Here is a 56,122-nt window from a genome sequence, read left to right as displayed (position 1 = left end):
CTGTTCGACTATGCCTGCGCCAATGCCAAGACCGATCATCATCCGGTCGGTACCTGCAAGATGGGCACCGATGCTTCCGCCGTGGTCGATCTGGAACTGAGGGTCCGCGGTCTGGAGGGCTTGCGCGTCTGCGACAGCTCGATCATGCCACGTGTGCCGTCCTGCAACACCAATGCGCCGACAATCATGATCGGCGAAAAGGGATCGGACATTATTCGTGGGCTGGATCCGCTGCCGCCAACGGTTTTCTCCTGGGAGAAAAACGAACAGAAGCCGCGCGCAAGGGTTTAATCTGCTCCGTCAGCCGGTTCAAAACGCAGATAGCCCGCAATGCCGGAACCTTTGTAGTTCGGATTATCGGACGGGTGGTTCACGCCGTCATTCACCTCGATGACTGCAAAATCGAATGGCGATACGCCCTCCAGACAAGCCGCATTCACGCCGAACTGGCGTGGATTGGAACGGCGCTGGTGGAAGGTGTAAATCCCGCATTTCGAGCAGAAATAATGTTTGGCGACGCCGGTATTGAACTGATAGAGCGTCAGAGCATCTTCACCTTCAAGCACGTCCAGTCCGTCCAGTTCTGCAGAAACGGCGATGGCCCCGCGCATCCGGCAATAGGAGCAGGTGCAGCGCCGTGCTGTGTGCAGGCCATTGGATAGTTTGACGCGAAAACGCACGGTCCCGCAGTGACACGCGCCATTGGCTTCCTTGACGTCGGGATTCATTTTGTCTCCTTGTATTTATACCGAAGCTATTTTGTTTTTTGCCGGTTTACCATCGCTGAAAACCGATTAAATTCGTGGCCGAAAATACTTCCGGGAGGGATTTGGCATGGGTGAATTTGCAGTCGTCACGGGTGGAAGCACAGGTATCGGAAGGCATCTTGTTTCCGCTTTTGCCGATGCGGGCTACACGGTGGCCTTCAGCTACAAGCACGATGACGAAGCTGCACAATCGCTCGTGGAAGCCATTGAGGAGGCGGGCGGCCAGGCGCTGGGGCTTGGCTGTGATGTGGGGCGGCGTGTCGAGGTCGAAGCCTTCTTCGATGAGGTCTGCGACTGGTTCGGTGATGCGCCCGATGTGCTGGTCAACAATGCAGGTATCCAGACCTGGGCACCCTTGCTGGAACTTTCCGAGGATGGTTGGGACGATGTCATCCGCACCAATCTGAAAGGCTGCTTCCTCAATACGCAGGCTGCCGCGAAGCGCATGGTGGAGGCCGACAAGGGCGGCGCTATCGTCAATATCGGTTCGGGCTGCAACAAGCTAGCCTTTCCGAAGCTCGTTTCCTACACGGCCTCCAAGGGCGGCATAGAGCAGTTCACCAAGGCTTCGGCGGTGGAGCTTGGGCCGCACGGCATCCGGGTGAATTGTGTGGCCCCCGGCGCGATCCTCAATGAACGCACGGCAGAAGAACAGCCCGACTATGCGGGCACCTGGGCACGCATCACGCCGCTGCGCAGGGTTGGAACGGCGGAGGACATTTCCGGCCCGGTCCTGTTCTTTGCTTCCGATGCGGCGCGTTTTGTTACCGGCCAGACGATCTGGGTCGATGGCGGTGTCTTTTCGCAGGCCAACTGGCCATATGAGGGATAATGGATTGCCAGTTATTCTGTATTTTTTGTACCAATTGGACGTGCTGAAATCATATTGATGGCTGGAAGTGCTAATAATCTATCCAATAATTAGTTGATAATTAATTATTGTTAGTAATGAATTGCTGTTTTATTTTCTTCTGTATTGTTTAAATTGTACTTGTTTGTTGGGTTGTATCAAAATTGGAGTAATACAATGAATATTACGCATAAAGATAAAGTATCGCTTGCTGTTCTGACAAAAGGCCTTTCCATCACGCTAACACGTCCAGAATGCACAGATACCCACACCACTCTAGGGTACAATGATAGAAACGGATCGGGCAACAAATCCGCTTAAGTATTTTTTATCGGGGCGATTTTCATCGCCCCTTTCGTTTTAATAGGGAGCGACATGTTGATGAATGCCGCCCAATCTCAAGCGCCAGTTTTTTCAATCCCTGTCGAGAATGCCCGTGATTTCGCCTGCAATAATTTATTGATCGATAACTTCCCCCTCTCACTGGCTCAAACGCGAGACAAATCGGTCATGGCGAAGTTGACCGAACAAGCTTCTCTCTTTCTTGTCGATATGATTCCTGAAATCAAACGGCAGCTCGATAATCCATTCGTCGGGATCGTTGCTATTGACGTGCCGCAGGTGTTTGATGATGCCACTGTCGATGCAATCGTAGGATCCTTGATTGCAGTATCTCTTACGCAAGCAATTATGCCGAGCCTCCCCGACCGTGAGAACAACGCGCCGTTTTCAATATTCACGGCGTCGAAGGACAATAGTAAGAATTTGGATCACGTAGGCATCCGCGGCCTCTCTCCCACCGTTTATGATAACGGCCAATCGAGTGTTAAGATTGTAGATAGGCGCGCAAGAGCGGCAATTTTCACCCGCGCACCCGACGGTTCAATTACGACTTTTATGAATGGAACTTTTGAAGGCCATGCCGATACTGGCACGGATCAAGCAAAGGACATCACTGCGGAAATCAAGAGTACGATTGCGGCCAATCCAGTCCGTTATTCAATCCCACAGGAAAGCAGAAGGCTTATCATTCTCAATAATGCGAATGGGTTTCATGCCCGCGATATTTTCGAAAACCCCATGGAAGGATACGCGGTTACCCGGACGTATCTGCGAAGCGCTTCAATTTCTGGGAAAGTCGTCGGCCGCATAATTGAGGGCTAATTTTGCTGATTAGAGTTTTTAAGTATTTTGAACGGCTAGTTGATTTTCACCATCACGGTCTGCGAGCGTATCAATCGCGCAGTGCACTCACGTTGTTCTTTGTCCTCATAGAACCGTTCCGGTGGCTAATTGTGGCATCTGCGCTGTCTGGTGCTGTCCTTACGGCGATTGACTTGCTAAGGCTTTGGGCTGTTGCGTACATTGTTGATATGGTCGCGCACTCATCCGAACTCAATCTAACTTCTGCAGCGATCACCCTTTTGGGCTCATTGATTGTCGCATATGCGATTGCTGATCCGGCGTTCTGGCTAGTCAATTATATGCTTCGAATGCAGGCGCTTCGATCACAGACAAAGTCATCAGCCCTCTGGCAGTCGCATAAGGCCGCTGCACAACATGACATGGAATATTTCCATGCACACCACGCAGGGCAGATTTGCGGACGTATAGGGCAACTCTCGAATGCGGTGCAGTCTGGCATAGAGATTTTAGCTGGTCGCGTTCCACTCGGCCTTGTGCGTTTTGCGGGCTCTGCCATTCTTATTTCATATCTTGCCCCTCTCTTTGTCGCTCCTGTGTTGATTTGGATTCTGCTTAATGGATTGTTAGCGATCTATCTTGTGCCTAAGTTCAACGCTCAAGCCGAAAAAATTTCCGAGACGTCCAGTATCGTAAACGGCGCTATCAATGAATATTTTTTAAATATTCGTGCGATAAAAACCTCATTTGCTTATGATACAGAGAACAGTTTTGTTCTTTCGAGAATTGATAAGCAACACGAGACAAATATCGATATTAACCGTTTAACGACGATTGCCGGGCTTTTTATTCGCTTACTTAACACAGGTCTCGTAGCCTGTATTCTTGCATTGGGCTTATACGGATTAGCCCACGGCATGATATCGCCCGGTGAGTTTGTTGCGGGGATTGCCTTAGCTGGGGGTATGGCTGCTGAGCAGGTTGGTTTGTCGGGGTATGGGAGGGGCTAACCCAGACATTTGGCACTATCAGAGATGCACGTTCGACTGTCACGGCAAAACCAACCGTCAAGGACGGTTACGGGCATCTCCGGGTATCCAATCCACCACATATTTCATTAAATAATGTCAGTTTTTCTTACGGACTAAGGGAAATTTTGAGGAACATCTCGTTTGAGATTGAGCCGGGACAAAAAGTTGGCATTGTTGGGCCTTCCGGGGCAGGTAAATCTACGCTTATCGACCTATTACTGAGATTATACGACGTCGATGCTGGACAGATTGCGCTTGATGGGCAGGATATTCGCTTTGTGAAGATTTCCGAGCTACGAAGTGTCTTTTCGGTCGTTGCGCAAAGCGACGCGCTGTTTCATCGTTCGATAAGGGATAATATCGCGTTTGGCTCGGAAACCTTCGAAGATGTAGCACTAAGGCATGCAGCCGAGTTAGCGGATGCATCTTTGTTTATTGAAGAGCTCGCTCCGGATGGAAAGGGCTTTGACGTAGTCATTGGAGAAAGGGGAGCCAAGCTTTCTGGTGGTCAACAACAGCGTATCTTGCTTGCGCGCGCGTTCATGCAGAAAAGGCCTGTTCTTATTCTTGATGAGGCCACATCCGCTCTCGATACCAATAGCGAAAGCTTGATTAAGAATGCGATTGCATCACTCGATGCAGATACAACCGTTATCGCCGTCGCACATCGCCTGTCTACTCTCCGGGACTTCGATAAAATCATCGTCCTAGATAACGGTGCTATCGTGGCAATGGGATCACATGAAGATCTTATTCAATCCTGTAAGCTTTATCGAGAGTTGTGGGCTAAGCAGGTTGGTTTGACGGTGATTTGAAATGCTCCGTACGTGGCGGAGTCCGCAGGAAGCGTGACGCGTCAGTATAAACTGAACATGCAAAGATCAGCCACTTGCATCTGGCTTCTTCCAATTTTTGTTCTTTAATAAATCAGGGAATTAAGTGGTGATCCCGACAGGAATCGAACCTGTGACCTACAGATTAGGAATCTGTCGCTCTATCCTACTGAGCTACGGGACCGACCGATGAGCATTCGCCGGTGATTCCGGCATTGCGAATGCTTTCAGACACATACTGTTTTTCATAGCTGTCGCCAACCCCGCAAAAAGCGGGGCAGGCGGATTTATTCAGTATCAGGCGGCGAGCGCCGTTTCCGCTACCGCTACAAAGTAGCTGACCCCATAGGGAATGGCATCGTCGTTGAAGTCATAGGCCGGGTGGTGAAGGCCGGGCGTGTCGCCATTGCCGAGGAAGATATAGGCGCCGGGGCGCGCTTCCAGCATGTAGGAAAAATCTTCCGCTGCCATCATCGGCTCGACGCTCTCGTCCACCTTGCCTTCGCCCGCCACAGCGCTGGCGACACGGGCGGCAAACTCCGTCTGTGTATCGTGGTTGTAGGTGACCGGATAATTGTTCTTGTAGCGCACGGTGATTTCCGCGCCGGTGGCGGCTGCGATACCGCTCGCCGCTTCACGGATACGGCGTTCGGCAAAGGCGCGGGTTTCCTTCTTGAGCGTGCGGACAGTACCCGACAGCGTCGCCTTTTCCGGGATCACATTATAAGCCTCGCCCGCAATGAATTTCGTCACCGAGATCACAAGTGAATCGAGCGGATCGCTATTGCGCGATACGATGCCCTGAAGGGCAATCATCAACTGGGAACCGGCCAGGATCGGATCGATTATGCGATGCGGTTGCGCTGCGTGGCCGCCGCGCCCGGTAATGAAAAGATCGAATTCATCGGTCGCCGCCATGATCGGGCCTTTTCGCATCGCGAACTGCCCGACCGGCAGGCCCGGCATATTGTGGACGCCGTAGACTTCCGAAATGTTGAAACGGTCCATCACGCCGTCCTCGACCATGGCGAGGCCACCGGCGCCGCCTTCTTCGGCAGGCTGGAACAGAAGCGCGACCGAACCGCGGAAATTGCGGGTCTCTGCGAGATATTGCGCTGCGCCGAGCAGCATGGATGTGTGTCCGTCATGGCCGCAGGAATGCGCCTTGCCGGGATTTTGCGAAGCCCATTCGACGCCGCTCGTTTCAGTTATCGGCAGGGCGTCCATATCGGCGCGCAGGCCGATGGCCGGGCCGCCGCCATGACGTCCCTTGATGATGCCGACCACGCCTGTGCGTCCGACGCCTGTTTCCACGAGATCGCAACCGAAGGATTTCAGCTTGTCTTCGACAAATTTTGCAGTTTCGTGCACGTCATAGAGAAGTTCGGGATTCTGGTGCAGTTTTCGTCGCCATGCGGCAATTTCCGCTTGCGTTTCAACGGCACGATTCAACACTGGCATTTTCTGAGGGCTCCCCGGATTGGGCATGATTTGAAGGAAACAGGATATGACGTTTCGGTGAAAGCGGGCAATCCCTGTTTGCCTTTTCATCGCCACATGGCATAGATAAAGAAAGCGTTAATCTCCCATTAGAGCGGTTCCAGTTGATACGGAGTCATTGGAGCAGCTCTATCTCTTTGTTTTTTTAAGCATTATCCGACGCAAAACCGCTTCGGACTTTTGCTGGAAAATGCTCTAGAGCACAATTCGAACCCGCAGAAGTTGCAGGCTATTTCGATTGGAACTACGGAATGATGTCGAAATCATTGAAAATCTGGTTCGCAGCTGCTGGCCTGTCGGTTACCGCACTGGCGTCCGCTGCGGCTAATCCCTCGATTGCAGTGGATGTCGCAACCGGCAAGGTCTACCAGCAGCAGGAAGCTTTTCAGCGCTGGTATCCTGCTTCCCTGACCAAGATGATGACGGCCTATGTGACATTCCGTGCGCTTCAGTCGGGCCAGATGACGCTGGATTCTCCGGTACGCATGACGGTCAACGCCGCCAAGGAGCCGCCGAGCAAGATGGGCTACAAGCCGGGATCGGTCATGACGCTCGATACGGCGTTGAAGATCATGCTGGTGAAGTCGGCCAATGACGTTGCCGTTGCCGTTGCCGAAGCCGTGGGTGGAACGGAATCCGGTTTCGTGCAGCGCATGAATGAGGAAGCCCAGCGTATCGGCATGGTCGGCTCGCATTTCGCCAATCCAAACGGCCTGCACAACCCCAACAACTACACGACGGCGCGCGACCTCGCGGTTCTGGCCGTGCAGCTTCGCCGCGAATTTCCGCAATATGCGCATTATTTCGCGACAGAGGCGATCGATCCGGGTGCGGGCAAGAAGGTTCAGGCCAATTACAACATCCTGCTTGGCCGCTATGACGGCGCGGACGGCATGAAGACTGGTTTCGTCTGTGCATCCGGCTTCAATCTTGCAAGTTCCGCCACGCGCAATGGCCGGACCGTGCTGGCAATCATTCTCGGTGCAGACCGGCAGGAAGCGCGTGCGGTTCAGGCTGCACAGCTCATGACCGATGCTTTCCGCGCAAGTTCAAGTGGTGGTGCGACGCTGGCGACCTTGCGTCCGACAGCGGGCGGTAATCTCAATCAGGCCGTCGACATGCGCAAGGCTATATGCAGCCAGCAGGCCATGGCCGATCGCTGGGACGGACGCGATGTCGAGGGCAAGCTGAAAATCAATTCGCCCTATATCCATGCCATGGATCATGATCCGGTGGCGGTGAAGGTCGGTCTGGTTTCCGAACCGGGTCCGACGACCCGCCCGAGCCAGCTCGACATTTCGCAGATTCCGGTGCCGATGCCGCGTCCGCAGCGTTCCGCTGGTGCCAACACTACCGCGATCAACTGATATGCCGAATCCCATACCCGTTTCCGTGCTGACCGGCTTTCTCGGTTCAGGCAAGACGACGCTTCTCAACCGGCTTCTGAAAGATCCGGCGCTGAGCGATACAGCGGTCATCATCAACGAGTTCGGCGAAGTCGGCATCGATCACCTGCTGGTCGAGCAGGCGAGCGAAGGCGTGATCGAGCTTTCCGATGGCTGCCTGTGCTGCACGGTACGCGGCGAACTGGTGGATACGCTGGCCGATCTGATCGACCGGCTTCAGACCGGGCGCATCAAGGCGCTGAAGCGCGTCATCATCGAAACCACCGGGCTTGCCGATCCGGCGCCGGTGCTGCATTCGATCATGGGGCATCCGGTTCTCATGCAGGCTTTCAGGCTCGATGGGGTTCTGGCGACCGTGGATGCCGTCAACGGCATGGCGACGCTCGACAATCACGAGGAAGCCGTCAAGCAGGCAGCTATGGCTGATCGCATCGTGCTCGCCAAGACCGATCTGCCGGAAGCGCAGGCCGGACTGGCGGCACTGAAGGCGCGCCTCCATGCGCTCAATCCCGGTGCGGATATTCTGGAAGCTGGTGAAGAACGCACTGGCTATGCGGCGCTTTTCGAATGCGGCCTTTATAATCCGGAAACGAAATCGGCAGACGTGCAGCGCTGGCTCAAGGCGGAAGCCTATGAGGACGAGCATCATGACCATTCCCATCATGGGCATTCCCATCACGGGCATTCCGATGGGCATGACCATGTATGTGGACCGGATTGCGATCATGACCATCATCATCACGGCCACCCGCATCATCATCACCATGACGATGCGATCCGGTCCTTTTCGCTTCGTCACGATGCGCCGATCCCGCTATCGACCTTCGACATGTTCCTTGATCTTCTGCGTTCAACGCATGGCGAAAAGCTGCTGCGTGTGAAGGGCATCGTGCAGATTGCCGAAGACCCGGATCGTCCCGTTGTCATTCATGGCGTGCAGAAGATTTTCCATCCGCCTGCACGCCTCCCGCATTGGCCGCAGGATAAGCGGGAAACGCTTCTGGTGATGATCGTGAAGGATCTGCCGGAAACCTATGTGCGGGAGCTGTTCGATGCGTTTTTGGGGCGTCCTGCGCTGGACAGGCCCGATCGTGTCGCGCTGACCGAAAATCCGCTGGCTATTCCGGGTTTTTCGCCCCGGAGCTGATACTCACTTCCTGCGAATAAGGAAGCGATGCAACGTCCCTTGACGCTCCTGCTTGAGGAGGGTGTGGCCTTCCTGCGTGCAGAAATGCGGGACGTCGATGCCTGACAGCGGATCGGTCGTTTCCACCCAGAGGAGTGCTTCGCTCGGCATTTTTTCCAGACGATTGCGGGTTTTCAAAACCGGAAGGGGGCATTTAAGCCCCCTCAGGTCGTAGACAGGAATGTCATCCTGCAAAGTCATCAGTTCCCGATGATCTTCCACCATGGCTTTTTCGGTTCGGGGGCTGCGACAGGTGCCGGTTGCTCGACATTCTGCGCCACCGTGCTGGCCGTCGTCATTGACGAGATCTGGGGTGAGACTTGCGGTGAAACCTGGGGGGCAGCAGCCTGTGCTGCAGCCGGGTTCGGCTGCGGTGCGGGCACGGCTGCGGTCTGTGTCGCGGGCTGAGCCGGAACAGCAGCCGGTTGCGGCGTTGCAGCAATGGCTGTCGGCTGTACGGCTGGCGTTGCCGGGCGGATGTCCGGTGCGCCCGCCTTTTCAGCGGAAGAAGCGGTGAGTGACGGCGGTTCCCGCGTTACCTTTTCACCGCGTGCACGCGCAGCGCTCCAGGCAGAGACCAGCTTGGCTTCGGCAATGCCCTGAATGGACGGTGCCGGTGCCTTCTGGCTGGCGCTGAATGCCGACTGGTAGGTCTTTTCGTAAGACGCATAGGACATGGCCTCGCCGCCAGCCGATGGCGGGCAGGCGTCCGTTGCAGACAGAGGCTGGCCGTCCGGCGTCGCAACGTTGAACACATAGCGCTTTTCGCAGACATCAACCTTCGGCGGCACCTTGGTGACCTCGAAAGAGTCGTAACCCTGTTTCAGCATCTTCCAGAAGGAATAATTCGGGTCGCTCTTGTAGCGCGCCATGTTGGCTGCGGTCATACGGAACGGAAATGCCTGAATCTGGAAGTCGCGCTGGCCGCCCTTGAAGGCGTCGCGACCGAAGGCATAAATCTCGGCGACCTGTTCGTCAGTCATCGAATAGCAGCCCGACGACGAGCATGCGCCGTGCACCATCAGGTGCTGGCCGGTGCGTCCATTGGCGCGGTCATAGGCGTTGGGGAAGCCGATGTTAAACGAGAGGTAATAGCTCGAATTCGGGTTCATCTGGGCGGGACGGACGTTGTAGAAACCTTCCGGCGCCTGACGGTCACCCTCGATATATTTCGGGCCGAGCTTGCCCGACCACTTGCAGATTTCGTAGGACGCAATCTGGTCGTACTTGCCGTTGTTCTTCTGCTTCCAGACCTCGAGAGTGCCTTCCTCCTTGAAAATGCGCACCATGATCGGCGAGGTGCGGGTCATGCCCTTCGCCTTCATCTTGGCAACGACTTTCTCGGGAAGCGGCTTCTCGGCCCGGAGGCTCAGATCGGATACGGACGAACCCTGACAGCCCGCGAGAAGCGCGGTTGCCATTACGGAGCCTAGAATTGCGGTTCTGATCTTCATGTCGCATCGAGTCTGTTAGAGCTACGCCAGAGACTTTATGAGCAAAAGCCAATTTCCTGAACGTCGAATTTTAAAACTGAAACCTTACGGTATCGTTTATAATTCCTTGCTCAGATAGCTAAAATCCAGCGCGTCGGCAATATGGCCGAATTTGCAGCATGATGCAAATCCGGGAGGCGCGAGGCCTCCCGGATGAGTCTTTTTTGTTTTGAATCGCGCATCCTGATCCGAAAACCGCATTACACTTTTCGGGATGCGCTCCCATTTTGGGCGGAAATCAGATGTTGCGGCCGATTTCGAGGAATTTCTGGCGGCGTTCCTGCTTCAGCGTTTCGCCATCGATATCCTTCATCGAGCGCAGCGACGCGGTGATGATGTCGCCAGCCGCATCGATGACGGCTTCCTTGCCGCGGTGGGCGCCGCCCAGGGGCTCAGGAATGATGCCGTCGATGATCTTGAGATCGAACAGGTCCTGCGCGGTGATGCGCATGTTGGAAGCGGCATCCTTGGCGCGGGTCGAATCATGCCAGAGGATCGACGCAGCGCCTTCGGGCGAGATCACCGAATAGATCGAATGCTCAAGCATATAGACGCGGTTTGCAACGGCGATGGCGATGGCGCCGCCGGAGCCGCCTTCACCGATGATGATCGAGATGACAGGAACGCGCAGCCGCAGGCACTCCGCCGTCGAACGAGCAATCGCTTCGGCCTGACCGCGCTCCTCGGCGCTGACACCCGGATAGGCGCCTGCAGTATCGACGAGGGTGATGAGCGGCAACTGGAAGCGGTCGGCCATTTCCATGATGCGGACGGCCTTGCGATAGCCTTCCGGACGGGCCGAGCCGAAATTATGCTTCAGGCGCGTCTTGGTGTCGGAGCCTTTTTCCTGCCCGATGATCGCGACGGCCTGACCGTTGAAGCGACCGAAACCGGCCTGGATGGCTTCGTCATTGGCGAATTTGCGGTCGCCAGCAAGCGGGGTGAATTCGGTGAACAGACGGTCGATATATTCCAGGCAGTGCGGACGGTCCGGATGGCGGGCGATCTGCGCCTTCTGCCACGGTGTCAGCTTGCGATAGATGTCCTTCAGCGCATCAGCCGAACGCTTCTCGAGGCGACGAATCTCGTCGCTCATCTCGACGCTGCCTTGTTCCTGCGCGAGCTTTTTCAGCTCCAGAATCTGGCCTTCGAGGTCGGCGACGGGTTTTTCAAAATCGAGATAGTTGTACATCGGGCCTGACTGTTCGTGCTTTTTCCAAAGGGATTAGCGCTATTGCGAGCCTGAAAAAGGCTGTTTTACGGCGCTTTACATATTCACTACTGGCTCATCTTGCAAATTTTCGATTTTCTCATAACCGGACAAAGGCTAATCGGCAAGCGGATGATGCTCGCTGACGAGCTTATGCAGTCTTTCCTCCAGCACATGCGTATAGATTTGCGTCGTGGAAATATCGGCATGGCCGAGCAATTGCTGCACGGTGCGCAGATCTGCGCCGTTCTGCAGCAGGTGGCTGGCAAAGGCATGGCGCAGCACGTGCGGTGAAATGGCGGCGGCCGATAATCCTGCCCGTGCGGCAAGTCCTTTCAACTCGCGGGCAAAAACCTGGCGCGCCAGATGGCCGCTTTCCGAAAAAGCCGGAAACAGCCAGGGATTGTCATCACTGCCGGGCAGGGAATCCCGCAAGGCGAGAAAGCGCTGCAAAGCTTCACGGGCCTTGGGTGAAAGCGGAACCATGCGTTCCTTGGAGCCCTTGCCGCGGACCAGCAGAAAGCGGTGATCGGTGCGCGCGACGGTGACGGGCAGGCCGACAAGTTCCGAGACGCGAAGCCCTGTCGCATAAAGCGTTTCGAGAAGCGCATGAAGGCGCAAGGCCCGCAGCCGGTCGGAAGTGCGCTCATCCGGTTCGGCTGTTTCATTGGTTTCGAGCACTGCGCGGTCGAGAAGCCGCGTGACGTGTTCGACGCTCATGATCTTCGGCAGCGGCTTTTGCTTCTTGGGGGCATCGACTGTGCCGGTCGGGTCGTCCTGCCGATAGCCTTCCGAATAGAGAAAACGGAAGAACTGACGCAGCGCCGACAAACGCCTGGCCTGAGATGTCGAGGCAAAACCTTCCGTTGCCATGGCATCAATGGCGCTGCGGATATGGTCGGGTCCGGCTTCGGCAAGATTGACGCCTCGGGCCGCCAGCGTCTCTGCCACAGCTTCCAGATCGCGCCGGTAGGATTCGAGCGTGTTTTCCGCAGCACCCCGTTCGGCGCTCATCATTTCCAGAAAGTTCTCGATCGCCAGCGATGCGCGCATCGTCACTCCTGTGGGATCTGCGGTAGTTGGGGCGCCGTATCGGCGGTTTCCGCCGGGGCAGGCCCGGCTGCGGGGGCCGGCGGCGGCGCAATCGTCACCGGTTTCAGCTTCGAAGCCGGTATGTCGACGGTGATCTCGCGTGTGTCTGGTTCAACGAAATTGGCAAGCGCATACATAGCGCCGTAAACGATGGCGGCAACAAGAGCGAGAAAGAGGACGAGGCGCGTCAGCGTAGGCATTCATCTTTTATGCTTTGGCATTGGGACGAAAGCAAGGAGGGGAGACGAAAGAGGGGACGAGGGTGCAATCCTGCAAAAAAGCCATGCTTGCGGTCGTGCGCGCCTTGAAAACCAATCAAAGCAATTGACGTCGCCCTGTTTTTCATGTGGAACCGGAGCAAATGGACGAGGACAATGAGCAGCACGACAAAACAAAACAATCTACATGAGAAAGCGGAGCTGATCCGCGAACTTCTCGGTTCGAAAGTCGTGGTGCTTGTTGGGCTGATGGGAGCTGGAAAATCGACCGTCGGACGTAAAGCCGCGGCCTTGCTCGGCTTGCCGTTTCGCGATGCCGATACGGAGATCGAAGCGGTTTCCCGGATGAGCATTCCTGAATTATTCGAAGCTTATGGCGAGGTCGAGTTCCGTGATCTCGAACGTCGTGTCATCATGCGCCTGCTCGAAGACGGGCCGATGGTTCTGGCGACCGGTGGCGGAGCCTATATGAACGCCGAAACACGCGCGGCAATTGGTCGAGCTGGCGTTTCCATCTGGCTTAATGCGGAAATCGATATTCTGATGGAGCGCGTATCGCGCCGCCAGAACCGTCCGCTGCTGAAAAACAGCGATCCGCGCGGCGTCATGCTGCGGCTGATGAACGAGCGCTATCCCGTCTATGCGCTGGCCGATCTCCAGCTTATGACCCGTGACGACAAGAAGGAAGTGATCGCTGCCGAACTGCTCGATGTTCTGGCCGGTCATCTCGAAGGTTTAGAGGCTTGATGGCTGTTCGGTAGAAAGAACCGCCGATGTCCTCGTTGCATGATATTGGAGACTACGCATGAACGCGCCTTCCATCGCCCAGGATGTTACGACTGTTCCCGTGTCGCTTGGCGACCGCTCCTACGACATTCTGATCGGCAAGGGGCTGGTTGATCGTGCGGGCGAGGAAGTGGCAAAGCGTCTGAAAGGCGTGCGCGTGGCGGTGGTGACAGACGAAAATGTCGCCAAGGCGCATCTCGAGCGCCTGACTGAAAGCTTCGCCAAGGCCGGTATCGATGTTACGCCGGTGATTGTTGCGCCGGGTGAGAAGTCCAAATCCTTTGCCACGCTTGAAACCGTTACCAATGCCGTGCTGGCGGCGCGCCTGGAGCGTGGCGATGCGGTTGTGGCATTTGGTGGCGGCGTGGTTGGCGATCTTTCGGGCTTCGTCGCCGGTATCGTGCGGCGCGGCATGAATTTCGTGCAGATGCCGACCTCGCTCCTGTCGCAGGTGGATTCCTCGGTCGGTGGCAAGACCGGGATCAACACGGCACATGGCAAGAACCTTGTCGGCGTGTTCTACCAGCCCCGACTGGTTCTGGCCGATACGGAAGTTCTAGACACGCTGAGCCCGCGTGAGTTCCGGGCCGGTTATGCCGAAGTTGCAAAATATGGCCTGATCGACCGCCCGGACTTCTTCGAATGGCTGGAGCAGAACTGGCAGGAGGTTTTCTCCGGCGGCGCGGCGCGGACGGAAGCCATCGCTGAATCCTGCCGTTGCAAGGCGGCTGTCGTTGCGCGCGACGAGCGCGAAACCGGCGACCGTGCGCTGCTCAATCTCGGCCATACGTTTGGCCATGCGCTGGAAACCGCAACCGGCTACGATTCGAGCCGTCTCGTGCACGGCGAAGGTGTCGCCATCGGCATGGCGCTGGCCCATCGCTTTTCGGTCAAGATGAACCTGTGCGGCATCGAGGATGCAGAGCGCGTCGAGGCGCATCTGAAGGCGGTCGGCTTGCCATACCGGCTGTCGGATGTGCCGGGCGGCTTGCCATCGGCGGAAAAGTTGATGGATTATATTGCGCAGGACAAGAAAGTGGCGCGCGGTGCGCTCACCTTCATCCTGACGCGGGGCATCGGGCAGTCCTTTATTGCCAAGGACGTGCCGCCGGTAGCCGTGCTGGAATTTTTGAAAGACCGTCTGGAAACGAAATAATACCAAGTCTCGGTGAGTTTGACTCATCGAGACTTGGTTAAGCCCGTGCGGCGATTGAGCAACTTCAGGGCGTGATGCGTCAGCATCCCAGCGCCCTGCTAAAAGAGGACAGGGCGAATGACTTTCGAGCTTTGGGTTATGTGCGGCATCATCCTGCTCTGTGTCATTCTTTCCGGTTTCTTTTCGGGTTCTGAAACGGCGCTGACGGCAGCGTCGCGTGCCCGTATGCTCACGCTCGAGCACAATGGCGAGGAGCGTGCAGGCGTCGTCCAGCGTCTGATTGGAAGGCGCGACCGGCTGATCGGCGTGCTTTTGATCGGCAACAACCTCGCCAATATTCTGGCGTCCTCGATTGCCACCAGCATTTTCCTGAACCTGTTCGGCGATGCAGGCGTCGCCTATGCGACGCTGGCAATGACGGTCATTCTCGTTATTTTCGCGGAGGTGCTGCCGAAGTCATGGGCGATTTCGGGACCGGACCGGTTTTCGCTGGCCGTCGCGCGCAGCGTGTCGCTGGTGGTGTTGATCCTTGGGCCGGTTTCCGCTGCCGTGAACTGGATCGTGCGTGTGATCCTCAAGGTCTGCGGTATCAATCTTGCAGCCGGTCGTTCCATGCTGAGCCCGCAGGAAGAGTTGCGCGGCGCGGTCGAGGTACTGCATCGCGACAAGTCGCTCATCAAGGAAGATCGCGACCAGTTGGGCGGATTGCTCGACCTCAAGGAACTGGAAGTCAGCGACGTGATGGTGCACCGGACATCGATGGGCACCGTCAATGCCGATGCTCCGGCGGATGAGATCGTGCGCGATATTCTGGCCAGCCCGCACACGCGCATGCCGCTCTGGCGCGACGATATCGACAATATTGTCGGCATCATTCACACCAAGGACCTGTTGCGCGCGCTTTACGACGTCGACAATGATTTCAAACGCATCGACATCATGAAGGTTGCGCGCAAGCCGTGGTTCGTGCCCGACACGACGACATTGCAGGACCAGCTTGACGCCTTTCTTCGCCGCAAGGCGCATATCGCCATCGTCGTCGACGAATATGGCGATGTGCAGGGACTGGTGACGCTTGAGGATATTCTGGAAGAAATCGTCGGCGATATTGCCGACGAGCACGATATCGACATGCAGGGCGTTCGCCTGCAACCGGACGGTTCGGTGATTGTCGACGGCTCGCTGCCGATTCGCGACATCAACCGCGCGCTCGACTGGTCCTTGCCCGATGAGGAAGCGACAACGATTGCAGGTCTCGTCATTCATGAGACCCAGACGATTCCCGAAGTGAAGCAGGCCTTCACCTTTTACGGGAAACGCTTTTCCGTCCTGAAGAAGGAAAAGAACCGCCTGATACGGTTGCGCATCGTGCCGCTTGATGCCGATGGAAAGCCGACACCCATCGTTGCGGCACTACCGCGCTAACAGGTTTCGCGGGAGCGCGCTTCCACCTAACACTCTGTTTTTGAACATTTTATCTTGGGATAGCAGGCATTTTTCTTACGAAAGCTGTCGCCCGAGTGGCTTTGTGATTTCTAATTTTATACATTTTTCTAATACACAATATGAAGTATTCATAATAGAATTATAGATCTTCATATCAATTACTTCTAATATAGATAAAATACAACCAATGGTTATTTTGAATATTTAAGTTGATATTATTCAAAATATGAGCTCTCATGAGCATATATTGAATCGTTAAGTCTATATAGGCGTATATTTCCTGTTATAGATGGTTTATGTTCTGATACGAAAACTACGGAGAATTTCGCGTTCGAAGTGCTTTATAATAAGAGATATACGATCTTGGTCTATTCGTACTTGCACTAGATTTTATCCTGGATTTCTTTTCTCCGCAAAGTTCGATCTGTCTGCTCCATATAGCAAGGCGCCCGAAAGGGCGCCTTGCTTGTTTGCGGATTATGTCTTCGATCTGTTTCAGCGCCGCGTTGCCTCACCGGGGGCGGAAGGCTCAAGCGCCAGCGCGTGCACGCCGCTATCGAGTTCTTCCTTCAAAAGTGCATTGATGGCGCGGTGGCGCTCGATGCGACTCATTTTGGCAAAGGCGTCGGCAATGATGCGGATGCGGAAATGGGTTTCGCCGGTGCCGTCATAAACTTCATCGTGACCGCGCTCCTCGTGGTGATGTCCGGCGTGGAGATGGCTTTCATTGATGATTTCAAGCCGTTCGGGAGCGAAAGCCGTGGTCAGTTTCGCTTCCATCGCGCTTTGTTTGCTATTGTGAATGGACATTTGGACCACTTCTCCCCATATAGACGCTGTGCCTCATATAACGTTGCTTCGGCAGCAAAAGGTGGGGCAAATCCGCACAGGAAAGCAACCTGCTTCAAAATTTCGCCCAGTTAAAATGGCCAAAAGCCAGACCGGACGAAATGTCAATTCTTGTTCAGCAACTCATAATCCGCATAATTCGATTCGATGACAACGAACTCAAAATTTTTCGACAGTATCCGCATCAAGCCCAAGAAGACTGCAGAAGCGAAGGCTTCGGGGCCTTGCTGCCAATGGGACGGATGTGACAAGCCAGGCACGCACCGCGCGCCTGTCGGACGCATGCGCGAAGGCGAATATTTCCGCTTCTGTGTTGATCACGTGCGGGAATATAACAAGAATTTCAATTACTTCTCTGGTCTTTCAGATGGCGACATCGCGAAATTCCAGAAGGATGCGATCACGGGTCATCGCCCGACCTGGTCGACGACGGCGAACTCTACCGCCAAGCCGCGCACGTCGCCGGATGTGGCGAAGATGCGTTCCGGCTCGGCCTCCTATCACAATCGCATCCGCGATCCCTTCAACCTTTTCAAGGAAGCCAAGGGACATGCGCCGGGCCAGAAAGCGCAGCGCAAGCCGCGCACGCTGGAAATAAAGGCGCTGGCGACGCTCGGTCTTGAACCAAATTCGACTGGCGATAAGATCAAGGCGCGTTATAAAGAGCTGGTAAAGCAGCACCATCCGGATGCAAATGGTGGTGATCGCGGATCGGAAGAAAGATTTCGCGATGTTATTCAGGCTTATCAATTGCTCAAGCAGGCAGGTTTTTGCTAAAGCCTGTTTGGGCCTGACAGGCTGACTATGGGAGTTGTCGCCGACAACTCCGACGGACATTCTTCTGCCGCGCAATTGCGCGGGCGCAAGCACGGATGCCCGCAACGAATTACGGAAGGGGCATACCGTCCGGCTCGCCGGAAAAACATGCCCACGGGTGAAAGTTGCCGGTCGGTAGCTTGCCGGTATTAATTCGCGGCCGGTCGCTGCCTGCCGCTCTGGAGGCATGATGAACAAGGTTGAGCGGGATATAGCCAATTTGCCGGATACGACGGTTTCGGTGCGCGAAGTGTTCGGAATCGATTCCGACATGACGGTGCCAGCCTATGCGGCAGGCGATTCCTATGTGCCGGAGCTTGATCCGGATTATCTTTTCGACCGTCAGACGACGCTCGCGATCCTTGCAGGCTTTGCCTATAACCGTCGCGTGATGGTTTCCGGTTATCACGGCACCGGCAAGTCGACCCATATCGAGCAGGTCGCAGCCCGCCTCAACTGGCCTTGCGTCCGCGTCAACCTCGACAGCCATGTCAGCCGTATCGATCTTGTCGGCAAGGACGCCATCGTCGTCAAGGATGGCGTGCAGGTCACCGAATTCAAGGACGGCATCCTTCCCTGGGCCTATCAGCACAATGTGGCGCTGGTGTTCGACGAATATGATGCCGGTCGTCCGGACGTGATGTTCGTCATCCAGCGCGTTCTGGAATCGTCCGGTCGCCTGACCCTGCTCGACCAGAGCCGCGTCATCCGTCCGCATCCGGCTTTCCGCCTGTTCGCGACCGCCAACACCGTTGGCCTCGGTGATACGACCGGCCTCTATCACGGCACCCAGCAGATCAACCAGGCGCAGATGGACCGCTGGTCCATCGTGACGACGCTGAACTATCTGCCGCACGACAATGAAGTGAACATCGTTCTTGCCAAGGCCAAGCATTATCAGAATGCCGAAGGCCGCGAGATCGTGAACAAGATGGTGCGCGTGGCCGACATGACCCGTCAGGCGTTCATCAATGGCGATCTTTCGACCGTCATGAGCCCGCGTACGGTCATCACCTGGTCCGAAAATGCCGCGATCTTCAACGACGTCGGCTTTGCCTTCCGCCTGACCTTCCTCAACAAGTGCGACGAACTGGAACGCCCGATCGTGGCCGAGTTCTATCAGCGCGCTTTCGGCGTTGAACTGCCGGAATCGGCAGCCAATATCGTTCTCGCTTGATGCGGAAGAAGCCTGCCGCCTGATCATATCCGGCGGCAGCGCACTGTCTGATGCGGGGGTGATGAGCTTCGCCCTTGCTTGAAAGCGAAGTCAGGATAGGCATATGTCGGGCCAGAAGTCAGGAATAGGCGATAATTCGCGCGAGCGTAAACCGGGACCGGTGGATTCCGAACCGTTCAAGCGCGCTCTAACGGCTTGCGTCCGCGCCATTTCCGGCGAGCACGAGCTGGAAGTGGCGTTCACCAATGACCGCCCGGCCTTGAGCGCCAATCGCGCCCGTCTTCCCGATCTGCCGAAGCGCCCGACTGCGCACGATATCGCCGTCACGCGCGGCCTCGGTGATTCCATGGCGCTCCGTCAGGCGCGTCACAATCCGCGCATTCACGCGGCACTTGCCCCGGAAGGAAAGCAGGCGCGTGCTATTTACGACGCTGTAGAGCAGGCGCGCGTGGAAGCCATCGGCGCCCGCGCCATGTCAGGCATGGCGGATAATCTTTCCACCATGCTTGCGGATAAATATTCGAAAGCCAATTTCTCTGCCGTCACCGCCAAGGAAGACGCGCCGCTTGAGGAAGCCGTGTCGCTTCTGCTGCGTGAAAAGCTGACCGGACGGGCCGCACCTGCGGAAGCCGGACAGGTGCTGGAACTGTGGCGCGATTGGATCGAGCAGAAGGCTGCCGCCGATATTGCGCGGCTTGGCGACGATCTTGAAGACCAGCAGGCTTTTGCGCGCACGGTGCGTGACATGCTCGCCTCCATGGATATGGCGGAAGAGCTCTCGCAGGAAGAACCGAGCGACGAGGAAGAGCAGAACGACGAGCAGACGCCTGATTCCGACGAGAACGAGGAAGGCGGCGACGAGAGTCAGGAAGGTTCCGATTCCGCTGAAAGCGAGGAATCCGACAGTTCGAGCGATGAAGGCGAGCAGGGCGAAATGGATGCCGCCGATGCTTCTGCCGACGACATGGACGACAGCGATGATATCGACGCGGAAACACCGGGAGATACGCGCCGTCCGAACCAGCCTTTCGCCAATTTTGCCGAGCATGTCGACTACAAGGTCTTCACGCGCGAGTTCGACGAGGAGGTCGAGGCAACCGATCTTTGCGACGAGGCGGAACTCGATCGTCTGCGCGGCTTCCTCGACAAGCAGCTTGCCAATCTGCAGGGTGTTGTCGGGCGATTGGCTAACCGCCTGCAGCGCCGCCTGATGGCGCAGCAGAATCGCTCCTGGGATTTCGATCTGGAAGAGGGCTATCTCGATTCGGCCCGTCTGGTGCGCATCGTCATCGATCCGACGCAGCCGCTTTCCTACAAGCAGGAGCGCGATACGGATTTCCGCGATACGGTCGTGACGCTGGTGCTGGACAATTCCGGGTCCATGCGCGGTCGCCCGATCACGGTTGCTGCGACCTGCGCGGATATTCTCGCCCGCACGCTGGAGCGTTGCGGCGTGAAGGTGGAAATTCTGGGCTTCACCACCAAGGCGTGGAAGGGCGGCCAGTCACGCGAAGCGTGGCTTGGACGTGGCAAGCCTGCCAATCCGGGTCGCCTCAATGATCTGCGCCATATCGTCTACAAGAGCGCCGATGCGCCATGGCGCCGTTCACGGCGCAATCTCGGCCTGATGATGCGCGAAGGCCTGCTCAAGGAAAACATCGACGGTGAAGCACTGATCTGGGCGCATCAGCGGCTGCTGGCGCGTCCTGAACAGCGCAAGATCCTGATGATGATTTCGGATGGCGCGCCCGTCGACGACTCGACGCTTTCCGTCAATCCCGGCAACTATCTCGAGCGTCACCTGCGCGCCGTGATCGAGGAAATCGAAACGCGCTCTCCGGTGGAACTGATTGCAATCGGCATCGGCCATGATGTCACGCGCTATTATCAGCGTGCCGTCACCATCGTCGACGCGGAAGAGCTGGCTGGCGCCATGACGGAGCAGCTTGCATCGCTGTTCGAGGAGCAGGGTGCTGCGGCATCGGGCAAGGGCAGACGGCGCGCCGGTCGGCGATAGAATATCGGTCAAAGAAAAGGGCGCCTGAAGCGCCCTTTTTTCATGCCTGCTGTTTGGTTGCAGCCAGAACGATTTCGCGTATGCAGACGCCCTGTGGCTGCTCATAGGCATAGAGAATGGCGCGAGCCACATCGTCGGCCGAAAGCACAGGCGCGCCCATTTCCTTTTTCCATTCTTCGTAACCGGCCTTGATACCGGCGTCGCTGGTATGGCTCAGAAGTTCGGTTTCCACGGCACCGGGCGCAATCGTCACGACACGGACATTGTGCGGCGAAAGTTCCTCGCGCAGATTTTCCGACATACCATGCACGGCGAACTTGGTGCCGACATAGGCAACATGATTGGCGAAGGTCTTGCGGCCAGCCACCGAGCTGATGTTGATGATGGTTCCGTGCTTGCGCGCGACCATCCCGCCAGCCACGGCGTGAACGCCGTTGAGCAATCCTTTGACGTTTACTTCCAGCATCCGGTCCCACTCATCCGGGTCCTGTCGGGTTACTTCGCCAAGCAACATCACGCCGGCATTGTTGACGATAGCGTCGGCGGGACCAAACTTTGCTTCCGCTTCCTGAACGGCGGCCAAAAGTGCCTTGCGGTCGGTAACGTCAACCGATTTGCAGAGCGTGTTCGGCAGGTTGAGCTTTTCCATCGCGTCCAGTCGGCGCGCCAGAAGCAGCAATGGATGACCGCGATGGGCAAACATTTTTGCAGCGGCAAGGCCAATGCCCGAGCTTGCGCCGGTAATAATGACGAGTGGAAGTTTTTCCTTATTCAAGGACATCTAATCAATCCTTACCTAAATATAAATATAGTCAAACCGAAAGAGGAAAGCCGACGCCTGAATAATTTCAGGCGTTTTTTGCTTTCTACACGTAATATAGAAATCCGTTCCGATAAAGAAAGACCGCAGGAAAAACCTGTGGTCTGTCGGAGAGCGGTTCATACAGGGGATATTTATTGAGGAAAACCGGTTTTCGTTGCGTTCAACGGATCGTGAATCCTCGAGAATATCAGCCAGCGTTTGTCCGGTTTGGCGCGTAAAGCGTCGGAGCGAAGACAGCGAGGATTGCGCCATAGGGGATCAGCATCAGCGTTCCCATGATGACCTTCACGAAGAAGTCGCCGAAAGCCAGCGACGCCCAGAGCGGAACGCCGAGGCCGAGGAAGGATGCCGGTTCGGCAAGGGACGAATCGGGCATGCCGGTCAGCTTATCGATCCAGGCAAAACTGGCTGCGAAGGCAATCGAGAAGAACAGGATCGTATCGAGCACAGAGCCGAACATGGCAGCCGCAAAAGGAGCCTTCCACCAGGTCTTGCGACGCAGGCGGTCGAAAACGGTGATGTCCATCAACTGTGCCAGAAGGAAGGCGGAACCGGAGGCAATGGCGATACGCGGGGTCGCGAGCCAGATCGACATAAGGACGCCAAGCACGAAACCGGCATAGACGACCTTGCGCGCGGCAGCAGGGCCGAAGCGGCGATTCGTCAGGTCATTGACCAGAAAGGCGATGGGGTAGGTAAAGGCGCCGTAGGTCAGCACTTCACCGAGGCCGAAATGCTGGAAGGGATACTGGACAAGTATGTTCGACGCGGCAACTGCCACGCACATAGCCAGTATCGCAGGCGCAAGCCGGGAATAAGAAGGTGTCTCGATTGACATTTTTTTATCCTGGGTGATGGAACCAGCAAAAAAGGCCGACAGAAGCCGGCCTTTTTTGTCGAAATTTTTGGCCGGAAGCTTAGGCAGCGACTGCTGCTTCAGCCTGCTTCTTTGCGATCTGACGCTTCAGCAGGCGAGCGCGCTGCGACAGTTCCTTGTCGTCAGACTTGACGAGGAATGCATCAAGACCACCGCGATGTTCAACCGAACGCAGAGCGTTGGCGGAAACGCGCAGGCGATAGCTCTGGCCGAGCGTTTCGGACATCAGCGTAACATTGCAGAGGTTCGGCAGAAAGCGGCGACGCGTCTTGTTGTTCGCGTGGCTGACATTGTTGCCGTACTGGACCGACTTGCCGGTCAATTCACAAGCGCGGGACATTTTGGTCTCACCTTCAATTACGTTCTTCAGGCCCCGACCCGAATGTCCGAATTCAAGCAATCAACGCAGTTTGATGCTGCTGGCGCGCGATCTCGGACAGGCGGCCTATTGGGAAAGTCGCGTTTCTATAGTGACAGCAGCCGTTGCAGTCAAGTGAGATTCCGTATCCATCGCGCAAAGACGCGGTTTTCCGGCTTTCGCATGGCCTTCACGAAAGCTTGCGATCATAACTTCGCCGGTTTTGCCTGATGCACAGATACTGTATCGAAGAATCCCACGCAACTTTGTGGCGTTCCAATGTGGTTGAAAACCTTCGGTTCGAAACCATCACGGGGCACCCGACGAGGAACAGGCCGCGCAACAGGATAAAGCGGATTTGTTTTGAGTTTTTGTCTTTACGCATGTCTTTATCGGAAAACCCGTTCCAGTTTTCCGAGATGTGTTCTAGCGGAAGGAATGCGCGCATGATCGAACCGTCGCATAAGTTGAAGCCCGTCTGGCACCGGCTGGCGCATGGTGGTGTGTTGGCCTTTGCCGGCCTGATCGTTGCGGGATCAATGATTGCAGGCGGACCGGCCAGGGCCAACGATCTTTATCGAACCGAATACGATATTTCCATTTTCGGGCTTTCGATTGCGCGGTCGGCCATAGAAACCACGGTCAACGGCGCCAATTACAACCTCAATGGCCGTTTTCTGACTTCCGGCCTGGCGCGGGTGTTCGATGATACGGACGGCACCGTGCACGTGACCGGCAGCGCCGTCAGCGGCAAGGTCGTGCCGAAGAGCTTCGATCTCGCTTACAAGCATGGTCGCAAGAACAAGAGCACCACGATCCGCTTCGCCAATGGCAATGTCGTTTCGGCAGAAAACCAGCCTCCGGTGAAGAAGCGCGATCCATGGGTGGAGACATCGCCGCAGGACCTGCTCAATGTCAGCGACCCGCTGAGCGCGTTGATGATTCCCGCCAAGAACGGTCGGGCAGTCTGCGACCGTTCGCTGAGCGTGTTTGACGGGCAGACCCGTGCGGAGATCAAGCTTTCCTTCAACGGCACCGAATCGTTTACGACCGATGGCTTCACCGGCGAATCGGTCATCTGCTCTGCAAAGTTCGTTCCGATTTCTGGATATCAGAAGGGCAAGAAGGCTATCGATTATCTGAGCAATCGCAGCCGGATGACGATTTCCTTCGCATCGCTTGGCAATTCGGGCATCTATGCGCCCGTCGTCGCCCGAATCGGGACGCAGATCGGCACACTCAAGATCGAAGCCACCCGTTTTTCCAAGGTGAATTGATCCGGCCAATCCGGATTAATGCTTCGGATGCACGCATTCCTCATGGTTGCCGAGGATTTCGATCACGCGGCACTGGTCGATGCGGCCATGGGCGGTGCATTCCAGCATGCGCTGCAATTCCGTTTTCAGTGACAGCAGTTTTGCGATGCGGTGTTCGACATCGCTCAAGCGTGCGCGTGCAATGGCGTCGGCTGCCGCACAGGACTGGTCGGGATTATCCTGAAGATCGAGCAGAGTGCGGATGGCATCCACCTCGAAACCCAGATCGCGTGCATGGCGGATGAAAAGCAGCCGCTGGACATCCTGCCCGTCATAGAGGCGGCGATTGCCGTCGCTGCGCGGTGGTGAGGGCAAGAGGCCGATCTGCTCGTAATAGCGAATCGTCGGCACTTTGACGCCGCTCGCTTTCGATGCTTCGCCGATCGATACATTCATGATCATTTTCCGCTTGCTCCTCTAGTCACTAGAGGATGTAGACCTTGCTCAAGATAATTCAAGAGCGATCCTGAAAAGAGCAGATCATGAGTGAAACATTGAACCAGATTCGCTTTCGCATCGACGGTATGGATTGCGCATCCTGCGCAGCCAAGATCGATACTGCCGTACGGCGGGTGCGCGGTATTGAGGATGTGTCCGTCTCCGTCACGGCAGGCACGATGACTGTCAGCCATGATGGAACGGGCGATCTCGACAAGGTCGCAAGCAAGGTGCGCAGCCTCGGCTATGGCGTTGAGCCGCTCATCGAGGAAAAAACAGTCGCGAAGCATGAGCATTCGCACGATCATTCTCACCACGACCACGACCACGACCACGACCACGACCACGACCATGGGGCGTGCGGTGGTCATCATGACCACTGCGATCATGATCACGAAGCCCATGACAAGGTTATTGCTGTAACGGCCAACAGTTTCCGTTTTCAGGTCGATGGCATGGATTGTGCGTCATGTGCGGCCAAGATCGATACTGCCGTGCGGCGCTTGTCGGGCGTGACGGATGTGTCCGTCTCGGTGACCAATGGTGCGATGACCGTCAATCATGACGGATCGGCAAAAAGCGACGAAATTGCCGGCAAGGTGACGGCGCTGGGCTACAAGACCGCGCTTGCCGAAATCGCTGTCCCTGGTGCCGGTTCTGCACCAAAGGCGACTGCGCCCACAAGGCCGCTGCCCTGGTGGCGTTCGAAAAAGGGCCAGATGATGCTGGCCTGCGGCGGCGGGCTGGTCGCGGCCTATATTGTCGGACATCTTTATCCGCCCATCGCGCTTTGGGCCTTTACGGCTGCGATGCTGATCGGCCTCGTGCCGATTGCCAAGCGTGCCTATATGGCGGCGATCAATGGCACGCCATTTTCCATCGAGATGCTGATGACGATTGCTGCTGTGGGAGCAATGTTCATCGGCGCGACGGAGGAGGCGGCAGCGGTCGTGTTTCTCTTTCTGGTCGGGGAGCTCCTGGAAGGCGTTGCCGCCGGAAAGGCGCGCGCCAGCATTCAATCCCTGACTATGCTGGTGCCGAAGACAGCCTTTCTTGAGAAAAACGGAGCGACCACTGAAGTTGCCGCCGATAGTCTGGCGGTTGGCGATGTGATTTCCGTGCGTCCGGGCGACCGTATGCCTGCGGACGGCGAAATCCTGACGGGCGAAAGCGCTGTCGATGAAGCGCCGGTCACCGGTGAAAGCACGCCGGTCGGGAAGGCTGAAGGCGATACGGTTTTTGCGGGCACGATCAACGGCGACGGCGTGTTGCGGGTCCGGGTTACGGCTGCGGCGCAGGACAACACCATCGCCCGCGTTGTGCGGCTGGTTGAGGAAGCGCAGGAAGCCAAGGCACCGACGGAACGTTTCATCAATCGTTTTTCGACCTATTATACGCCGGGCGTTGTGGTTGTGGCCGCGCTCGTCGCCATTCTGCCACCTCTTGTTGCAGGGGGGGACTGGAATGAATGGGTCTACAAGGGTCTTGCGATCCTTCTGATCGGCTGCCCCTGTGCGCTGGTCATATCCACGCCTGCTGCAATCGCAGCGGCTCTCTCGTCGGGCGCACGACGCGGCCTTCTTCTGAAGGGCGGCGCAGTACTGGAAACCATCGGCAAGATCACGGCGGCCTGCTTCGACAAGACCGGCACGCTGACCGAAGGCAAGCCGAAGGTGACAGATGTTCTTGCAGGCGACCTGCCCGAAGATGATGTGCTGCGTCTTGCCGCGTCCCTGGATACGGGCTCAAGCCATCCGCTGGCGCTGGCGATTGTCGGTGCCGCAGAACAGCGTAACCTGAAACTGTCCGTCATCACGCAGGGCAAGGCCCATGGCGGCAAAGGCGTGTCAGGTGCGGTCGGTGAAATGAACCTGTTTCTGGGGTCGCGCCGCGCAGCCAATGATATTGTGGCCATTCCAGATGCGCTGGCGAGCCGTATTGCCGCCTGCAACGACGAAGGCAAGACGGTCTCTGTCCTTGTCGCTAATGGCAAGATTGCCGGTGCAATCGCCATGCGTGATGAACCGCGCGCTGATGCCATTGCCGGTTTGCAGGAACTGAAATCCGCCAATATTCGCACTGTCATGCTGACGGGTGATAATCGTCGCACGGCGGAAGCCATCGGGCGTGATCTCGGGATCGAAGTGCGGGCCGAGCTTCTGCCGGAAGACAAGCAGCGCATTGTTGGCGAGTTGCGTAAAGAGGGTCTGATCGTCGCCAAGGTTGGCGATGGCATCAACGATGCACCAGCACTTGCTGCCGCAGATGTCGGCATCGCCATGGGCGGTGGCACGGACGTGGCGCTGGAAACAGCCGACGCTGCGGTTCTGCATGGCCGGGTTGGCGATGTTGCGGAAATGGTCGACCTTTCCAAGCGAACCATGCGCAATATCCATCAAAACATTGCCATAGCGCTTGGTTTGAAAGCTGTCTTTCTGGTGACCACTGTGCTGGGCATTACAGGCCTCTGGCCCGCCATCCTGGCCGATACAGGCGCAACTGTTCTCGTGACGCTCAATGCTTTGCGGCTTTTGAGGCAACCGGCGCGGTAAAACAAAAGAACCGGGGAAATCGCCGGTTCATCTCTCTTTCTTCGTGATGCGTTACTCGCCGATCAGAACGCGGATGCGCTCGCTATATTGCTTGCCGAAGGCGAGGTGTTCAGGGTTGATGTCCTTCAACTCGTCCACCAGTTGCGGCTCGCTTTCGGCGTCTGCGGCGGCAAGGCTGCTCATCAGGGCGAAATAACCGTAAATATAGTCGGACGGTGTAATGTTCTGGGCCTTGAGGACTTCCACCACCTGCGGGCGGGATTCAATGCTCTTCACCATCTTGTCGAAGGAAGGCGTGGCATCCTGTCCTTCCTCTTCGGTCGCCGAAAGTTCCATGCCACCTAGCTGTTCCTGCACTTTTTCCATGCGCGACAGGAAATCTTCGCTCAGCTTGAAATTGTTGATTTCGGCAGGCGTCTGCTTCGGTGCGACATCAAGCAGGTCGTCGGCAAACGCGACGCCGGTGGAAACGGGCAGGGCGATAAGGGAAAGGCCGAGGAAAACGGCGCAGCCTGCAATCTTGAAACGGGAAAAGACTGTCATTCTTCTATCCTCGAACTGTGGAACGATTCGCCGGCTAAAGTACCACATGTCAGAACATATCCTTGCGCTTGCGTATTTCGGCGAACACGGCTTCATCAGGTGCATCCTGCAGGCCGAGGCGGCTGCGAATACCGGCATCATGCCAGCGCAGGAAGGGATTTGTCGCCATTTCAAGCGCGATGCTTGACGGCAATGTCATGCGATCGGCGGCACGAAGCCGTGCGATCTCGGCGGCGCGTTCCTTGAGTGCGGAGTTGGCCGGGTCGATGGTGAGCGCAAAGCGGGCATTGCTTTCGGTATATTCATGGCCGCAATAAACCGCCGTGTCGCCGGGAAGCGCAACCAGCTTCTGCAATGACTGGAACATGGTGAGCGGCGTTCCCTCGAAAAGCCGCCCGCAGCCCAGTGCGAACAGCGTATCGCCCGTGAAGACGGCTTTCGCATCGGGAAGATAATAGGATACTTCGCCCGCCGTATGACCCGGCGTTGCGATGGTCTTGACGCGGAAGAGCCCGAAGGTGAATTCGTCTCCGTCCTTAACGGTCCGGTCGATACCGGGAATCTTTGTTTCTTCGGCCTTGGGGCCGATGATGCTGACCCCGTATTTCGCTTTCAACGCTTCGTTGCCCTCGACGTGGTCGAGATGGTGGTGCGTGGTGAAGATGAAATCGAGCGTCCAGCCACGCCGCTTCAGCGCCGCTTCGACCGCGGCTGCATCGGGCGCATCGATGGATGCTGTCAGTGCACTTTGGGGATCGTGGATGAGGACGCCGTAATTGTCGCTGCGGCAGATGAACTGTTCGATTTCAAGCCGTGGTGCGATGCTGTTCATGGCGTCCTTCCTCCTGTTATGCCAAGGCGCTGAGATGCTGACGCATCACGCCTTGAAAATGCTCAATCGCCGCACGGGCTGACCAAAGCTTGATGAGTTTCACTGATCAGGCTTTGGTATTACGATGCGGTCTTGTTGTCTTCCGTCAGCGAATGCTTCTGGATAAGCGGCATTTGTAAAAGCGTGAAGACAATGGTGATGGGCATAATGCCCCACACCTTGAACGATACCCAGGCATCGGTCGAGAAGTTCCGCCAGACAACTTCGTTGACCACGGCGAGGAAAATGAAGAACAGACCCCAGCGCAGCGTCAGCTTTCGCCAGCCTTCGGCGTCGAGACGGAAGGCCGAATCAAACACATAGCCGAGCAGGGACTTGCCGAAGAAGAGGCCGCCGAGCAGGATCGCACCGAACAGCGTGTTGACGATGGTGGGCTTCATCTTGATGAAGGTGTCGTTATGCAGCCAGAGCGTCAGCGCCCCGAACACCAGCACGACGATGCCGGAGACAAGCGGCATGATGGGCAGGGTGCGTGTCATTGTCCATGAAATGGCGAGCGCGATTACGGTTGCGCCCATGAATAGCGCCGTTGCCAGAAAGATCGGTGCGCCGATGGACGCCAGAACCGGAAAACGCTCGATCAGCATTTCGCCGCGCGCATTGGCAAAGAAGAAAACAAGAAGCGGTCCCAGCTCCAGCGCCAGCTTGAGCAGCGGCGGGACTTCCCGGCGTTCGGCTTCGCTTTTCTGTGACGGATCGCGTTCGAAAACGGGATGCTCCATCAGGCAACTCCTGCGATGGCGCGGGCAAAATCCTTGGCCGCAAAGGGTTCCAGATCGTCGACACCTTCGCCGACACCGATGAAATAGATCGGCAGTTTATGCTTGGCCGAGATGGCGACAAGAATGCCGCCCCGTGCCGTGCCGTCAAGCTTGGTCATGACCAGACCGTTGACGCCGGCAATATTCTTGAAGATTTCGACCTGATTAAGGGCATTCTGGCCGGTGGTGGCATCGAGTGTCTGCAAAACGGTATGCGGCGCTTCCGGATCATGCTTGCCCAGCACGCGCACGATCTTTGCAAGCTCGTCCATCAGTTCGGCCTTGTTCTGCAACCGTCCTGCCGTATCGATGATGAGAACGTCGCTGCCCGCTTCCTTGGCCTTTTCCCATGCGTCATAGGCAAGTCCTGCCGCATCGGCGCCAAGCTTGGAGGAGACGACCGGCGAACCGGTGCGTTCGCCCCAGATATGCAACTGCTCGATGGCTGCGGCGCGGAATGTATCGCCTGCCGCCAGCATGACCTTGAGGCCGCCTGCGGTAAGCTTTGCGGCAAGCTTGCCGATGGTGGTGGTCTTGCCGGTGCCGTTGACGCCGACCACAAGGATGACATGCGGCTTGTGCGACAGGTCAAGCTCCAGCGGCTTTGCCACCGGGCCTAGAACCTTTTCGATCTCCGCGCCCATGATGGTGCGCACTTCCTCGCCCGTCACGTCCTTGCCGTAGCGACCCGACGCAAGCGTATCGGTCACGCGCATGGCGGTCTCAAGCCCGAGATCGGCCTGAATGAGTACGTCTTCGAGATCCTGCAGCGTGTCATCATCGAGCTTGCGCTTGGTGAAAATGCCGCCGATGGATTCGCTCAATGAATTCGATGAACGGAGCAGGCCGCGACGCAGTCGCTCGAACCAGGACAGCTTTGGCTGAGGCGCTGCCTCAACCGGCGCTTCTTCCTTATGTTCCTCGACGGCCTTGGCGACTTTCACCTTCTTGGGCTTCACCGGCTCTGGCGCAGGCGCTTCAACCGCGATTGGTTCCATCACCGGAGGCTGTTCAATCGGGATTTCAATCTCTGCAACCGGATGCTCCGGTTCAGCCTTTTCTTCCTCAACCGTTTCAGACGCAGGCGCTTCAATCGGCTCAGGCTCGCTGGCGATCACGGGCGCTTCCGGTTCGGAAATGACCACTTCAACGACGGCTGTTTCGATTTCTTCGGGCGCTTCGACGGCTTCAGGAAGCTGTGTTTCCAAAGCCGTTTCCACGGCCTCGGGTGCCGGTTGTTCGACCGGCTTTTCTTCGACCTCCTTCTTGCCGAAGGAGAACATTTTCTTGATGAAACCCATTGCCATGAAATCTGGTGCCCTTAAGCTTTAAGCCGCTTGCGGCTCTGCCTGACGGGTGAGGAGTTTTTCACCGTCATGGCCTGTCACGATACGTTCGATGATTTCGCCCGGTGCGCCACCGTCCACCGATGCCAGCGTAAAGCCTTCGGTGCGCGCAATGCCTTCCTTCTCGACGAGAAGGCGCTGTAAGGTGCCATTCAGTGCGCCGAGGTGTTTTTCATAGGCACGATCGCCTTCCGCGCGCAGGCGTGCCGCGCGTTCCTTGACGATTTCGCGCCGCACCTGCGGCATGCGGGCGGCGGGCGTTCCTTCGCGTGCGCTGTAGGGGAAGACGTGCAGGTGGGACAGCCCGCATTCCTCGACGATTTTCAGCGAATTCTGAAACATATCTTCGGTTTCGGTCGGGAAACCGGCGATGATGTCCGCGCCGAAGACGATGTCGGGACGCAGAGAACGCACCGTTTCGCAGAAGCGGATCGAATCGTCGCGTAAGTGGCGGCGCTTCATGCGCTTCAGGATCATGTCGTCGCCCGCCTGTAGCGACAGATGCAGATGCGGCATCAGGCGCGTTTCATTGGCAATCGCATCCATCAGATCGTCATCGGCCTCGATGGAATCGATGGAGGAAAGACGCAGGCGCTGCAGATCCGGCACCTGAGTGAGAACAGTCTTCACCAGCTTGCCGAGACGCAGGCTTCCCGGCAGATCGGGACCATAGGAGGTCATGTCCACGCCGGTCAGCACCACTTCGGCATAACCGTTGCCGACAAGGCGTTTGACCTGATCCACCACCGCGCCCATCGGAACGGAGCGGGAATTACCGCGACCATAGGGAATGATGCAGAAGGTGCAGCGATGATCGCAGCCATTCTGCACCTGCACGAAGGCGCGTGCCCGGCCTTCAATGGCATCGACCATATGGCTTGCGGTTTCGCGCACTTCCATAATGTCGTTGACGCGCACTTTCTCGAACTGGTTGACGCCAAAATCCGGCAGCATCCGGTAGGAATTGGATTTCAGTTTTTCCTCATTGCCAAGAATGAGGTCGACTTCATCCATGGCGGCAAAATTGTCGGCTTCCGTCTGTGCTGCGCAGCCGGTGACGATGATGCGCGCTTCCGGATTTTCACGGCGGGCCTTGCGGATCGCCTGACGAGCCTGTCGCACGGCTTCTGCCGTAACGGCGCACGTGTTGAAGATGATCGCGCCGTCTTTCAGTTCGCCAAGTCCGGCGGCATCGGCTTCACGTTTCATCACCTCTGATTCATAGGTGTTGAGACGGCATCCGAATGTTACGACTTCCACCGACATCAGGCTGCACCCCTGTCAGTTGGCTTGTCATTCTCGGCGTCGCGGTTCCATTCGCCGGTCGCAGGATCGAAAGTGCCTGAAAATTCCCATTCGGCGGGGCCGGTCATCATGACATGATCGTCGTCACGCCATTCGATCCTGAGCGGGCCGCCGGGAACATTGACGGTAACCGTGCGCCCGGTGCGGCGCGTGCGCACTGCCGATACGGCTGCCGCGCAGGCGGCGGAACCGCAGGCGCGGGTCAGACCCGCACCGCGCTCCCATGTACGCAGGTCGATTGTCTCGGGCGAGGTGACATGGGCGATGGAGATATTGGCGCGCTCCGGAAAGATCGGATGATGTTCCAGAAGCGGTCCAAATTTTTCCAGCTCATAGGACCAGACATCGCGGTCGACCCAGAAGATTGCATGCGGGTTGCCCATGGATGCAACCGAGGGCGAATGCAGCACCGGCGCGTCGATGGGACCGACCTGCAGTTCGATCATGCGCGTATCGCGAAACTCTTCGGCAAGCGGAATGTCCTGCCAGTCGAGGCGCGGCTTGCCCATATCGACTGAAATCAGGCCGTCTTCGTGTTCGGTCGCAGTCAGGATTCCGGCGCGGGTCTCAAACGTGAAAGCCTGTCGGCCGGTCTCGGCGGCGAGCGCCTGCACGACGCAGCGTGTGCCGTTGCCGCAAGCCTGTGCTTCCGTGCCGTCGCAATTGATGATCGCGATATAGTTGTCGGTTCCCGCCATACGTGGATCGTGAATCGCCATGATCTGATCGAAGGCGGTTTCGCTGTCGCCTGCAAGACGGATCGCGGCTTCAGGCGTAATCCGGTCCGCGCGACCGCGCATGTCGGCAACGATGATCTGATTGCCGAGCCCGTTCATCTTGGCGAAGGCTGCCTTGGTGGCCATAACTATCGTGGTTCCGTTTTCCTGTGGCTTTGGTCGATAAAGCCTATGGGACAATTAGCGTCTATATGGCGGAAAAGCCCGCAAATTGCCAGTACCCGCGTCAGATTGCGAAAAGTTGCGGCGCAGGCTTTCCCGCAGAACAGGCGTCAATATCGGAGAAACTGTGGCCTTCCTGTCCCAGTTTCAAGATTATTAAGCGGTTTCAAGCATTCTTGAAGAGTTTGGGGGGCAAAAATGACAGATGCTGGTGTTGCTTTTTTAACCATATAGCCATTTTATCGGTCCAATATTGTCACATTGCAGGGCTTCGGTAGGAAGTCCGGGGCATCCCCACCCCAGATGAGAAATGCGGAAATGGAGAACCAGATGGGAATTTCGAAAGCAAGTCTGCTCAGCCTCGCGGCGGCTGGCATTGTTCTGGCCGGGTGCCAGAGCTCCCGGTTTGGCAATCTCGATACGGTTTCGCCACCACCGCCACCGCCACCCGTGAATGCGGCTCCGGCAGGCTCGGTGCAGAAGGGCAACCTTAATTCTCCCAATGCTTCGCAGTTTCCGACGGCTCCGACCACGGACCCGAATGCACAGCCCGGCACGCAGGTTGCAAGCCTGCCGCCGGCATCCGCGCCCGATCTGACGCCAGGCTCCGTCGCCGGTGTCTGGAATGCATCGCTTGGCGGCCAGAGCTGCAAGATCGCGACGCCGCAGACCAAATATGGTCAGGGCTATCGCGCTGGTCCGCTGCGTTGCCCGGGCGAACTCGGCAATCTCGCTTCCTGGGCCGTCAACGGCAAGCAGCTCGTTCTCTATGATGCGAATGGCGGCACCGTCGCTTCGCTCTATTCTTCGGGACAGAGCCGCTTCGACGGACAGACTTCAGGCGGGCAGGCCGTGTCGCTTTCGCGCTGATCGTTTGACGATAGCATTTTAGAAGGCGGAGCGTCTTCGGACGGCTCCGCCAAATCTTGGATAAAAGGTTTCACCGGAACCTGTCATGTCTTTCGACGGCAATCTCAAGGCGTTTCCTTCCCTTCGCGAACATTACGATGCGATGGTCGCGGCGGGTGATGTGGAAGCCGATCCCGCTCAACTCGAACTCACCGTCCGTTATGACCGGCTGATTGAGGAAATCTGCACCAAACGCCTGTCACGCAAGTCGAGCGCGCTCGGCTGGCTGTTCGGCAAGCGCAAGGAAGCAACGAGCATCATCAAAGGGCTTTACGTGCACGGCGAGGTCGGGCGCGGCAAGACCATGCTGATGGACATGTTCTTTTCGCTTCTGCCGGTGGAACGCAAGCGCCGCGCGCATTTCAACGATTTCATGGCCGATGTGCACGAGCGTATCTATGCGCATCGTCAGGCGCATAAACGTGGCGAGACCAAGCAGGACGACCCGATCCCGCCGGTCGCAGATGCCTTGAGCCAGCAGGCCTGGGTGCTGTGTTTCGACGAATTCACCGTCACGGATATTGCCGATGCGATGATCCTGTCGCGCCTGTTCAGCGCTTTGTTCGCCCGTGGCGTGGTGCTGGTGGCGACGTCCAACGTTGCGCCGGACAATCTTTATCGCGATGGCCTGAACCGGCAGCTCTTCCTGCCCTTCATCGATATTCTCAAGCAGCATGTCGATGTGATCAACCTCGATTCGCGCACCGACTATCGTCTCGAGAAACTCGACCGCCAGCCGGTCTATCTGTCGCCGCTTGGTTCCGAGGCGGCCAAGCGCATGGACGCGGCCTGGACGGCGCAAAAGGACGGCGCGCATGAAAAGTCCGACGTCATCCGCATCAAGGGACGCGACATCGAGGTCGCCCGTGCCGTACACGGCGCGGCGCGCTTCACTTTCGATGCGCTCTGTTCGAAGCCGCTTGGCGCCTCGGACTATATCGCCATCGTGAAGCATTATCCGACCCTGTTCATCGATGATGTTCCGGTGCTGGACTATTCGCGTCGCAATGAGGCCAAACGCTTCATTCTGCTGATCGACGTGCTCTACGATCACCACGCGCGGGTGTTCATTTCTGCAGAAGCCCAGCCGGAAAAGCTCTATCTTGCCAGCAAGGGCACGGAGGCCTTCGAGTTCGACCGCACCGCTTCCCGTCTCTTTGAGATGCAGAGCGCGGACTATCTGGCCGAACCTCCCGGCAAGGCCGGATAATCCGTCTTCACATCAACTGCCCTATCATCAGACTGCCACAGACTGGACTTATAAGCCCGGTGGGCTATGTTGCTCGCGCAATTCATGCGGAAGGTGCGGCACTTTCGTGCCGAACTTTCGATACGGCATCAGTTTTAAATCGGGGCCGGTTTTGAACAGGTGCACAACGTTGTTGGAATTGGCAGCTTGCCAGTCGCTCCGTCACCGCTTTGCCGGGGATGGTTCGCGGCGGTAGGAGAGGGTGGTTTTGCCTTGATATTGACAAATTATCTTACGTTTACGTAAGAACCATTGATTCTAACCGATTGAAAACATTAGTCGCAAAATAATGAGTTGAGTTTATCGCCAAAGAGTCCTATCTCGCAGTTCCAACGCTTGAGCGTTTCCGGCGAGGATTCCGGATGGCTTGATGCGTTTCTGGATCAAAAGTGAGGAAAGAAACAATCATGGCACGCAACAAGATTGCCCTCATCGGCTCCGGCATGATCGGCGGCACGCTCGCCCATCTGGCTGGTCTGAAGGAACTCGGCGACGTCGTCCTTTTCGACATTGCGGAAGGCACCCCGCAGGGTAAGGGACTGGATATTGCCGAATCTTCTCCGGTTGACGGTTTTGATGCGAAATATACCGGCGCCAACGACTACGCAGCAATCGAAGGCGCAGACGTTGTCATCGTGACCGCAGGCGTGCCGCGCAAGCCGGGCATGAGCCGCGACGACCTTCTGGGCATCAACCTCAAGGTGATGGAACAGGTTGGCGCGGGCATCAAGAAATATGCTCCTGAAGCTTTCGTCATCTGCATCACCAACCCGCTGGACGCCATGGTCTGGGCGCTGCAGAAGTTCTCCGGCCTTCCGGCGCACAAGGTTGTCGGCATGGCTGGCGTTCTCGACAGCGCCCGCTTCCGTTATTTCCTCTCGGAAGAATTCAACGTTTCGGTTGAAGACGTCACGGCATTCGTGCTGGGCGGCCACGGCGACAGCATGGTTCCGCTGGCCCGTTACTCGACCGTTGCAGGCATCCCGCTCCCTGACCTCGTCAAGATGGGCTGGACCAGCCAGGACAAGCTCGACAAGATCATCCAGCGCACCCGTGACGGCGGCGCGGAAATCGTCGGTCTGCTCAAGACCGGTTCGGCTTTCTACGCTCCGGCTGCATCGGCCATCCAGATGGCTGAATCCTACCTCAAGGACAAGAAGCGCGTCCTGCCGGTTGCTGCCCAGCTTTCTGGCCAGTACGGCGTCAAGGACATGTATGTCGGCGTGCCGACCGTCATCGGCGCCAATGGCGTCGAGCGCATCATTGAAATTGATCTCGACAAGAACGAAAAGGCCGAGTTCGACAAGTCGGTGGCATCTGTCGCCGGTCTTTGCGAAGCCTGCATCGGCATCGCTCCGTCGCTGAAGTAAAATTCCAGACAAGGCCGGATTGTCGCCTGCGGGCGGCTCCGGCCTTTTCCGGCTGTCAATCCGTACCGGTTCCGTTCAATCCCAATATGCAACGGACCGGGAATCCGCAGAGGACAACCAGATGAATATTCACGAATACCAGGCCAAGCGCCTGCTTCACACCTACGGCGCGCCGATCGCCAATGGTGTGGCTGTCTATTCCGTCGAACAGGCGGAAGAGTGGGCAAAGACGCTTCCCGGACCGCTTTATGTCGTCAAGAGCCAGATCCATGCTGGCGGACGCGGCAAGGGCAAGTTCAAGGAACTCGGCCCGGACGCCAAGGGCGGCGTGCGCCTCGCCAAGTCTGTCGAGGAAGTGGTTGCCAATGCGAAGGAAATGCTCGGCAACACGCTCGTCACCAAGCAGACCGGCCCAGCCGGAAAGCAGGTCAACCGTCTTTACATCGAAGACGGCGCCAACATTGATCGCGAGCTCTATCTCTCGATCCTGATCGACCGCACCGTTGGTCGTCCGGCTTTCGTCGTTTCGACCGAAGGCGGCATGGACATTGAAGCCGTTGCCGAAGAAACCCCTGAAAAGATCGTGACTGTCGCCATCGATCCGGCCAAGGGCGTAACGGATGAAGACGCCAACAAGCTCGCCGACGCGCTGAAGCTTGAAGGTCAGGCTCGTGAAGACGGCGTCAAGCTGTTCCCGATCCTCTACAAGGCGTTCACCGAAAAGGACATGAGCCTTCTTGAGATCAACCCGCTGATCGTTATGACCGACGGCCGCGTGCGCGTTCTCGACGCCAAGGTATCGTTCGACGGCAATGCGCTGTTCCGTCATCCTGACATTCAGGAACTGCGTGATCTGTCGGAAGAAGACGAAAAAGAGATCGAAGCTTCCAAGTACGACCTCGCTTACGTCGCTCTCGACGGCAATATCGGCTGCATGGTCAACGGCGCAGGCCTTGCCATGGCAACGATGGACATCATCAAGCTCTACGGCGCAGAACCTGCCAACTTCCTCGACGTTGGTGGCGGCGCTTCCAAGGAGAAGGTGACGGCTGCGTTCAAGATCATCACCGCTGATCCGGCTGTCCAGGGCATTCTGGTCAACATCTTCGGTGGCATCATGAAGTGCGACGTGATCGCCGAAGGCGTGATCGCTGCGGTCAAGGAAGTCGGCCTGAAGGTTCCGCTGGTTGTCCGTCTTGAAGGCACCAATGTGGAACTCGGCAAGAAGATCATCAACGAGAGCGGCCTGAACGTTATTTCGGCTGACGATCTCGACGATGCGGCGCAGAAGATCGTCGCTGCTGTGAAGGGGAATTAAGGCATGTCCATTCTCGTTAACAAGGACACCAAGGTTCTCGTACAGGGCCTGACCGGCAAGACCGGTACCTTCCACACCGAACAGGCGCTTGCTTACTACGGCACGCAGATGGTCGGCGGTATCCATCCGAAGAAGGGTGGCGAAACCTGGGAAGGCTCCAAGGGCGAAAAGCTTCCGATCTTCGCAACTGTTGCCGAAGCCAAGGAACGCACGGGCGCTGACGCATCCGTGATCTACGTTCCGCCTGCAGGCGCAGCCGACGCGATCATCGAAGCTATCGAAGCTGAAGTTCCGTTCATCGTCTGCATCACCGAAGGCATTCCGGTCCTGGACATGGTTCGCGTCAAGGAGCGTCTGGAACGCTCGAAGTCGCGCCTGCTCGGACCGAACTGCCCGGGCATCCTGACCCCTGAAGAATGCAAGATCGGCATCATGCCGGGCAATATCTTCAAGAAGGGTTCGGTGGGTGTTGTATCGCGCTCCGGCACGCTTACCTATGAAGCTGTGTTCCAGACCTCGAACGAGGGCCTCGGCCAGACCACTGCTGTCGGTATCGGCGGCGACCCGGTCAAGGGCACCGAGTTCATCGACGTGCTGGAAATGTTCCTGGCCGACGACGAAACCAAGTCGATCGTCATGATCGGTGAAATCGGCGGTTCGGCTGAAGAAGATGCGGCTCAGTTCCTCAAGGACGAAGCCAAGCGCGGTCGCAAGAAGCCAATGGTCGGCTTCATCGCTGGCCGTACGGCTCCTGCCGGACGCACCATGGGCCATGCCGGCGCCGTGATCTCCGGCGGCAAGGGCGGAGCGGAAGACAAGATTGCAGCCATGGAATCGGCTGGCATCCGCGTGTCGCCGTCGCCGGCGCAGCTCGGCAAGACGCTGGTCGAAGTCCTCAAGGGCTGAGATCGCGTATCGGTCTGAATATCCCGGCGGCGGCGAAAGCCGCTGCCGGGTTTAGCATAACAGCGGGTCATGTGATCCGCTTAGAGGGACGGATATCCGTTCCGACGCGTAGAGTTTAGTCATGCCGGGGTCTGTAGCGGTTCCTCCCCGGCGGCGTGAGGGATGAAGTTTCAAACTTCCGGCCCGCGCAAGATGAGCCACTGACAAGGAGACGGAGCACTGCTCCGGATAGGCTATGGCAAGGCAAGAACAAGCCAACGACGTTTTCGCCCTTACCTCATTCCTCTATGGCGGCAATGCCGACTATATCGAGGAGCTGTACGCCAAATATGAGGACGATCCGAATTCGGTCGATCCGCAGTGGCGCGATTTCTTCGCGAAGCTGGGCGATAATGCCGACGATGTGAAGAAGAACGCTGAAGGCGCGTCCTGGACCAGGAAGAACTGGCCGATTGCAGCCAATGGCGAATTGATTTCTGCGCTCGATGGCAACTGGGCTGAAGTCGAAAAGCATGTCACCGACAAGCTGAAAGGCAAGGCTGCAAAGGGCGAAGCGAAGGGTGCGACCGGCGCAGCCCTTACCAGCGAAGAGATCACGCAGGCTGCACGCGACAGCGTTCGCGCCATCATGATGATCCGCGCCTATCGCATGCGCGGCCATCTGCACGCCAATCTAGATCCGCTGGGTCTCTCCGAAAAGCCGAACGACTATAATGAGCTGGAGCCGGAAAATTACGGTTTCACGCCTGCCGATTACAACCGCAAGATCTTCATCGACAACGTGCTCGGCCTCGAATATGCGACCGTGCCGGAAATGCTCGACATTTTGAAGCGTACCTATTGCGGCACGATCGGCGTCGAATTCATGCATATCTCCGATCCGGCTGAAAAGGCCTGGATTCAGGAACGCATTGAAGGTCCGGACAAAAAAGTTGCTTTCACGCCGGAAGGCAAGAAGGCCATCCTGTCGAAGCTGATCGAAGCGGAAGGCTTCGAGCAGTTCATCGACGTCAAGTACAAGGGCACCAAGCGTTTCGGCCTCGATGGCGGTGAATCGCTGATTCCGGCCCTTGAGCAGATCGTCAAGCGCGGCGGCGCCATGGGCGTCAAGGAAATCATCTTCGGCATGGCCCACCGTGGCCGTCTGAACGTGCTTAGCCAGGTCATGGGCAAGCCGCACCGCGCTATCTTCCACGAGTTCAAGGGCGGCTCCTATGCGCCGGACGACGTGGAGGGCTCGGGCGACGTGAAGTACCATCTGGGCGCTTCGTCGGATCGTGAATTCGACGGCAACAAGGTCCACCTGTCGTTGACCGCCAACCCGTCGCATCTTGAAATCGTCAACCCGGTCGTAATGGGCAAGGCCCGCGCCAAGCAGGATCTGCTGGCCGGTCGCACCCGTGACGACATGGTTCCGCTCGCAACGCGCGCCAAGGTTTTGCCGCTGCTCCTGCATGGCGATGCTGCCTTTGCCGGTCAGGGTGTCGTGGCCGAGTGCCTCGGTCTCTCCGGCCTGAAGGGGCACCGCGTTGCCGGTACGGTTCACTTCATCATCAACAACCAGATCGGTTTCACCACCAATCCGGCCTTCTCACGTTCGTCGCCTTATCCGTCGGATGTGGCGAAGATGATTGAAGCGCCGATCTTCCACGTCAATGGCGACGATCCGGAAGCCGTGGTGTTCGCCGCCAAGGTAGCAACCGAATTCCGCATGACCTTCCACAAGCCGGTGGTCATCGACATGTTCTGCTATCGCCGCTTCGGTCACAATGAAGGCGACGAGCCGTCCTTCACCCAGCCGCTGATGTACAAGGCGATCCGTGCGCACAAGACCACGGTTCAGCTTTACAGCGACAAGCTGATTGCTGAAGGTCTGATGAAGCAGGAAGAAATCGACCAGATGAAAGCGCAGTGGCGCGATAATCTGGAAACCGAATTCGACGCCGGACAGAGCTACAAGCCGAACAAGGCCGACTGGCTGGATGGCGCGTGGGCTGGCTTGCGCACCGCCGACAATGCCGACGAACAGCGTCGCGGCAAGACTGCGGTGCCGATGAAGACGCTCAAGGAAATCGGCAAGAAGCTGGTTGAAGTGCCGAAGGACTTCCAGGTCCATCGCACGATCCAGCGTTTCCTCGACAACCGTGCCAAGATGATCGAAACCGGCGAGGGTATCGACTGGGCGACGGCAGAGGCACTTGCTTTTGGTTCGCTGGTCGCCGAAGGCAACCCGATCCGTTTCTCGGGTCAGGATGTCGAACGCGGTACCTTCTCGCAGCGTCATACGGTTCTCTACGATCAGGAAACCCAGAACCGCTACATCCCGCTCAACAATATCCAGAAGGGCCAGGCGATTTACGAGGTCATCAACTCGATGCTCTCGGAAGAAGCTGTTCTCGGCTACGAGTATGGCTATTCGCTGTCCGACCCGCGCGCTCTGGTTCTGTGGGAAGCCCAGTTCGGCGATTTCGCCAACGGTGCGCAGGTTGTGTTTGACCAGTTCATCTCTTCGGGCGAACGCAAGTGGCTGCGCATGTCCGGTCTCGTCTGCCTTCTGCCGCACGGCTATGAAGGTCAGGGTCCGGAACATTCGTCGGCTCGTCTGGAACGTTATCTCCAGCTTTGCGCCGAAGACAACATGCAGGTGGCAAACGTCACGACGCCGGCTAACTACTTCCATATTCTGCGCCGTCAGATGAAGCGCGACTTCCGCAAGCCGCTCATCATGATGACGCCGAAATCGCTGCTGCGTCACAAGCGAGCCATTTCGACCCTCAACGAAATGTCGGGCGAATCCTCGTTCCACCGTCTGCTGTGGGACGATGCGCAGTACAACAAGGACGAAGGCATCAAGCTCCAGAAAGATGCAAAGATCCGTCGCGTCGTTCTCTGCTCGGGCAAGGTCTATTACGACCTCTACGAAGAGCGTGAAAAGCGGGGTATCGATGACGTCTACCTGCTGCGTGTCGAACAGCTTTACCCGTTCCCGGCCAAGGCACTCATCAATGAGCTGTCACGCTTCCGCCATGCGGAAATGGTCTGGTGTCAGGAAGAGCCGAAGAACATGGGCGCATGGTCGTTCATCGACCCGTATCTGGAATGGGTGCTGGCTCATATCGACGCCAAGCATCAGCGCGTGCGCTATGCGGGCCGTCCGGCCGCAGCATCGCCTGCAACGGGTCTGATGTCGAAGCATCTTGCACAGCTCGCCGCTTTCCTTGAGGATGCGCTCGGTAACTGATCCGGGTTTGAGTTTTGGAGCAGTTTTTCGGAACTGCTCCAACCTGAATTGAACACAGAATCTAAAGTTTGAAGATCAACGGAAGAAGAAACCATGGCCACCGAAATTCGCGTTCCCACGCTTGGGGAGTCCGTTACTGAGGCAACCATCGGAAAATGGTTCAAGAAGGTCGGCGACGCCATCGCTGTCGACGAACCGCTGGTGGAACTGGAAACCGATAAGGTGACAGTGGAAGTTCCGGCTGCTGCTGCTGGCGTTCTGGCTGAAATCACGGCCAAGGAAGGCGACACGGTCGAGGTCAATGCGCTTCTCGGCCAGATTTCCACCGATGGCTCTGCCGTCGCTGCGGCCCCTGCTGCGAAGAAGGAAGAAGCCAAGCCTGCTGCCGCCGCACCTGTCGCCTCGGCTTCGTCGGGCCCGGCTATGCAGCCTGCTCCTGCAGCCTCCAAGCTGCTTTCAGAAAACAACCTTTCCGCCGACCAGGTGGATGGTTCCGGCAAGCGTGGTCAGGTGCTGAAGGGTGACGTGCTCGACGCCATCGCCAAGGGTGTTTCTGGGGGTGTTTCTGCTACTCCGGCTCCTGCCGCACCGGCTGCTGCCCGTCCGGCATCGTCGGCTGACGACGCTTCTCGCGAAGAACGCGTGAAGATGACCCGTCTGCGCCAGACGATTGCCAAGCGTCTGAAGGATGCCCAGAACACCGCCGCCATGCTGACGACCTATAATGAAGTCGACATGTCTGCGGTCATGGAACTGCGCACCAAGTACAAGGACGTCTTCGAAAAGAAGCATGGCGTGAAGCTCGGCTTCATGGGCTTCTTCACCAAGGCCGTGACCCATGCGCTGAAGGAAATCCCGGCTGTTAACGCCGAGATCGACGGCACTGACATCATCTACAAGAACTTTGCCCATGTCGGCATGGCCGTCGGTACGGACAAGGGCCTTGTGGTTCCGGTTATCCGTGATGCCGACCAGCTTTCGATTGCCGGCGTTGAAAAGGAACTGGGACGTCTTGCCAAGGCAGCGCGTGACGGCACGCTTTCGGTTGCCGACATGCAGGGCGGCACGTTCACCATCACCAATGGCGGCGTGTACGGTTCGCTGATGTCCTCGCCAATCCTGAACGCTCCGCAGTCGGGTATCCTCGGCATGCACAAGATCCAGGAACGTCCGGTTGTCGTCGGCGGTCAGATCGTGATCCGCCCGATGATGTATCTTGCCCTCTCCTACGATCACCGCATCGTGGATGGCAAGGAAGCCGTGACCTTCCTCGTGCGCGTCAAGGAAAGCCTGGAAGATCCGGAACGTCTGGTTCTCGATCTCTAAGGACGAACGATGGAGCCGGGCATCTTCTCCGCATCCCCGTTTCTGCCGCTGGTCGGCTTGAGCGTTGTCCTGCTGGTGGTTCATATCCTCCTGCAGGGCTTTGCGGCAACGAAGGAACTCGGCTCTCAATGGAATGCCGGTCCGCGCGACGAGGGTTTGAAACCCTCCGGCAAATTTGCCGGTCGCGCGGAGCGAGCCTCCGCCAATTTCCGCGAGACCTATCCGGCTTTCATCGCTCTGGCGCTGGCGCTCGTGCTGAAAGGCGATCCGTCCGGATGGGGTATTCTCGGGGCGTGGCTCTGGTTTTTCGGCCGCATCGTCTATATCCCGCTTTATCTGGCGGGCATTCCCTATTTCCGTTCCTTCGTCTGGCTCATTAGTCTGGTGGGGCTCGGTATCATGCTTCTGGCTCTGGTTCTGTGATGACAGCCTGCGCGTGAGACACGCGCAATGAAGGAAACGCGATGCATCCCTATCTGTTCGAACTTGCATCCCTGATGGCGATTTTCGTCTTTGCCATCGTTTCCCCTGGCGCCGATCTCGCCATGGTTATCCGGCAGTCGCTGCTGCATGGCCGTCGCGAGGCGATCATCACGAGCTTCGGCATTGGCGCCGCCCTGATGATGCATGTCACCTATACGGTTTTGGGTCTCGGGCTCATCATTTCCAAGTCGATCTACCTGTTCAATATCGTCAAATGGTGCGGTGTGGCCTATCTGGTCTATATCGGCATCAAGGCGTTGCGCGCTGGAACGACAAAAATCGATGTGGAAGCGGCGCCGAAGGAACCGCATAGGCAGCAGAGCTTCGCCAAGGCGTTTGGCCTCGGCTTTGCGGCCAATGCGCTCAATCCGAAAGCAGTGTTCTTCTTTCTGTCGATTTTCTCGACGGTCGTTCATGCCCATACACCGACCGAAGTGAAGCTTGGTTACGGTGTTGTGATGGCAACCGCCTTGATCTCCTGGTTCGTCGGTGTCAGCCTTTTCATGACGACGCCGAAGATGCGTGCGGCCTTCTCGCGCGCCTCGAAATGGATTGATCGGACCAGCGGCGTTGTCTTCATCGCGCTGGGACTTAAACTTGCCACCGAAAAGGCTATGTAAGAAGCAACAGGTTCAGTTTTACTGAACCTCGATTCGCTGCCGGAAACACTCAACCGGAACATTCAGGGAGAACCGACAGATGCACGCTGCAAACAAGCTTTTCAGGACCGCCGCCGTTTCGGTGCTTGCGCTCACCGTGTTCTCGACCGCGGTTCAGGCGGCCTGCACCCAGAACCGGGCGATTTATCGCGATCGCGACGATGCCTATACGCTGACCTTCCGTCCGGAGCAGCCGAACGACCTGAAAATGTCACCGGCACCGACGAATGAATTCACCATCACGGCCAATGACAAGCCCGAGTTCAAGCTGAGCGGCATGGTGATCTGGCCGGAAGAAGGTGTGGCGCGTCCCTATGCGTTGCTGACCTTCAATTGCAAGGGTGACGGTTCCAACCCGGAAGATCTCGATGATTGCAGCATCTGGCAAAGCGTCATCTATTCGCTGAAGGAAGGCGCGGAAGCTGACGTCCTGCCCAAGGCGGACGAGCCTGCAGCGCAGGCGATCCTGCTGCCCGATCTGGTGACGGCGCTCGATGGTTATGATTTTGGAGCGGCAAAACCCGAAAAGCTGCTTCAGTGGGAAGCATTCCGTTTTCAGGGATGCTCACCAGACGAGGAATGATCGGTAGCCCGAAGGCACCGATTGTATGTGAATAATTTCGAATGAAGGAACGGACCCGGATGGACGGGGCGTTCGAAAAAGGTTCAGGACAGACTGAAGAAGGATAGTTCAATGTCATACGATGTGGTTGTCATCGGTACAGGCCCCGGCGGTTATGTCGCCGCGATCAAGGCTGCACAGCTTGGTCTTTCCGTTGCTGTTGTGGAGAAGCGCAAGACCTTCGGTGGCACCTGCCTGAATATCGGCTGCATTCCTTCCAAGGCGCTTCTGCATGCGTCGGAAGTTTTCGCCGAAGCCGGTCATTCCTTCGACACGCTCGGCGTGGAAGTGACGCCGAAGCTCAATCTGGGAAAGATGCTGGCGCACAAGGACACGACCGTTAAGGCCAATGTCACGGGCGTTGAATTCCTGTTCAAGAAGAACAAGATCACGGCTTTCATCGGCACTGGCAAGATCGTCGGCAAGGGCAAGGTTTCCGTGACTGCCGAAGACGGCAAGGTCGAGGAAATCGAAGCAAAGAACATCATCATTGCTACCGGTTCCGACGTCGCGGGCATTCCGGGCGTCAAGGTCGATATTGACGAAAAGGTCATCGTTTCCTCGACCGGCGCGCTTTCCTTCGACAAGGTTCCGGGCAGCCTGATCGTAGTTGGCGGCGGCGTGATCGGTCTGGAACTTGGTTCCGTCTGGGCGCGTCTTGGTGCGAAGGTCACGGTCGTCGAATATCTCGACAAGGTGCTCGGGCCCATGGATGGCGAAGTGTCGAAGCAGTTCCAGCGCCTGCTCGAAAAGCAGGGCATTGCCTTCAAGCTCGGCGCCAAGGTTACAGGCGTCGAGAAAGTCGGCAAGGCCAATTCCGGGGGCGCAAAGGTGACTTTCGAACCGGTGAAGGGCGGCGCGGCTGAAACGCTTGAAGCCGATGCAGTTCTGATCGCAACCGGTCGTCGTCCTTATACGGACGGTCTTGGCCTTCAGGAAGCTGGCGTGAATGTCGATGATCGCGGCCGTGTTGCGATTGACGGCCATTGGCGCACCAATGTCGAAGGCATCTATGCCATCGGCGATGTGGTGCAGGGTCCGATGCTGGCGCACAAGGCCGAAGACGAAGGTATTGCCGTTGCCGAAATCATCGCCGGTCAGGCCGGTCACGTGAATTTCGATGTCATTCCGAGCGTCGTCTACACGCAGCCGGAAGTCGCTTCGGTCGGCAAGACCGAAGAAGAACTGAAGGCTGCCGGTATCGAATACAAGGTCGGCAAGTTCCCGTTCACGGCCAATGGTCGTGCACGTGCCATGCTCCACACCGACGGTTTCGTGAAGATCCTCGCCGATAAGGCGACGGACCGCGTTCTGGGCGCTCATATCCTCGGCTATAATGCCGGTGAAATGATCCACGAACTGGCGGTTCTGATGGAGTTCGGCGGCTCGTCGGAAGATCTGGCCCGCACCTGCCACGCCCACCCGACCATGTCGGAAGCCGTGCGCGAATCCGCTCTGGCGACCTTCGCCAAGCCGATCCATATGTAATCGGCCGCAATCATATGATTGTAAAAGGCCCGCATTTGCGGGCCTTTTATATGCTTAATTCTGCGCTGGCGGGTTAGCCGGAGCTGGAGCCGGTGTTGCAGGCTCGCTTTGCGTCGCGGGCGGCGGGGGAGCCGGAGCCGCAGTATCCGTTCCATTGCCATTCCGATAGAAGAAGTAAGCGAGGATAATGATCGCTGCCAGAAGCACCGCGCCGAGCAGATAGCCGCTTCCGCCGCGTGCGGGCGGAGGTGGCGGCATTCCGGGTTGGCCAGACGGGTCCGAGAGGCGTGGATCAGTCGTCGTGCGGGGATCACTGTTTCGCGGATCAAGGGGATCAACCATAACGGGTTCCTCCAGTGGTCCCTTCCATCATCAAGGTGACAGTTGGGAAGCAATAGTTGCCGGGTATCAGCGGTCATTCATGAGCCAATATGCGCTCCGACCACTCCTCTGGGTGTTGCCCTGCATTGCGATAACAAACCCGGTGTATATCAATGCAAAAAAGAGCGAATAGTTCCGAGGCGGCTAATATAAGAAGGAATATGGGTTAATCGCTGTGTCAGGGCGACAGGCGAGGGTGCTGTTAACCCGAGCGAAACTGCGCATCGTTATGTATATTCAATCATTGAAGCGGTCTGGTGATTGGAATTATGTTCGATCAACTGGCTATTCGGGCTTTATCACTGTAAAGCACTGATAAAGCGGATCGTTGCAAGCGATCAGAAACGACGCCGAAATTTGAGGAACGACTTAATGCCGTCGAAAGAAAACCTGAAAACCATCGAGCGCTTCGAAAAGCTCTCATCGCTTTTGCGCGATGAACAGTTCAAGCTTCTGGATGAAGCGGCCGGGGAAGAAGCGCTGCCGGGAAAATCCATACTGAGACAGATTGCCGAACTCGAACTCAATATTACCGCTATTGAAAACAGTATCACCGATCTGAAAGCCGGTTAGAAATATTCAGGCATATACTTTTATAGCGGGGTCACCCGATAGCCTTTTGCACGTAGCAATTCGATTATACCGTCCTTGCCCGGCAGATGCAGTGCACCAACAGCAATAAAGGTATTTCCCTTGTCGATGATTGGAACGGCACGATCCGCCATGACCTGATTGCGGTCGGAAATGAGATATTTCAGAAATAGCTCGTAGTCCTCTTCGGAAAGGCTGTCTGGAACGATTTTCCGGAGCGACGGCATGATTAGGCCAATCTCGCCCTTGAGGTAGAGCGCAGTCGTGGTCTCCATGGCATCCTCGACCTTGTCGCCATAGTCGACGGTAGCCACGAGATTGCGGAGATGAAAGTCAAGTGGCATCCGGTTCATCGCCACCAGTTGCTCTGTAGCGCTTTCCAGCCCCAGGACATTGCGGCCCTCGGCCTGCGCATCGAGAGCCAGTCGTTCATCAAGCGATTTCTCGCCTTCGCTTTTGCGCTCCCTCTCGCATTTTGGAAGTGCGAGCAGGCTGGTCAGCACCCATGGCTTCATTTTCGCAACTGCGTCGAGAACGATACCGCGTTCCGCAAGCTTCTGTTCGATCTCCGCGCGTCGCTCGGGTGGAATATGCGATTTCAGGGTGCTGCCGTCAGTGAAGAGCAGCAGGTCGGGCTGTTCAAGCTTGAGACGCAGGAAAGCCTTCGGGTCCAGAATATCCGTTGTTTCGATGACGACGGTGCTTGCCGACCGATAGGCCTCGTCGGCAGCTTTCGGCAATGTCAGGACGCGCGGATCGGAAAGATGGATCGTGCCGAAGAGATAAGAGGGGGCGACGCCGTCTTTGTCGATCTTCCAGAGAAGCCCCCTGCGATTGGGCACAGCGTCAGCTTCGCGCTGCAATTCCTTCCAGCTTGCCGGGTCTCGGGTTTCCAGCCCGTCAATGAGATTGACGCCGTGCACGGCGCAAACAGCAGGCGCATCGTCGGCGCGGACGGAGGCGGTGCCTGCCAGACAGGCATAGAGAAGAACGAGAAGCAGCTTTTTCATGAGGGTAATATAGGGGCGGTTTTTGCCGATGCCAGCGACTTTTCAAGCCGGTTAAGCCCGGGGATGTGCCTTGTCATAGACTTCCAGCAACCGCTCGGTATCCACGCCGGTATAGACCTGTGTGGTCGAGAGGCTTGCATGGCCAAGCAGTTCCTGGATCGTCCTGAGATCACCGCCTCGTCCCAGAAGGTGGGTAGCGAAGGAATGACGCAGCGCATGCGGCGTCGCGCTGTCGGGCAGGCCGAGACCAGCACGCAGTTTCTGCATTTCGCGCTGGATGATCGCAGCATGCAGCACACCGCCCTTGGCACCACGAAAAAGCGGCTTGTCGGCGGAAAGATCGAACGGACAAAGTGCCCGATATTGCGCAACGACGCTATGCACGATGGGTAGCAACGGCACAAGGCGCGCTTTGTTGCCCTTGCCCGTGATGGTGATGGAAAGGGCCGTGCCGTCGGATAGTGCATTGCCCATCAGGTCGAGCGCTTCCGATATGCGCAGGCCGCAACCATAGAGCAAGGTCAGGACCGCGGCATTGCGTGCCGCGATCCATGGTTCCTCTGCCATTTGACCATCGGCAGCAACCACGCGCCGGGCATCTTCGGCGGTTAGCGGTTTGGGCAATGATTTCGGCTGGCGCGGCGCGCGCATGGCGCTTGCGCCTGCCGCATTGGCAAGACCGCGTTTTTCCAGATGGCGCAGAAGCGAGCGCACACCGGCAAGTCCGCGCCCCAGTGTGCGTGCTCCGACACCTTCATTGCGGCGGCTGGCCAGAAAGGAGCGCAGATCGGCAATCCGCAGATTGCCGACATCTTTCAATGATGGCGGCTCTCCCAGATGCCCGGTCAGAAAATTGAGAAACTGGCGCGTGTCGCGCTCATAGGCTTCAAGCGTATTTTCCGACAGGCGGCGCGCATCTCTCAGCGTCTTCAGCCATTCTTCACGTGCCGCTGCAAGGTCGGCGCGGGCAGGGATCAGAAATTCGCTGTTCGTCGTCATAATCAAGCCGATTGTTCACTCTGGATGGAAGGGCAGTCTGCCAGCGATAGGTTACCGGCTGGTTGTCCGCGAGGCGAAAAGCACTATTCTTACGAATTGAGGTGAATTGAGCTGACGAAAGGGCTATGGAACGAAAAATAGTCCTATCCAAGCAGCAGAAACAAGGTTGGCAATGCCGCGTCCAGAAAACCCGATCCAGCTCGCCGTCATCGGTGCCGCCCATGGCACGCGCGGCGAAGTGCGCGTGAAGACTTTTACCGGAGATCCGCTGGCGATCACAGAATATGGCCTGCTCTATGACGAACAGGGCAAGAGCTACGAGGTTCTGGAAGTCCGCCCTGCGAAGACTGTTGTGGTCGTGCGTTTCAAGGGCATTAATGACCGCAATGCCGCCGAGGCGCTGAACGGTGTCGAACTTTTCATTGATCGTTCGCAATTGCCAGACGATGAACTGGATGAAGACGAGTTCTTTCAGACCGATCTGATCGGCTTGCTGGCGGTGGATGCCGAAGGCAAGACCTATGGCGTGGTGAGCGCCCTGTTCGATTTCGGCGGCGGTGACCTCATCGAGCTCAGCGAAAAGGGCAAGCGTCCGATGCTTATTCCGTTTACGGAAGCAGCCGTACCGGAAATCGATCTGGACAAGGGCACTTTGTTGGTCGAGCCCTATGCCGCCGGATTGATCGCCGACGATGAGGATCAACGTTCGCAGAACGAAAAGAAAAAGCCGAAGAAGTCATGACCGAAGTTTCGAAGCCCGATGATGAGGCCAACTTCTTTCATGCATCGGTGCTGACGCTTTATCCTGAAATGTTTCCCGGCCCTCTTGGCACTTCGCTTGCAGGCAAGGCGCTTGGTGAAGCCAAATGGCAGCTCGATGCGGTGCAGATTCGCGACTTTGCGGAAGGCCGGCACCGTATGGTGGACGATACGCCTTCTGGCGGCGGCGCTGGCATGGTGATGAAGCCGGACGTTATCGCCCGCGCACTGGATTCGGTTGCCGACGGCCATCGCCCGATGCTGCTGATGAGCCCGCGCGGAAAGCCGCTGACGCAGAAGCGCGTGCGCGAACTGGCCGACGGACCGGGCGCGATCATTCTCTGCGGTCGTTTCGAAGGCGTGGACGAACGTGTCATCGAGGCGCGCAATCTCGAAGAAGTATCGATCGGCGATTACATCCTGTCAGGCGGTGAAACGGCTGCAATCGTACTGCTCGATGCAATCGTGCGGCTTTTGCCAGGCGTAATGGGGAATCGCGAATCCGGCGAGACGGAAAGTTTTGAGACTGGGCTGCTCGAACATCCGCATTATACCCGTCCGCAGGTTTGGGAAGATCGGCCTATTCCCGAAATCCTGACCTCCGGTAATCATGGTGCCATCGATAAGTGGCGGCATGAGCAGGCCGAGCGTATCACGAGGGAAAGGCGTTCCGATCTTTGGGAAGCCTATTGCGAGGGTAAACGCAAATGAATCTGATCCAGCGGCTCGAAAGTCTGTCTCTTGCCCTGCTGGCATTGGGTGCCTATTGGGTCAGCGGTGCCAGCTGGTGGCTTTTCGCAATACTCATTCTGGCGCCTGATCTTTCGTTCTTCGGTTATATGAAGGGGCCGCGCACCGGTGCGGTCGTCTATAATATTGCCCATAGCTGGATCGGCGTTGTGCTTCTCGCAGTGCTGGGCTGGGCGATGAACTGGCAGGTCGGTATTGCAATGGCACTGATCTGGGCGGTGCACATTGGTGTGGACCGCGCTTTGGGTTTCGGTCTCAAATATGGATCAGGTTTTCAGGATACGCATCTTGGCCGGATTGGCCGGTAATACCAAAGTCCATCGAGTAAAACTCGTTGGACTTTGGCTAAGCCCGAGTGGCGATCGAACTTTTTTCAAGGCGTGATGCGTTAGAGCTTTTGCTGTTTTGATTGAATCATTGCAAATGCTCTATCTGTTTGTTTTTACGCATGTCTCCCGAAACGGGTTCCCCCTTTCGGGAGGCATGCTCTAGTTTCTCAACGCCTTGGTATAAATGAAAAATGCCCGGCTTATGCCGGGCATTTTCGTTTCGTATAATCAGGCAGAATGCTGATGTGCGGGCTTGCGAAGTTCTGTCTGCGATCTGCGCAGTACAAAATAGACGCCGCCGCCGATACCTACGCCGAAGAACCAGCCATAGGTTGCCCACCATGCCGGCAGGATATTGGTGGCCATCGGCAGGACGGATGAGAACAGGGCACCGATAGCAAAAGCGATGAAAGCCTTGACGTGCCAACCGTTCTGGAACCGGAATTCACCGTTCTCCTGATAAAGATCAGCCACGTTCAACTGTCCGCGACGCAGCAGATAATAATCGACCATCATGATTCCAAAGATCGGGCCCATGGTGGAGCCGAGGAAGTTGACGAAATGGGCTGCACCGGTTTCCCACGGCGCGAACGGATAGAGGACCAATGCGATCAGCGCTGCAATAACGCCGCCCCGCTTGAACGAAACTTTCTGCGGGAATGTGTTGGAGAAGTCGAAGGCCGCAGAAACGAAGTTTGCAACCACGTTGATGCCGAGCGTTGCGACGGTGAAAGTCAGTGCGGCAAGGAGTGCAAGGAACCAACTATCGAACTTTGCCGAAATCTGGTCCGGATGAAGCAGAACTTCGCCATAGACGGTGAAGGCCGCAGTGGTTGTGACGCCGGCGACAAGGCAGAAGGCCAGAAGATTGACGGGCAGGCCCCACAGATTGCCGCGCCGCAGGGCAGCTTCATCCTTGGCATAGCGCGAGAAGTCGCAGAAGTTCAGGTAGAGCGCTGCAAAATAGGTAATCCAGGTGGCTGCAACCGCAGCAAGGGCCGCAAAAGAGCCAGGCTCTCCCATAACGCCTGCATCACGCGTTTTCTCAAGGAGAACATCGCGCGGGATTTCGCTGCCGAAGGAGAATGTACCGGCCTTGATGACCAGATAAACCGCCAGGAAAAGCATCATGATCCAGACTGCCGGACCGGCCCAGTCCTGAAACCGGCGGACGGTTTCCATGCCACGCTGGATGATGAGGAGCTGCGCTGCCCAAACCAGAACATAGCAGATGACTTCGAGGGTGGAGTGGCCGAGAAGATGGCTGTTCTGGTGAAACGACAACATGCTCTCGTTGCGGATAAGCAGCGCGACGAGTGCGCCGGAGGCGGCAGCTGTCTGTGCGCCATACCAGAAACAGGCGACCACACCACGGACAAGTGCTGGAAAATTGGCTCCGAACGTCCCGAACGATGCCCGCGCCAGCACCGGGAAAGGCACGCCTGTTCGTACGCCGGCATTGCCCACCAGACTCATCAGGAAGAAGATGACCAGTGATCCTGCGCCGATCGCTATAATAAAGTTCAGGAAGCTGCCGCACAGAAGAAACAGGCTTGCGGCAAGATAATAGCCCCAGAGGCTGTGAACATCCGACGTCCAGACATTGAAAATGCTGAAGGCGCCCCATTTGCGTTCTTCGGCTGGTGCCAGATCCTCATTATATAAAGAGGGTGATGGATTTTTGATTGTCATGCTGTCCCCATTTTAGTAACAACTTTCAAAGTTGTTTACGATTTAAGATTTTATTGTTGACGATAACTCTGGCACAGTCCTGTGCCGCTGGCTACGAAAATTTCTGACAGGGCGTGACAAATCCTCCTTGATGCTGTATGTGCCTGCCAGTTCGGGGAAACTCGACATGTAATATCTCGTTCGGGCAAAGCCCGAGACGTCCGTAAACCAATAAATGGTGTACCGCTCCTGCCTGAAATTAAAGGCATAGCCGCAGGGCCAAGGATTGCTTGGCGGCAAGTGCAGAGCGCTCTGACTGTTTGAGAAGAATTCAGAAGGAGTCAGACGATGACCGATATCATTCGTCAGCTTGAAGCCGAACAGGCAGCAAAGATCGAAGAAAAGCGCAAGCTTCCAGATTTCCAGCCGGGCGACACGGTTCGCGTTCAGGTTCGCGTTACGGAAGGTACGCGTACCCGCGTGCAGGCCTATGAAGGCGTCTGCATTGCCCGTTCCGGCGCTGGCCTCAACGAAAACTTCACCGTTCGCAAGATTTCGTACGGCGAAGGCGTAGAGCGCGTATTCCCGGTTTATTCGCCGATCGTTGAAGGCGTTGAACTCGTTCGCCGCGGCAAGGTTCGTCGCGCGAAGCTTTACTACCTGCGTGGCCTTACCGGTAAGGCTGCCCGTATTGCTGAAAAGAAAGACAACCGTACCAAGGCCGAGCGCGAAGCCGACAAGGCTGCCGCTGCCAAGGCCGAAGCCGCCAAGGCTGCTGCTGAATAAGCTTCACAGCAATCTGTTTGAAAAAGGCGGCCTTCGGTCGCCTTTTTTATTTGTCAAATGCGACGGGCTGCGTAACATATTGCATAATTCTGCCTATATCTCGCAAGATTGTTACTGCGACACCCTGTTGCGGTTTCAGTTTCTTGACGAAACGCGACGGCAGGTGCATATGACAGGCCAAATTAAGAACCGTTCAAAGGAACTCTCGCAATGAGCGCGCCGCGTACACTTTATGACAAGATCTGGGACGACCATGTAGTGGATCAGCAGGAAGATGGTACCTGCCTCCTTTATATTGATCGCCATCTTGTGCACGAAGTGACGAGCCCGCAGGCTTTCGAAGGCCTGCGCATGGCTGGCCGCAAGGTGCGTCATCCTGAAAAGACGCTGGCCGTCGTCGACCATAACGTGCCGACCTCGCCAGACCGCATCAACGGCATCAAGAACGAGGAAAGCCGCATTCAGGTCGAGGCTCTCGCCAAGAATGCTGCCGATTTCAACGTCGAATATTATTCCGAGCGTGATCGCCGTCAGGGCGTCGTGCACATCGTTGGACCGGAACAGGGCTTCACCCTGCCGGGCATGACGATTGTTTGCGGCGACAGCCACACCTCGACCCATGGCGCATTCGGTTCGCTGGCGCATGGTATCGGTACGTCGGAAGTCGAGCATGTGCTCGCGACCCAGACGCTGATCCAGAAGAAAGCCAAGAACATGCTGGTGCGTGTCGATGGTGAACTGGCTCCCGGCGTCACCGCCAAGGACATAACACTCGCCATCATCGGTGAAATCGGTACCGCAGGCGGCACCGGCTACGTGATCGAATATGCAGGCAGCGCCATTCGCTCGCTGTCGATGGAAGGTCGCATGACCGTCTGCAATATGTCGATTGAAGGCGGCGCACGCGCTGGCCTGATCGCACCGGACGAAACGACCTTTGCCTATGTGCAGGACAAGCCGCGCGCGCCGAAGGGTGAAGCGCTGGAACAGGCTATCGGCTACTGGAAGACGCTGCATTCGGATGAAGGTGCGCATTTCGACAAGATCGTCGAGCTCGACGCTGCCAAGATTTCGCCGGTCGTCTCCTGGGGTTCTTCGCCGGAAGACGTTGTTTTCGTCACCGACATCGTTCCGAATCCGGACGAAATCAAGGACGATACCAAGCGTGCATCCAAGTGGCGTGCACTGGACTATATGGGTCTGAAGCCGGGCACCAAGATGACCGATATCAAGATCGACCGCGTCTTCATCGGTTCCTGCACCAATGGCCGCATCGAAGATCTGCGCGACGCAGCGCGTATGGCCGCTGGCAAGAAGGTTGCCGATGGCGTCAACGCGATGATCGTGCCGGGCTCGGGTCTCGTGAAGGAACAGGCGGAAGCCGAAGGCCTCGACAAGATCTTCATCGAAGCCGGTTTCGACTGGCGCGAGCCGGGCTGCTCCATGTGCCTTGCCATGAACGACGACCGCCTGAAGCCGGGCGAACGTTGCGCTTCGACCTCGAACCGTAACTTTGAAGGCCGTCAGGGCTTCAAGGGCCGCACGCATCTCGTATCGCCAGCCATGGCTGCCGCTGCTGCCATTGCCGGACATTTCGTCGACATTCGCGAGTGGAACTGACGTTTCCCACCAGATGGGGTGTTTTTAAAGCGCTTCTGGAAAGATCAAACCGCCGGCTCATCCCGGCGGTTTTTCTTTGGCTGTATATTAGCAGCTTTTTCACGCTTTGATTGTAAGGAGGAAAGGGGTGGCTACAGCATCGGCCTGAAAATCGGAATCGATTTTCAGAAAGCACGATGCGTAGGTTCAATGGTTTAGAGCGCCCCATTGTGCGTCCGTAAGGACGCACGGCGCTCTAGCGTCTGGGAGCCTTTGACAGCCAGCACGGGGAAGAGCATCGATGAATGGAGCCGACTTTATCCTCCTGATCAACATGACCGTTTCCGGTCTGTTTGCTTTCGCATTTCTCGGCATTGCCGTCTATGCGCGGGATAATGCGGCCGCGCCTGTCTTCGCCTTCGGTTTTATTTTCGCAATGCTCTATTTCCTGACAGAGCTTGCCATGGTGCAGTAACCTTAACCAACTGCGAGACATGATTGGATATTCAAGGCAGGTATTAAGCGGCTTTTAGGTAAGCGATTTCGCGCCACATGGATGTTGCGGCCTGTCGTAATTCACGGTGGTCTGC

At 57.0% G+C, this 56,122-nt stretch carries 55 protein-coding genes and 1 tRNA gene (1 of these 56 cut by a window edge); 33 read left to right on the top strand and 23 right to left on the bottom strand.

The window, feature by feature from the left end:
* Window positions 1–291 carry the 3' portion of a GMC family oxidoreductase gene (locus F9K91_RS12480; protein ID WP_151677899.1) on the top strand. It extends 1,347 nt beyond the left edge of the window, so 291 of the gene's 1,638 nt are visible here — the last part of the coding sequence; its start codon lies beyond the left edge, outside the window; its stop codon occupies window positions 289–291.
* On the opposite strand, the gene F9K91_RS12475 is transcribed toward F9K91_RS12480, so the two are convergent.
* Window positions 288–728: a GFA family protein gene (locus F9K91_RS12475; protein ID WP_151555199.1), complete on the bottom strand. Its 441-nt coding sequence runs from the start codon at window positions 726–728 to the stop codon at window positions 288–290. The genes F9K91_RS12480 and F9K91_RS12475 overlap by 4 nt on opposite strands.
* Window positions 729–834: 106 nt before the next feature.
* Between F9K91_RS12475 and F9K91_RS12470 the strand changes: the two genes are divergently transcribed.
* The 4 genes from F9K91_RS12470 to F9K91_RS26330 all read left to right on the top strand — a co-directional run bounded on the left by F9K91_RS12470 (window position 835) and on the right by F9K91_RS26330 (window position 4,606).
* On the top strand, window positions 835–1,599 hold the full coding sequence (locus F9K91_RS12470) for an SDR family NAD(P)-dependent oxidoreductase (RefSeq protein WP_151555198.1): 765 nt from the start codon (window positions 835–837) through the stop codon (window positions 1,597–1,599).
* Between the two features lie 393 nt (window positions 1,600–1,992).
* Entirely contained in the window at window positions 1,993–2,781 is a 789-nt protein-coding gene (locus tag F9K91_RS12465) for a hypothetical protein (RefSeq protein WP_151677898.1), read from the top strand.
* A gap of 131 nt (window positions 2,782–2,912) precedes the next feature.
* On the top strand, window positions 2,913–3,770 hold the full coding sequence (locus F9K91_RS26335; RefSeq protein WP_235912943.1) for an ABC transporter transmembrane domain-containing protein: 858 nt from the start codon (window positions 2,913–2,915) through the stop codon (window positions 3,768–3,770).
* Between the two features lie 146 nt (window positions 3,771–3,916).
* Window positions 3,917–4,606 (top strand): ABC transporter ATP-binding protein, encoded by a 690-nt coding sequence (locus tag F9K91_RS26330; protein ID WP_235912940.1) that lies wholly within the window; start codon window positions 3,917–3,919, stop codon window positions 4,604–4,606.
* Between the two features lie 125 nt (window positions 4,607–4,731).
* Here F9K91_RS26330 and F9K91_RS12455 read toward each other — a convergent pair.
* Together F9K91_RS12455 and F9K91_RS12450 are read right to left on the bottom strand one after the other, a co-directional pair.
* A tRNA-Arg gene (locus F9K91_RS12455) sits at window positions 4,732–4,808 on the bottom strand.
* Between the two features lie 113 nt (window positions 4,809–4,921).
* Window positions 4,922–6,085, bottom strand: a complete 1,164-nt coding sequence (locus F9K91_RS12450) for a M20 aminoacylase family protein (RefSeq protein ID WP_151677897.1) — start codon at window positions 6,083–6,085, stop codon at window positions 4,922–4,924.
* Between the two features lie 290 nt (window positions 6,086–6,375).
* Here F9K91_RS12450 and F9K91_RS12445 point away from each other — a divergent pair, with 290 nt between their 5' ends.
* Window positions 6,376–7,491: a D-alanyl-D-alanine carboxypeptidase family protein gene (locus F9K91_RS12445; RefSeq protein WP_151555429.1), complete on the top strand. Its 1,116-nt coding sequence runs from the start codon at window positions 6,376–6,378 to the stop codon at window positions 7,489–7,491.
* A gap of 1 nt (window position 7,492) precedes the next feature.
* Window positions 7,493–8,677, top strand: a complete 1,185-nt coding sequence (locus tag F9K91_RS12440; RefSeq protein ID WP_151555428.1) for a CobW family GTP-binding protein — start codon at window positions 7,493–7,495, stop codon at window positions 8,675–8,677.
* Between the two features lie 3 nt (window positions 8,678–8,680).
* Here F9K91_RS12440 and F9K91_RS12435 read toward each other — a convergent pair whose 3' ends face one another.
* From F9K91_RS12435 to F9K91_RS12415, 5 genes are all read right to left on the bottom strand, one after another.
* Window positions 8,681–8,938 carry a sulfurtransferase TusA family protein gene (locus tag F9K91_RS12435; RefSeq protein WP_235912946.1) on the bottom strand — a complete coding sequence of 86 codons (258 nt, stop codon included), beginning with the start codon at window positions 8,936–8,938 and terminating at the stop codon, window positions 8,681–8,683.
* A complete protein-coding gene (locus F9K91_RS12430; RefSeq protein WP_151677896.1) occupies window positions 8,917–10,170 on the bottom strand; it encodes a L,D-transpeptidase family protein in 1,254 nt (417 codons plus the stop codon). The genes F9K91_RS12435 and F9K91_RS12430 overlap by 22 nt, the downstream gene beginning before the upstream one ends.
* Before the next feature lie 277 nt (window positions 10,171–10,447).
* Window positions 10,448–11,401 (bottom strand): acetyl-CoA carboxylase carboxyltransferase subunit alpha, encoded by a 954-nt coding sequence (locus F9K91_RS12425; RefSeq protein ID WP_061344562.1) that lies wholly within the window; start codon window positions 11,399–11,401, stop codon window positions 10,448–10,450.
* 135 nt (window positions 11,402–11,536) lie between these two features.
* Window positions 11,537–12,472, bottom strand: coding sequence for a site-specific tyrosine recombinase XerD (xerD, locus tag F9K91_RS12420; protein WP_151677895.1), 936 nt, complete (start codon window positions 12,470–12,472; stop codon window positions 11,537–11,539).
* Window positions 12,473–12,474: 2 nt separating this feature from the next.
* Complete coding sequence (locus F9K91_RS12415) at window positions 12,475–12,711, bottom strand: hypothetical protein (RefSeq protein ID WP_151555423.1); 237 nt, start codon at window positions 12,709–12,711, stop codon at window positions 12,475–12,477.
* 174 nt (window positions 12,712–12,885) lie between these two features.
* On the opposite strand from F9K91_RS12415, the gene F9K91_RS12410 reads away from it, so the two are divergent.
* The 3 genes from F9K91_RS12410 to F9K91_RS12400 all read left to right on the top strand — a co-directional run bounded on the left by F9K91_RS12410 (window position 12,886) and on the right by F9K91_RS12400 (window position 16,096).
* Window positions 12,886–13,476: a shikimate kinase gene (locus tag F9K91_RS12410; protein WP_061344559.1), complete on the top strand. Its 591-nt coding sequence runs from the start codon at window positions 12,886–12,888 to the stop codon at window positions 13,474–13,476.
* Between the two features lie 58 nt (window positions 13,477–13,534).
* Window positions 13,535–14,671 carry a 3-dehydroquinate synthase gene (aroB, locus tag F9K91_RS12405; RefSeq protein ID WP_151555422.1) on the top strand — a complete coding sequence of 379 codons (1,137 nt, stop codon included), beginning with the start codon at window positions 13,535–13,537 and terminating at the stop codon, window positions 14,669–14,671.
* A 117-nt stretch (window positions 14,672–14,788) separates the two neighbouring features.
* Window positions 14,789–16,096, top strand: a complete 1,308-nt coding sequence (locus F9K91_RS12400; protein ID WP_151555420.1) for an HlyC/CorC family transporter — start codon at window positions 14,789–14,791, stop codon at window positions 16,094–16,096.
* A 516-nt stretch (window positions 16,097–16,612) separates the two neighbouring features.
* Here the strand turns inward: F9K91_RS12400 and F9K91_RS12395 are convergent.
* The gene (locus F9K91_RS12395; RefSeq protein WP_151555419.1) at window positions 16,613–16,927 is read right to left on the bottom strand and encodes a BolA family protein; all 315 of its coding nucleotides are present in this window, start codon (window positions 16,925–16,927) and stop codon (window positions 16,613–16,615) included.
* Window positions 16,928–17,113: 186 nt separating this feature from the next.
* Between F9K91_RS12395 and F9K91_RS12385 the strand changes: the two genes are divergently transcribed.
* The 3 genes from F9K91_RS12385 (at window position 17,114) to cobT (ending at window position 20,976) form a co-directional block, all read left to right on the top strand.
* Complete coding sequence (locus tag F9K91_RS12385) at window positions 17,114–17,743, top strand: J domain-containing protein (protein WP_151555417.1); 630 nt, start codon at window positions 17,114–17,116, stop codon at window positions 17,741–17,743.
* 229 nt (window positions 17,744–17,972) lie between these two features.
* Window positions 17,973–18,959, top strand: coding sequence for a cobaltochelatase subunit CobS (gene cobS, locus F9K91_RS12380; protein WP_061344554.1), 987 nt, complete (start codon window positions 17,973–17,975; stop codon window positions 18,957–18,959).
* Between the two features lie 103 nt (window positions 18,960–19,062).
* Window positions 19,063–20,976: a cobaltochelatase subunit CobT gene (gene cobT, locus F9K91_RS12375; protein WP_151555415.1), complete on the top strand. Its 1,914-nt coding sequence runs from the start codon at window positions 19,063–19,065 to the stop codon at window positions 20,974–20,976.
* Window positions 20,977–21,016: 40 nt separating this feature from the next.
* Here the strand turns inward: cobT and F9K91_RS12370 are convergent, their stop codons facing one another.
* The 3 genes from F9K91_RS12370 to rpmB all read right to left on the bottom strand — a co-directional run bounded on the left by F9K91_RS12370 (window position 21,017) and on the right by rpmB (window position 23,016).
* Window positions 21,017–21,757 (bottom strand): SDR family oxidoreductase, encoded by a 741-nt coding sequence (locus F9K91_RS12370; RefSeq protein ID WP_151555414.1) that lies wholly within the window; start codon window positions 21,755–21,757, stop codon window positions 21,017–21,019.
* 229 nt (window positions 21,758–21,986) lie between these two features.
* A complete protein-coding gene (locus F9K91_RS12365; RefSeq protein WP_151555412.1) occupies window positions 21,987–22,637 on the bottom strand; it encodes a queuosine precursor transporter in 651 nt (216 codons plus the stop codon).
* A 79-nt stretch (window positions 22,638–22,716) separates the two neighbouring features.
* Window positions 22,717–23,016 carry a 50S ribosomal protein L28 gene (rpmB, locus tag F9K91_RS12360; RefSeq protein ID WP_010657607.1) on the bottom strand — a complete coding sequence of 100 codons (300 nt, stop codon included), beginning with the start codon at window positions 23,014–23,016 and terminating at the stop codon, window positions 22,717–22,719.
* Between the two features lie 464 nt (window positions 23,017–23,480).
* Between rpmB and F9K91_RS12355 the strand changes: the two genes are divergently transcribed.
* Window positions 23,481–24,311, top strand: coding sequence for a DUF3108 domain-containing protein (locus tag F9K91_RS12355; protein ID WP_151677894.1), 831 nt, complete (start codon window positions 23,481–23,483; stop codon window positions 24,309–24,311).
* Between the two features lie 15 nt (window positions 24,312–24,326).
* Here F9K91_RS12355 and F9K91_RS12350 read toward each other — a convergent pair whose 3' ends face one another.
* Window positions 24,327–24,752 (bottom strand): MerR family transcriptional regulator, encoded by a 426-nt coding sequence (locus F9K91_RS12350; RefSeq protein WP_109986961.1) that lies wholly within the window; start codon window positions 24,750–24,752, stop codon window positions 24,327–24,329.
* Between the two features lie 80 nt (window positions 24,753–24,832).
* On the opposite strand from F9K91_RS12350, the gene F9K91_RS12345 reads away from it, so the two are divergent.
* Window positions 24,833–27,340, top strand: coding sequence for a heavy metal translocating P-type ATPase (locus tag F9K91_RS12345; RefSeq protein ID WP_151677893.1), 2,508 nt, complete (start codon window positions 24,833–24,835; stop codon window positions 27,338–27,340).
* Between the two features lie 51 nt (window positions 27,341–27,391).
* Here F9K91_RS12345 and F9K91_RS12340 read toward each other — a convergent pair whose 3' ends face one another.
* The 6 genes from F9K91_RS12340 to dapF all read right to left on the bottom strand — a co-directional run bounded on the left by F9K91_RS12340 (window position 27,392) and on the right by dapF (window position 33,050).
* On the bottom strand, window positions 27,392–27,883 hold the full coding sequence (locus F9K91_RS12340; RefSeq protein WP_151650847.1) for a hypothetical protein: 492 nt from the start codon (window positions 27,881–27,883) through the stop codon (window positions 27,392–27,394).
* 49 nt (window positions 27,884–27,932) lie between these two features.
* Complete coding sequence (gloB, locus tag F9K91_RS12335) at window positions 27,933–28,715, bottom strand: hydroxyacylglutathione hydrolase (RefSeq protein ID WP_151555407.1); 783 nt, start codon at window positions 28,713–28,715, stop codon at window positions 27,933–27,935.
* A 119-nt stretch (window positions 28,716–28,834) separates the two neighbouring features.
* Window positions 28,835–29,497, bottom strand: coding sequence for a septation protein A (locus F9K91_RS12330; RefSeq protein ID WP_012091125.1), 663 nt, complete (start codon window positions 29,495–29,497; stop codon window positions 28,835–28,837).
* On the bottom strand, window positions 29,497–30,843 hold the full coding sequence (gene ftsY / locus F9K91_RS12325) for a signal recognition particle-docking protein FtsY (protein ID WP_151677892.1): 1,347 nt from the start codon (window positions 30,841–30,843) through the stop codon (window positions 29,497–29,499). The genes F9K91_RS12330 and ftsY overlap by 1 nt, the downstream gene beginning before the upstream one ends.
* A 21-nt stretch (window positions 30,844–30,864) precedes the next feature.
* Window positions 30,865–32,148, bottom strand: a complete 1,284-nt coding sequence (gene mtaB / locus F9K91_RS12320; protein WP_151555405.1) for a tRNA (N(6)-L-threonylcarbamoyladenosine(37)-C(2))-methylthiotransferase MtaB — start codon at window positions 32,146–32,148, stop codon at window positions 30,865–30,867.
* Window positions 32,148–33,050 (bottom strand): diaminopimelate epimerase, encoded by a 903-nt coding sequence (dapF, locus tag F9K91_RS12315; RefSeq protein WP_151677891.1) that lies wholly within the window; start codon window positions 33,048–33,050, stop codon window positions 32,148–32,150. Before dapF ends, mtaB begins: the two co-directional genes overlap by 1 nt.
* A gap of 366 nt (window positions 33,051–33,416) precedes the next feature.
* Here dapF and F9K91_RS12310 point away from each other — a divergent pair, with 366 nt between their 5' ends.
* The 11 genes from F9K91_RS12310 to lpdA all read left to right on the top strand — a co-directional run bounded on the left by F9K91_RS12310 (window position 33,417) and on the right by lpdA (window position 46,657).
* Window positions 33,417–33,956 (top strand): protease inhibitor Inh/omp19 family protein, encoded by a 540-nt coding sequence (locus F9K91_RS12310; RefSeq protein WP_010657597.1) that lies wholly within the window; start codon window positions 33,417–33,419, stop codon window positions 33,954–33,956.
* A gap of 85 nt (window positions 33,957–34,041) precedes the next feature.
* Entirely contained in the window at window positions 34,042–35,205 is a 1,164-nt protein-coding gene (gene zapE / locus F9K91_RS12305; protein WP_151555403.1) for a cell division protein ZapE, read from the top strand.
* A 446-nt stretch (window positions 35,206–35,651) separates the two neighbouring features.
* Window positions 35,652–36,614 carry a malate dehydrogenase gene (gene mdh / locus F9K91_RS12300; protein ID WP_061344542.1) on the top strand — a complete coding sequence of 321 codons (963 nt, stop codon included), beginning with the start codon at window positions 35,652–35,654 and terminating at the stop codon, window positions 36,612–36,614.
* Window positions 36,615–36,735: 121 nt separating this feature from the next.
* Entirely contained in the window at window positions 36,736–37,932 is a 1,197-nt protein-coding gene (gene sucC, locus F9K91_RS12295) for an ADP-forming succinate--CoA ligase subunit beta (protein WP_151677890.1), read from the top strand.
* Between the two features lie 3 nt (window positions 37,933–37,935).
* Window positions 37,936–38,838 (top strand): succinate--CoA ligase subunit alpha, encoded by a 903-nt coding sequence (sucD, locus tag F9K91_RS12290; RefSeq protein ID WP_078337571.1) that lies wholly within the window; start codon window positions 37,936–37,938, stop codon window positions 38,836–38,838.
* Window positions 38,839–39,073: 235 nt separating this feature from the next.
* Complete coding sequence (locus tag F9K91_RS12285; protein WP_151645507.1) at window positions 39,074–42,079, top strand: 2-oxoglutarate dehydrogenase E1 component; 3,006 nt, start codon at window positions 39,074–39,076, stop codon at window positions 42,077–42,079.
* A 93-nt stretch (window positions 42,080–42,172) separates the two neighbouring features.
* On the top strand, window positions 42,173–43,405 hold the full coding sequence (odhB, locus tag F9K91_RS12280; RefSeq protein ID WP_151650845.1) for a 2-oxoglutarate dehydrogenase complex dihydrolipoyllysine-residue succinyltransferase: 1,233 nt from the start codon (window positions 42,173–42,175) through the stop codon (window positions 43,403–43,405).
* Between the two features lie 9 nt (window positions 43,406–43,414).
* The gene (locus F9K91_RS12275; RefSeq protein ID WP_151555399.1) at window positions 43,415–43,828 is read left to right on the top strand and encodes an MAPEG family protein; all 414 of its coding nucleotides are present in this window, start codon (window positions 43,415–43,417) and stop codon (window positions 43,826–43,828) included.
* Window positions 43,829–43,869: 41 nt separating this feature from the next.
* Window positions 43,870–44,508 carry a LysE family translocator gene (locus F9K91_RS12270; RefSeq protein WP_151555398.1) on the top strand — a complete coding sequence of 213 codons (639 nt, stop codon included), beginning with the start codon at window positions 43,870–43,872 and terminating at the stop codon, window positions 44,506–44,508.
* Between the two features lie 79 nt (window positions 44,509–44,587).
* On the top strand, window positions 44,588–45,130 hold the full coding sequence (locus F9K91_RS12265) for a hypothetical protein (RefSeq protein WP_151555397.1): 543 nt from the start codon (window positions 44,588–44,590) through the stop codon (window positions 45,128–45,130).
* 111 nt (window positions 45,131–45,241) lie between these two features.
* Window positions 45,242–46,657, top strand: coding sequence for a dihydrolipoyl dehydrogenase (lpdA, locus tag F9K91_RS12260; protein WP_151555396.1), 1,416 nt, complete (start codon window positions 45,242–45,244; stop codon window positions 46,655–46,657).
* Window positions 46,658–46,711: 54 nt separating this feature from the next.
* Here the strand turns inward: lpdA and F9K91_RS12255 are convergent, their stop codons facing one another.
* On the bottom strand, window positions 46,712–46,999 hold the full coding sequence (locus F9K91_RS12255; protein ID WP_151555395.1) for a hypothetical protein: 288 nt from the start codon (window positions 46,997–46,999) through the stop codon (window positions 46,712–46,714).
* 411 nt (window positions 47,000–47,410) lie between these two features.
* On the opposite strand from F9K91_RS12255, the gene F9K91_RS12250 reads away from it, so the two are divergent.
* Window positions 47,411–47,611 carry a hypothetical protein gene (locus tag F9K91_RS12250; protein WP_151555394.1) on the top strand — a complete coding sequence of 67 codons (201 nt, stop codon included), beginning with the start codon at window positions 47,411–47,413 and terminating at the stop codon, window positions 47,609–47,611.
* Window positions 47,612–47,631: 20 nt separating this feature from the next.
* On the opposite strand, the gene F9K91_RS12245 is transcribed toward F9K91_RS12250, so the two are convergent.
* Together F9K91_RS12245 and F9K91_RS12240 are read right to left on the bottom strand one after the other, a co-directional pair.
* Window positions 47,632–48,639 carry a TraB/GumN family protein gene (locus tag F9K91_RS12245; protein ID WP_151677889.1) on the bottom strand — a complete coding sequence of 336 codons (1,008 nt, stop codon included), beginning with the start codon at window positions 48,637–48,639 and terminating at the stop codon, window positions 47,632–47,634.
* Between the two features lie 51 nt (window positions 48,640–48,690).
* Complete coding sequence (locus F9K91_RS12240) at window positions 48,691–49,638, bottom strand: tyrosine recombinase XerC (RefSeq protein WP_151677888.1); 948 nt, start codon at window positions 49,636–49,638, stop codon at window positions 48,691–48,693.
* Window positions 49,639–49,810: 172 nt separating this feature from the next.
* Between F9K91_RS12240 and rimM the strand changes: the two genes are divergently transcribed.
* Genes rimM through F9K91_RS12225 form a run of 3 tightly spaced genes read left to right on the top strand, consistent with a single transcriptional unit; the run spans window position 49,811 to window position 51,455 of the window.
* Complete coding sequence (rimM, locus tag F9K91_RS12235; RefSeq protein WP_151555391.1) at window positions 49,811–50,380, top strand: ribosome maturation factor RimM; 570 nt, start codon at window positions 49,811–49,813, stop codon at window positions 50,378–50,380.
* Window positions 50,377–51,108 carry a tRNA (guanosine(37)-N1)-methyltransferase TrmD gene (trmD, locus tag F9K91_RS12230; protein ID WP_151555390.1) on the top strand — a complete coding sequence of 244 codons (732 nt, stop codon included), beginning with the start codon at window positions 50,377–50,379 and terminating at the stop codon, window positions 51,106–51,108. Before rimM ends, trmD begins: the two co-directional genes overlap by 4 nt.
* The gene (locus F9K91_RS12225) at window positions 51,105–51,455 is read left to right on the top strand and encodes a DUF4260 domain-containing protein (protein WP_151555389.1); all 351 of its coding nucleotides are present in this window, start codon (window positions 51,105–51,107) and stop codon (window positions 51,453–51,455) included. Before trmD ends, F9K91_RS12225 begins: the two co-directional genes overlap by 4 nt.
* A 249-nt stretch (window positions 51,456–51,704) precedes the next feature.
* Here the strand turns inward: F9K91_RS12225 and F9K91_RS12220 are convergent, their stop codons facing one another.
* The gene (locus F9K91_RS12220) at window positions 51,705–53,168 is read right to left on the bottom strand and encodes an NCS1 family nucleobase:cation symporter-1 (protein WP_061344528.1); all 1,464 of its coding nucleotides are present in this window, start codon (window positions 53,166–53,168) and stop codon (window positions 51,705–51,707) included.
* Window positions 53,169–53,495: 327 nt separating this feature from the next.
* Here F9K91_RS12220 and rplS point away from each other — a divergent pair, with 327 nt between their 5' ends.
* The 3 genes from rplS to F9K91_RS12205 all read left to right on the top strand — a co-directional run bounded on the left by rplS (window position 53,496) and on the right by F9K91_RS12205 (window position 56,007).
* Window positions 53,496–53,933: a 50S ribosomal protein L19 gene (gene rplS, locus F9K91_RS12215; protein ID WP_006467977.1), complete on the top strand. Its 438-nt coding sequence runs from the start codon at window positions 53,496–53,498 to the stop codon at window positions 53,931–53,933.
* Window positions 53,934–54,143: 210 nt separating this feature from the next.
* Window positions 54,144–55,553, top strand: coding sequence for a 3-isopropylmalate dehydratase large subunit (gene leuC, locus F9K91_RS12210; RefSeq protein ID WP_151677887.1), 1,410 nt, complete (start codon window positions 54,144–54,146; stop codon window positions 55,551–55,553).
* Between the two features lie 280 nt (window positions 55,554–55,833).
* On the top strand, window positions 55,834–56,007 hold the full coding sequence (locus tag F9K91_RS12205; RefSeq protein ID WP_235912931.1) for a hypothetical protein: 174 nt from the start codon (window positions 55,834–55,836) through the stop codon (window positions 56,005–56,007).
* Window positions 56,008–56,122: the final 115 nt, after the last annotated feature.

This window comes from Brucella tritici, assembly GCF_008932295.1.
In the GTDB taxonomy this organism is placed as follows: Bacteria; Pseudomonadota; Alphaproteobacteria; order Rhizobiales; family Rhizobiaceae; genus Brucella; species Brucella tritici.
The sequence above is the reverse complement of the archived record's forward strand: the minus strand, read 5'-3'. Positions and strand labels throughout refer to the sequence as shown.

Bases quoted from the DNA above. Each gene is read 5' to 3' on its own strand.
- ftsY (WP_151677892.1), bottom strand. From the start codon at position 30,843: ATGGCAATGGGTTTCATCAAGAAAATGTTCTCCTTCGGCAAGAAGGAG.
- F9K91_RS12340 (WP_151650847.1), bottom strand. From the start codon at position 27,883: ATGACAGTCTTTTCCCGTTTCAAGATTGCAGGCTGCGCCGTTTTCCTC.
- F9K91_RS12445 (WP_151555429.1), top strand. From the start codon at position 6,376: ATGATGTCGAAATCATTGAAAATCTGGTTCGCAGCTGCTGGCCTGTCG.
- F9K91_RS12205 (WP_235912931.1), top strand. From the start codon at position 55,834: ATGAATGGAGCCGACTTTATCCTCCTGATCAACATGACCGTTTCCGGT.
- F9K91_RS12225 (WP_151555389.1), top strand. From the start codon at position 51,105: ATGAATCTGATCCAGCGGCTCGAAAGTCTGTCTCTTGCCCTGCTGGCA.
- xerD (WP_151677895.1), bottom strand. From the start codon at position 12,472: ATGCGCGCATCGCTGGCGATCGAGAACTTTCTGGAAATGATGAGCGCC.
- F9K91_RS12240 (WP_151677888.1), bottom strand. From the start codon at position 49,638: ATGACGACGAACAGCGAATTTCTGATCCCTGCCCGCGCCGACCTTGCA.
- F9K91_RS12475 (WP_151555199.1), bottom strand. From the start codon at position 728: ATGAATCCCGACGTCAAGGAAGCCAATGGCGCGTGTCACTGCGGGACC.
- leuC (WP_151677887.1), top strand. From the start codon at position 54,144: ATGAGCGCGCCGCGTACACTTTATGACAAGATCTGGGACGACCATGTA.
- F9K91_RS12385 (WP_151555417.1), top strand. From the start codon at position 17,114: ATGACAACGAACTCAAAATTTTTCGACAGTATCCGCATCAAGCCCAAG.
- F9K91_RS12440 (WP_151555428.1), top strand. From the start codon at position 7,493: ATGCCGAATCCCATACCCGTTTCCGTGCTGACCGGCTTTCTCGGTTCA.
- mtaB (WP_151555405.1), bottom strand. From the start codon at position 32,148: ATGTCGGTGGAAGTCGTAACATTCGGATGCCGTCTCAACACCTATGAA.
- aroB (WP_151555422.1), top strand. From the start codon at position 13,535: ATGAACGCGCCTTCCATCGCCCAGGATGTTACGACTGTTCCCGTGTCG.
- trmD (WP_151555390.1), top strand. From the start codon at position 50,377: ATGACCGAAGTTTCGAAGCCCGATGATGAGGCCAACTTCTTTCATGCA.
- F9K91_RS12285 (WP_151645507.1), top strand. From the start codon at position 39,074: ATGGCAAGGCAAGAACAAGCCAACGACGTTTTCGCCCTTACCTCATTC.
- lpdA (WP_151555396.1), top strand. From the start codon at position 45,242: ATGTCATACGATGTGGTTGTCATCGGTACAGGCCCCGGCGGTTATGTC.
- F9K91_RS12430 (WP_151677896.1), bottom strand. From the start codon at position 10,170: ATGAAGATCAGAACCGCAATTCTAGGCTCCGTAATGGCAACCGCGCTT.
- F9K91_RS12465 (WP_151677898.1), top strand. From the start codon at position 1,993: ATGTTGATGAATGCCGCCCAATCTCAAGCGCCAGTTTTTTCAATCCCT.
- F9K91_RS12415 (WP_151555423.1), bottom strand. From the start codon at position 12,711: ATGCCTACGCTGACGCGCCTCGTCCTCTTTCTCGCTCTTGTTGCCGCC.
- F9K91_RS12345 (WP_151677893.1), top strand. From the start codon at position 24,833: ATGAGTGAAACATTGAACCAGATTCGCTTTCGCATCGACGGTATGGAT.
- rimM (WP_151555391.1), top strand. From the start codon at position 49,811: ATGCCGCGTCCAGAAAACCCGATCCAGCTCGCCGTCATCGGTGCCGCC.
- F9K91_RS12275 (WP_151555399.1), top strand. From the start codon at position 43,415: ATGGAGCCGGGCATCTTCTCCGCATCCCCGTTTCTGCCGCTGGTCGGC.
- rpmB (WP_010657607.1), bottom strand. From the start codon at position 23,016: ATGTCCCGCGCTTGTGAATTGACCGGCAAGTCGGTCCAGTACGGCAAC.
- F9K91_RS12350 (WP_109986961.1), bottom strand. From the start codon at position 24,752: ATGATCATGAATGTATCGATCGGCGAAGCATCGAAAGCGAGCGGCGTC.
- F9K91_RS12250 (WP_151555394.1), top strand. From the start codon at position 47,411: ATGCCGTCGAAAGAAAACCTGAAAACCATCGAGCGCTTCGAAAAGCTC.
- F9K91_RS12470 (WP_151555198.1), top strand. From the start codon at position 835: ATGGGTGAATTTGCAGTCGTCACGGGTGGAAGCACAGGTATCGGAAGG.
- mdh (WP_061344542.1), top strand. From the start codon at position 35,652: ATGGCACGCAACAAGATTGCCCTCATCGGCTCCGGCATGATCGGCGGC.
- rplS (WP_006467977.1), top strand. From the start codon at position 53,496: ATGACCGATATCATTCGTCAGCTTGAAGCCGAACAGGCAGCAAAGATC.
- sucD (WP_078337571.1), top strand. From the start codon at position 37,936: ATGTCCATTCTCGTTAACAAGGACACCAAGGTTCTCGTACAGGGCCTG.
- F9K91_RS12425 (WP_061344562.1), bottom strand. From the start codon at position 11,401: ATGTACAACTATCTCGATTTTGAAAAACCCGTCGCCGACCTCGAAGGC.
- F9K91_RS12395 (WP_151555419.1), bottom strand. From the start codon at position 16,927: ATGTCCATTCACAATAGCAAACAAAGCGCGATGGAAGCGAAACTGACC.
- cobT (WP_151555415.1), top strand. From the start codon at position 19,063: ATGTCGGGCCAGAAGTCAGGAATAGGCGATAATTCGCGCGAGCGTAAA.
- F9K91_RS12255 (WP_151555395.1), bottom strand. From the start codon at position 46,999: ATGGTTGATCCCCTTGATCCGCGAAACAGTGATCCCCGCACGACGACT.
- F9K91_RS12370 (WP_151555414.1), bottom strand. From the start codon at position 21,757: ATGTCCTTGAATAAGGAAAAACTTCCACTCGTCATTATTACCGGCGCA.
- sucC (WP_151677890.1), top strand. From the start codon at position 36,736: ATGAATATTCACGAATACCAGGCCAAGCGCCTGCTTCACACCTACGGC.
- cobS (WP_061344554.1), top strand. From the start codon at position 17,973: ATGAACAAGGTTGAGCGGGATATAGCCAATTTGCCGGATACGACGGTT.
- gloB (WP_151555407.1), bottom strand. From the start codon at position 28,715: ATGAACAGCATCGCACCACGGCTTGAAATCGAACAGTTCATCTGCCGC.
- odhB (WP_151650845.1), top strand. From the start codon at position 42,173: ATGGCCACCGAAATTCGCGTTCCCACGCTTGGGGAGTCCGTTACTGAG.
- F9K91_RS12310 (WP_010657597.1), top strand. From the start codon at position 33,417: ATGGGAATTTCGAAAGCAAGTCTGCTCAGCCTCGCGGCGGCTGGCATT.
- dapF (WP_151677891.1), bottom strand. From the start codon at position 33,050: ATGGCCACCAAGGCAGCCTTCGCCAAGATGAACGGGCTCGGCAATCAG.
- F9K91_RS12220 (WP_061344528.1), bottom strand. From the start codon at position 53,168: ATGACAATCAAAAATCCATCACCCTCTTTATATAATGAGGATCTGGCA.
- zapE (WP_151555403.1), top strand. From the start codon at position 34,042: ATGTCTTTCGACGGCAATCTCAAGGCGTTTCCTTCCCTTCGCGAACAT.
- F9K91_RS12365 (WP_151555412.1), bottom strand. From the start codon at position 22,637: ATGTCAATCGAGACACCTTCTTATTCCCGGCTTGCGCCTGCGATACTG.
- F9K91_RS12355 (WP_151677894.1), top strand. From the start codon at position 23,481: ATGATCGAACCGTCGCATAAGTTGAAGCCCGTCTGGCACCGGCTGGCG.
- F9K91_RS12265 (WP_151555397.1), top strand. From the start codon at position 44,588: ATGCACGCTGCAAACAAGCTTTTCAGGACCGCCGCCGTTTCGGTGCTT.
- F9K91_RS12245 (WP_151677889.1), bottom strand. From the start codon at position 48,639: ATGAAAAAGCTGCTTCTCGTTCTTCTCTATGCCTGTCTGGCAGGCACC.
- F9K91_RS12410 (WP_061344559.1), top strand. From the start codon at position 12,886: ATGAGCAGCACGACAAAACAAAACAATCTACATGAGAAAGCGGAGCTG.
- F9K91_RS12270 (WP_151555398.1), top strand. From the start codon at position 43,870: ATGCATCCCTATCTGTTCGAACTTGCATCCCTGATGGCGATTTTCGTC.
- F9K91_RS12400 (WP_151555420.1), top strand. From the start codon at position 14,789: ATGACTTTCGAGCTTTGGGTTATGTGCGGCATCATCCTGCTCTGTGTC.
- F9K91_RS12450 (WP_151677897.1), bottom strand. From the start codon at position 6,085: ATGCCAGTGTTGAATCGTGCCGTTGAAACGCAAGCGGAAATTGCCGCA.
- F9K91_RS12330 (WP_012091125.1), bottom strand. From the start codon at position 29,497: ATGGAGCATCCCGTTTTCGAACGCGATCCGTCACAGAAAAGCGAAGCC.